This window comes from Bordetella genomosp. 5 (genome assembly GCF_002261475.1).
Taxonomy (GTDB): Bacteria; Pseudomonadota; Gammaproteobacteria; order Burkholderiales; family Burkholderiaceae_B; genus Bordetella.
Genome location: NZ_NEVN01000010.1, coordinates 115344 through 173014 on the forward strand (window position 1 = coordinate 115344; position 57671 = coordinate 173014).

Sequence of the window (57671 nt, forward strand, 5' to 3'; positions counted from 1 at the left end):
GCCCCGTTCTCGCGCAGCCGCAGGCGCGGGATCCCGCGGTGGCGAACATCGATCCGCTGGCGCCGGTGATGACCGAAGCGCGCGAACAGGCGATCGCGGCGGTCAAGGACGAGGCAACGCGCAACGCGCTGGCCGACATGCTCGGCATCCTGCGCCACATGCAGCGCGTCGAGCTGCCGTACCGGCAGGCGCCGGGCCAGACGGTCTATGCGCCGTCGCGCCTCGCCGTGCTGTCCGACTACCCCGACGCACAGACGATGATCGATGTGTACGCCGCCGGTATCGTGGGCGGTGTCGAGCCCGACGGCAGCATCAGCGTCATTCCGCCCTTCACGCTGCCCTATCTGCACACCTTCGACTGGCGCACGATCTCGTACTCGGGCGGCCCCGACATTCCTGCCGAAAGCGAGGAAGGACCGGCCGTCACCCTGCAACGCAAGAACCCGAAGGCGCGCGGTGTGGTCGTGCCCGCCACCGATCCGGAGGGCGCCGTCCCCACCGTCATGACGGGCCGGCTGAATGTCGAGATTCCCAAGAGCGTGGCGGAAATCGCGTTCTCGCGCAACGAGATCGGCGAGGTCAAGGCGGCGGGCGATTATCTTTTCAAGTTGACGGCCATCGAGGGGCATCGCGTCGAGCTCGAGACCTGGCATCGCGATGGCGGCGTTCCGGGTTTCGCCAGCGACGGCGTGATCGTCGAGGCGCGCGATACCAGCGGCAAGTTTCTCGGTCTGCACGCGCGGCTGTGGGAAGTGCCCGATCAATTCCAGCGCGGCCTGATCAAGCTCGACGAACTCACGGCCCAGGCGCGCGCCGGCAAGTTCCGCGCCAAAGACACGACCGATCTGCTGCAGAAGGCCGGCTGGCGCGACGCGCCCGCCACCATGCGCGGCCGCCTGGGTTTCAAGGGCACGGTCGATTCCGTGCGCGTGACGATGATGGTGCGCGAAGGCGAGCACTTCACGCCCGTGACGCGCGACCTCGCCACGCCGGTGCTGCCCATCAACCGCGGCGTGAATGCCGAAGGCATGACACCGCTCAAGCTGGCCGGCGCGGCCTACGATCACGAGCTCGCCACCGAACTGCGCGATGGTCCGCTCGAGATCGAGCGCAAGGAGATGGCCAAGCGGATCAAGGTCGACGTCGTGCAGCTCGACGGCTATCCCGTCGTGCGCTTCTCTTACCCCGATGTCCTGAGCAACCGCTTCTTCCAGACGCCGGTGCGTTTCGGTCTCGAAGACGCCGAGTCCGTGTCGGTGACCTTCTACGATGCCGCGGGCAAGCCGCTGGCGGGCGAGGAAGGCCGCGCGTGGGGCCGGGTGGACGAAGGCATCGGCTACGATCCCGGCGGATTCAGCGGCGTGCCGGTACGCGCCGCCGGACAGATTGCACCGCGCCGCGTCGCCGATCTGCCGCGTCGCACCCTGACCCCGGGCAAGTTGCCCGATGGCATCGAGATCGACCGCAACATGGTCACGGTCGACACCTCACGTCATCCGTACGACACCGCGGGCATGCTGTGGCTGGCCAAGGACGCCACCGGCCGCTATCTGGTCCTGACCGGCCGCATGGCGCTGAACGATCCCGAATCGGGCAACACCTCGATCGTGCATTACTTCCAGGGCGACGTCGCAACGCTGGAAACCATCGAGCGCGGCAAGGTCGAGCGCGTTCCGTTCAAGTTCGACGTCAGGCTTCCGACCCCGGGCTGACAGACGGGCGCGCGGCCCGCCGCCCTACTCCTCGCTTGCGATCACGAGCAGCACCTCGGCCGGTTGCGCACCGACCGAGGTGATCTTGTGCGGAATGCTCGAATTGAAATGCGCGCTGTCGCCCGCGCCGAGCTGCTCCGTGCGCCGCGCCAATTGCAGCGTGACCTTGCCCTTGAGCACGTACAGGATCTCTTCCCCCTTGTGATGACTCATGGGGTGATTGCGCACCGGCTCGTCCGTGGGCGACAAAACGAAGGCCACCAGCTTGTGTCCGCGCTGCGTGCCCGACACCAGCCGCGGCCCGGGCTCGGCGCGCTTGCGCCCCGTGGGTGCGCGATAGATCGCCACCGGGTCGTCCTCGCCCGATTCTGAAAACAGCTCCTCCACCGTGACGCCCAGCGCCTTCGCGATCTTCAGCGCCGCGCCGATCGACGGCGTGGACACGCCGCGCTCCAGCTTGGAGAGGTAGCTGCGCGTCAGCTCCGCCGCCTGCGCGAGCTCCTCCAGGGTCTTGCCGGCCTGCACCCGCAGCAATTTCAGCTTGACGGACATTTCTTTCCTTTAGGACACTTGTGTCCTAGAATATGTATTGTGTCATTCAAACAACAAAGTTCCTATTCGACACAATCCCTGGAGACAATGTCATGGCGTTCGGAAACCGTTGCACACCCCTCATTTTCGCAGCCCTGTTTAGCACCACCGCGCTCGTCCCGCAAATCGCCGCGGCCGACACCTATCCGGCCCAGCCGGTGCGCCTGATCATTCCGTTCGGCGCGGGCGGCATCACCGATGTGGCAGGACGGCTCGTGGGCCAGTATTTGAGCGAGGAGCTCAAGCAGCAGGTCGTGGTGGAAAACCGCCCCGGCGCGGGTGGCGCGATCGCCGCCCAGACGCTCGTGAGCGCCAAGCCCGACGGCTACACGATCCTGCTGGGCACGGTCGGCACGCAGGTGGTCAACAAGATGCTGTACTCCAAGCTCAATTACGATCCCGCCGCCATGACACCTGTGTCGTTGGTGAGCAATTCGCCTTACGTGCTGGCGGTGAGCGAAGGCGTGACCGCCAAGGACCTGCCGGGCCTGGTCACGCAGGCCAAGGCCAATCCGGGCAAGCTCAACTTCGGCTCCGCCGGTAATGGCAGCTCGCCGCACCTGGGTATCGAGCTGTTCAAGCTCGCTACCGGCACCGACATCATGCACGTGCCGTTCAAGAGCGGCGCCGAGGCCGTCAATGCCGCCATCGGCAAGCAGGTCGACATCGTGATCGACGCCATTCCCGTGATCCAGCCGCAGGCCAAAGCCGGACGCCTGACCGTGCTCGGCATTGCCGCCGACAAGCGCAACGCCGCCGAACCGGAGGTGCGCACGAGTGTCGAGCAGGGGATTCCGGCATTCCAGATCGGCTCGTGGAATGCGCTGCTGGCGCCGGGCGGCACTCCCGCCGACCGCGTCGAGATTCTGAACCAGGCCCTGACGCGCGTGCTGCAGCGCCCCGAAGTCGTGTCCCGGCTGGCCGGCATGGGCATCGAGCCGATGGCCACCGGTCCGGCGGCGTATCGCGAACACGTGGCGCGCGAAACCGAAAAATGGTCCAAGGTGATCGCGGCCGCGGGCACCCGCCTCGACTGAACGGAGACGACGATGATTCTTTACGACACCCTGCGATCCGGCAATGCCTGGAAGGCCCGTCTGATGGCCGCCTTCGCGGGCATCCCGCTCGAGCGCCGCACCCTGTCGATCGACCGCGGTGACCTGGCCCGGCCGGCGTTCCTGGACGTGGCGCCCCTTGCGCATGTTCCGGTGCTGCAGTTGCCCGACGGCTCGCACTTGCCGGAATCGCAGGGCATTCTGTTTTACCTGGCCCAGGGCACGCCCTGGTGGCCGGCCACCCCGCTGGAGCAGGCGCGCGTGCTCAGCTGGATGGGCTTCGAGCAGGACCGCCACATGAAGCCCCTGGCGCAATTGCGGCTGCACCTCGCCCTGCACCAGGATGCCGACCCGCAGAGCGCGTTGTTCCGCGGCTATGCCGACGCCGCGCGCGCCGCACTGGCCGCACTTGACGCGCAGCTCGCGCGTCAGGGCGAACAGGCATGGGTGGCCACCGCGGCGCATCCTTCCATCGCGGACGTGGCACTCTATCCGTATACGCGCATGGCGCCCATGGGCGGCATCGCGCTCGAGCCCTACCCGGCCATCGGCCGCTGGCTCCGCCGTCTCGAGGCCCTGCCCGGCTATCAGCCGCTGTTTCCGGGGCAGCCCGACCGCAATCTATCCACCGCAGAACACGCCTGAGATCCCATCATGAACGCATCCGATACCTTCAATCTGGACAAAGCCACGCTGGTGTCCCAATCCACCAGCAAGATGGACGCGCACTTCGATGACAGCGCCTATACCCTGCGCCAGAAGCTGGCGCTCACCTGCCGCATTCTGTTCGACAACGGGCACGACTCGGGGCTGGCCGGCCAGATCACGAGCCGCACCGGCGTCGACGGGCAGTTCCTGACGCAACGGCTGGGCCTGGGCTTCGACGAAATCTCCGAAGCGAACCTGCTCGTGGTCGACGAACACCTCAACGTGCTCGAGGGCGACGGCATGCCGAACCCGGCCAACCGCTTCCATTCGTGGGTGTACCGGGCGCGGCCCGATGTCAATTGCATCATCCACACGCATGCGGTCCACACCGCGGCGCTGGGCATGCTCGAAACCCCGCTGATCGTCTCGCACATGGACAACTGCGTGCTGTACGACGACGTGGCGTTCGTGGGCCACTGGCCCGGCGTGCCCGTGGGCAACGAAGAAGGCGAACTGATCGCCGGCGCACTGGGCCAGAAGCGCGCGCTGATGCTGTCGCATCACGGCCTGCTCATTGCCGGCAGCTCGGTCGAAGAGGCCTGCGTGCTGGCCATCGCCTTCGAGCGCGCGGCCCGCATGCAGCTGCTCGCGATGGCCGCGGGCGAGGTCAAGCCGATCGACCCGGTACTCGGCAAGGAAGCCCATGACTGGATCCTGCGCCCCAAGCGCAACGCCATCGCCTTCGACTACTACGCGCGCCGCACGCTCAAGAATCCGCACCACGCCGATTGCCTGGGCGCAACGGGCGGCTAGTCGTGGACGGCTGGTCGCGGACGGCCAGTCGCGGGCGGCCCGTCGCGGATGGCCAGTCGCAGGCGGCGAGCTGCGGACGGCTCGTTGCACGGGAGGGGCGGCCCGGCCGGCTCCACCCCGGCGCCGTCCGGTCCTGCTGCGGTGCAAGCTGCTTTCCGGCGCCGGGCCTACTACACTGGTCGATTGCGTCTGGACGATACCCGTCCGGATAAGCGACACTGATCATGTTCGCCGACGGCCTCCCCCGCCTATCCCGCGCGGGAGGTCTTCTTGCGCTCCGTCGCCAAGGATAGGAAGCCCGCCATGAACACGCATTACCGCAAACGCCTGCCCGGCACCTCGCTCGACTACTTCGATGCCCGCCAGGCCGTCGAAGACATCCAGGCCGGCGCCTGGGCCACGCTGCCCTACACCTCGCGCGTCCTCGCCGAAAACCTGGTGCGCCGCTGCGATCCGGCCACGCTCACCGATTCGCTCAAGCAGCTGATCGAGCGCCGCCGCGACATGGACTTCCCGTGGTTTCCGGCGCGCGTGGTGTGCCACGACATCCTCGGCCAGACGGCGCTGGTGGATCTGGCGGGTCTGCGCGACGCCATCGCGGATGCCGGCGGCGACCCCGCCAAGATCAATCCGGTCGTGCCCACTCAGCTGATCGTCGACCACTCGCTGGCGGTCGAATACCCGGGCTTCGACAAAGACGCCTTCGAGAAGAACCGCGCCGTCGAAGACCGCCGCAACGAAGACCGCTTCCATTTCATCAACTGGACCAAGCAGGCCTTCCGCAACGTCGACGTGATTCCGCCCGGCAACGGCATCATGCATCAGATCAATCTCGAGAAGATGTCGCCGGTGGTGCAGGTGCGCGACGGCGTGGCCTTCCCCGACACCTGCGTGGGCACCGACAGCCACACGCCGCACGTCGACGCGCTGGGCGTGATCGCCATCGGCGTGGGTGGCCTCGAAGCCGAAAACGTCATGCTGGGCCGCGCCTCCTGGATGCGCCTGCCCGACATCGTCGGCGTCGAGCTCACGGGCCGCCCCCAGCCCGGCATCACCTGTACCGACATCGTGCTCGCGCTCACCGAGTTCCTGCGCCGCGAAAAGGTCGTGGGCGCCTACATCGAGTTCCTCGGCGAAGGCGCGAGCGCGCTCACCATCGGCGACCGCGCCACGATCTCCAACATGACGCCGGAGTTCGGCGCCACCGCCGCGATGTTCTACATCGACGGCCAGACCATCGATTACCTCACCCTCACCGGCCGCGACGACGATCAGGTCAAGCTGGTCGAAACCTACGCCAGGCAGGCCGGCCTCTGGGCCGACGACCTCAAGCACGCCGAATACGAGCGCATGCTGGGCTTCGACCTGTCCAGCGTCGTGCGTAACATGGCCGGCCCGTCCAACCCGCACAAGCGCCTGCCCACCTCCGATCTCGCCGCGCGCGGCATCGCCGGGGCCTGGGAAGAAAAGCCGGGCGAGATGCCCGACGGCGCGGTCATCATCGCCGCCATCACCAGCTGCACCAACACCAGCAACCCGCGCAACGTGATCGCGGCCGCCCTGCTCGCGCGCAACGCCAATCGTGCCGGCCTCACCCGCAAACCCTGGGTCAAGAGCTCGCTGGCGCCTGGTTCCAAGGCCGTCCAGCTTTACCTCGAAGAATCCGGCCTGCTGCCCGAGCTCGAGCAGCTCGGCTTCGGCATCGTGGCCTTCGCCTGCACCACCTGCAACGGCATGAGCGGCGCGCTCGACCCCGTGATCCAGCAGGAGATCATCGACCGCGACCTGTACGCCACCGCCGTGCTGTCGGGCAATCGCAACTTCGACGGCCGCATCCATCCCTATGCCAAGCAGGCCTTCCTGGCCTCGCCGCCTCTGGTGATCGCCTATGCCATCGCCGGCACGGTGCGCTTCGACATCGAGCGCGACGTGCTGGGCACCGACGCCAGCGGCAAGCCCGTCACGCTCAAGGACATCTGGCCCAGCGACGCCGAGATCGACGCCGTGGTCGCGGCCAGCGTCAAGCCGGAGCAGTTCCGCAAGGTGTACGAGCCGATGTTCACGTTCACCAAAGAAGACACGGGCAAGACCGATCCGCTGTACGACTGGCGGCCGCAAAGCACCTACATCCGTCGCCCGCCCTACTGGGAAGGCGCGCTGGCCGGCGAGCGCACGCTGCGCGGCATGCGGCCGCTCGCCGTGCTCGGCGACAACATCACGACCGACCATCTCTCGCCGTCCAACGCCATCATGGCCGACAGCGCCGCGGGCGAATACCTGGCGAAGATGGGTCTGCCCGAAGAAGACTTCAACTCCTACGCCACGCACCGCGGCGACCACCTCACCGCACAGCGCGCCACCTTCGCCAATCCCAAGCTCATCAACGAGATGGCGGTGGTCGGCGGCCAGGTCAAGCAGGGATCGCTCGCGCGCATCGAGCCCGAGGGCAAGGTGGTGCGCATGTGGGAAGCCATCGAAACCTACATGGATCGCAGCCAGCCGCTCATCATCGTGGCAGGCGCCGATTACGGCCAGGGCTCGTCGCGCGACTGGGCCGCCAAGGGCGTGCGTCTGGCCGGCGTCGAGGCCATCGTGGCCGAGGGCTTCGAGCGCATCCACCGCACCAACCTGATCGGGATGGGCGTGCTGCCGCTGGAGTTTCTGGCAGGCACCGACCGCAAGACCCTCGCGATCGATGGCACCGAGACGTTCGACGTCGTCGGCGAGCGCGTGCCGCGCGCCACGCTCACGCTGGTGATCCATCGCCGCAACGGTGAGCGCATCGATGTGCCGGTCACCTGTCGCCTCGACACCGCCGAAGAAGTCTCGATCTACGAAGCGGGCGGCGTGTTGCAGCGCTTCGCACAAGACTTCCTCGAATCCACCCAAGCAGCCTGAACCTCACCGGAGGCGGCCCGAGCGGCCGCCTCCGTCCGCTAGGACTCCCGACATGGCCTTTCTACCCCAGCTTCGTATTCCCGCCACCTACATGCGCGGTGGCACCAGCAAGGGCGTGTTCTTCCGTCTGCAAGACCTCCCGGAAGCCGCCCGCAAGCCCGGCCCCGCGCGCGATGCGCTGCTGTTGCGCGTGATCGGCAGCCCCGATCCCTACGCCAAGCAGATCGACGGCATGGGCGGCGCCACTTCCAGCACCAGCAAGACCGTCATCCTCGATCGCAGCACGCGGCCCGATCACGATGTCGACTATCTCTTCGGCCAGGTGTCGATCGATAGCGCCTTCGTCGACTGGAGCGGCAACTGCGGCAACCTCAGCGCCGCCGTGGGCGCGTTCGCGATCTCGGCCGGCCTGGTCGACCCTGCGCGCGTGCCGCGCGACGGCACGGCCGTGATCCGGATCTGGCAGGCCAACATCGGCAAGACCATCCTGGGCCACATCCCCATGGCCGACGGTCAGGTGGTCGAGAGCGGCGACTTCGAACTCGACGGCGTCACCTTCCCGGCCGCCGAAGTGCAGCTCGAGTTCCTCGATCCGGCCGACGAAGGCGAAGGCGACGCGGGCGGCGCGATGTTCCCCACGGGCAACGTCGTGGACACCTTCGAGGTGCCCGGCTTCGGCACGCTCGAGGCCACCTTCATCAATGCCGGCATCCCGACCATCTTCGTCAATGCCGAGGCCATCGGCTACACCGGCAGCGAGCTCCAGGACGCCATCAACGGCGACGCCCAGGCGCTCGCGCGCTTCGAGACGCTGCGGGCCCACGGCGCCGTGCGCATGGGCCTGATCCAGGACGTCGCCGAGGCCGCCAAGCGCCAGCACACGCCCAAGATCGCGTTCGTCGCGCCCCCCGCCGACTACGTCGCGTCCAGCGGCAAGGCGGTCAAGGCCGGCGACATCGATCTGCGGGTGCGGGCACTCTCCATGGGCAAGCTGCATCACGCCATGATGGGCACCGCCGCGGTCGCCATCGGCACCGCCGCCGCCATTCCGGGCACGCTGGTCAATCTGGCCGCCGGGGGCGGCCAACGCGAAGCCGTGCGCTTCGGCCATCCCTCGGGCACGCTGCGCGTGGGCGCCCAGGCGCAGCTCGACAACGGCCAATGGAAGGTCACCAAGGCCATCATGAGCCGTAGCGCGCGGGTGCTGATGGAAGGCACCGTGCGGGTGCCGGCCGAGACGCTGGGCTAGGGTTTCGCCTTCGCACACGCCAGCATGGCCGCGCCGATCTCGGCGCCGCCCTGCGCCTGCACCGCATGGCCCGCCGACTCGAGATCGCGGCGGTCCTTGTTCTGGCTGAGCTTGTCCTTGCCGACCAGGCGCGTCACATCGATCTGGATCCCCACGATCGCCTTGAGCAGCGCGTCGATGTACTCGGGCGCGCTGTCGGTCATTTTCCAGGGCTTGGGCTGCGTGGCCTCGTGCGTGCGCGTGAGGCGGGCCACCACCCCGCGCACATAGCGCTCGTCGTCACGCACCGTGATCGTGCCGTGCGCATGCACCACGCGGTAATTCCAGGTGGGCACCTGCCGGTGCGCTTCGTGCTTGCTGGGATACCAGTTCGGCGAAATATAGGCATCGCCGGCCCGAAACACCGTGAGCACCTCGTCGCCGTCGCGCACGTCCTGCCACACGCTGTTGTTGCGGGCCACGTGCGCATGCAGGATCGTCTTGCCGCCGGCCACCTCGAGCTCGAACGGCACGTGGTTGGCGTCCAGACCGGCGGCGCCGTGGGTGATCAGCGTGCCCATGGGATGGCTGCGAATCAGCTCGTGCAACGACGCCTCGTCGGCGACGGCGAAATGCTCGGGTACGTACATGAAAGACCTCTCGCTCGGAAGAACGTCATCATGCGCCCGCACTGGCCTGACGTTAAGTGCCAGGGTTGCACAAAATTCTCAGACCAGCCAGGCGGCGCGCCCGCCCGCCGCCGCCGCCGCCGCGGGCGGGCGTGGCCCGCGCGCGGCCTACCTCATTGGCTGCGTTCCTTGAGCACCTCGACCACATCCTGACGCCCGTAGGCCGCGGCAAAGGCGATGGTGCGCAGGCGCCGCACGACGTCGGGCGTGCCGGGCGCGTCGGACTTGTCGGCGCGCTTGACCGGATCCTCGCCCGACAGGTTGTACGAGGTGTGCCAGAAGATGCGCTCCGGATCCTCGCCCAGGAACGCCTCCACCTTGGCCAGGATCTCGGCCGGAATGTCGGCATCCTCGAGCATCACGGGGCTCATGTCATTGCCGCGTTCGATCAACGCGCGCTCGAAGAAGAGATCGAGATTGCCCTGAGCGAGCGCCGCTTCCTTGGTCAGCCCGGCCGCGATCATTGCCTGGCTGTCCGCTTCGCAACGCGCCAGCGTGCTGGCCACGAGCTCGGCAGGCGGCTTGCCGCCCGACCTGTCGCGGCTGGAGGCCAGCGGATTCATCGGGTACAGACGCCGCTCGATCGTCAACAGCGGATAGCGGCGCAGGCTGTAGCGCGGGCACAGGAGGGTCGAGGGCACCACGTCCACCGAGGCACTGTTCTGCCCCCACGCGAGTTCGTCCAGGCTATAGAACGGCTGCCGCACCGACTCCAGCAACGAACGCTTGGTCAGGAAAGTAGACACCGTCGGGTCGCCCCACGTATTGAGCCAATACACCTGGAAGCTCGGGCTCAGCGCGGTGCCCACCAACAGCAGCACGATGCTGGCAAGCCACTGCTTGACCAGGGCAGGCCGTGGCTGACCGCGTGCCACGCGCCCCGTCACGTAGTACCAGACGGGGAAGGTTGCGAAGGCGAGAATGCCGCCCAGGCAGGCCACCGACGTCAGGCCGTTGATCGCCCCTGCGATCAACGCCCCCACCCCCAAAATGGCCGGCCATTTCCAACCGGATTTGCGAGAGGCGGCGCGCCAGGCCAGGACGCCGGGTTCGGAAGACGGGGGAGTGGAAGACAACGATGGCTCCTGATATCAACGGGAATGCGCGCGCCGGATCGGGCTGCGCAGCCTGTGCACGGCCCGATCGCATGATCGCGTCAGAAATGGGAAGGGCGATGCAGCCCGCGCGCCGGCCCTGCTCAACGACACTTCTGTTGCGGCAGCCCGTAGCCGATCGTGACGGCCGTGACGGGGACATCCGCGAAAAGCTTCGCAGCGTAGGTGTCGAAACGGGTCTCGCAATTGAATTTGGTTTGCAGCACGTAATCTTCGCCGGCGGACTTGTTCATGTGTTCGCGCCAGCCGTGGGCGGCGCTCGACGCCTTGCCGCCGACCAGCAGCATCTCGAGCAGCACTTCCATGCCGCCGGACGAGCGCGGCGCCTGCCATAGCGCATAGGCGGCGGGATCCACCGCGTTGCCGCAACCCGCCAGGCAGCTGGCGGTGTAACGCATCCCCGATCCGAACGCACGCGGCGTGATCGGTTGGCCGGGCGTCGGCGCATCCTCGCCGATGAAGGAACGCAGGTCCGCGTCGCAGCCGTTCGCAGTGACGAGGCTCAGCGCCGACACCTTGCCGTTGTCGATCGTCGCGGTGATGCGGCAGTTCTTCACGACGAACACGTGGTCTTTGCCGAAGGATTCGCGCGCAATGCCCGCCACCGATTCGAAATAGCGCTGGTCCACGCCCAGCATCGAACCGTTGAACACGTCGTTGACCGTCGCACTGGCAGGCGCGCCACCCGCGGCGGGCTGAGCGGTACTGGCGTGCACGGCGCCCACATACGTGGCGCTCGCACTCAGCAGGGCCAGGGTCGCTGCGGTGAATTTCATGCGTGCAAGACTCCGATCGTGTTCATGAAGGCCGCCCCAGGTCTTTGCTTGCGGGACGAAAGCATGCGAATTCGACCACAAAACCCGCGCGCTGAGCGGCTTCGGCGGCGGCCGATTCGGCGCGCGGCGCCGGATGCGTATCAAAGCCCGGGCGGCGCATCATCGCCGAACGCGGCCGTGCCGCGCGCGCCAAAGTGCCTAGCGCAAGCGCGCCCTTGCGCACCCATCGCCGCGAAACGCAGCAATGAAGCGGCTCGACGGCCCGGCATCGGTGCCAGCGCTTGCGCCCGCAACGATCGCCCGCGAGCCCGACGCGCCGGCGAATGCGCAGGCCAAGAAAGTAACAAGCGCAACCGCAGCGCAACATTCGCTAACTCAAGCCTGGGGTGCAGGAACGCATATACGCCTGCTGTGCCCCGCCACGCCCCGCTATCATGGAACAACGCCCGGCCTCCGGGCTTCCAACAACAATCCAAACCGCGAGGCACGCAGCCATGGAACATATCGAAACGCCGCTCGGCACGCTGGCCGTCAGCACCGACGAGGAAGGCCAACTCTACGCCCAGGCCACCTGGCAGCAGGGAGAGCGCGAGGTGTTCTACACCATCATGCTCGACGCGCAGCACCAGCTCACCGCCGAACCCACGTTCGTTCTCGAACGCCTGGCCCGGCTCGATGAATTCACGCAGGCGGCCACCCGCCACCTGCAGGAAGCCCTGGGCACACCGGAAGAGGTCGGCCACAACGGCCTGCTGTTGTGGGGCGAAGAGCTGACCTTCTGGGGCGGCACGAGCTGGTCGATTCTGTTCGCCGAGGGCGCCTTCCCGATCTGCCAGCCCTACGGCGTGCTGGCCAATTTCGAAGGCGACCAGCTGGTCAACTTCGACGACCTGTCCGACGCCGAAGAGGCATGAGCGGCGAGCGGCCGGCAGAGCGCGGCGGCGCCGCGGCATCGGAAGCGGCGGCCCCCGAGGCCGCCGTGGCCGCCCGGGCGCGGCAGCCCGGCGTCAAGGCGCCGGCGCGGCGCCAGCCCGCCTGGACCTTCGCCAGCGTCGTGACCCTGCTGTGCGGCCTGGCGAACGCCTACCTGCACTGGTATCTGGTCATGAACGAAGCGATGTGGCCCTACATCGTCTTCGAATTGATCCCGGGCGTGCTCGGACTGGTTTGCGGTGTGTACGCCATCTACCGCTATGACAGCAAAGTGGCCTGGGTCGGCCTGCTGCTGGCGCTATCGCCCCTCATCACCTGGCTGAGCGTGTGAGCGGCGGCTGAGCGTGCGAGGGGCGGCTGCCGAATGGCGCCTGCGCTAAGTGCCCCTAGCCCGGCTGGAGGCACCCTAGCCGGGCACCCCCTACAACAACCCGTCGCGCAGTTGCTCGCGAATGCGGTGCCACCACGCCCCGCGCTCGAGCGCGGCGGCGTCGCGTTTGCGCCATGTCCGCTCCAGCTCGCTTAGCGCCGCGGCACGATCGAAGCCGGCCTCGGCCTGCGACTCGGCGCCGACCTCGCCGCGCCGGAAGGCTTCGAGCCGCGCCTGCATATCGGCCTGGCTATAGACCTTCGCGCCCGCGTCGGCCACGCTCGCCATCGCCTGAAAGCGTTGGTAGGCCACCAGAAAATGCAGGAAATTCTCGAGGCGCGCGTTGACATACAGGTGCGCTTCGCCTGGCCCGGCCGTCATGACGTGCCCGTCGGGCAACACCACCAGCCACAGCGCTTCGCCCCAGGGCTCGCGCGCGATCACCATGCCGGCGCCATCGCCGAACGACCGCATGGCGGGCGGCACGAACTCGATCAACGGAATCGGCGGCACGGGCTGCACCGGCACGCCGGGTTCGCAGAGCCAGGCACAGGCCTGATCATCCAGGCCGGCGTCGGCGAGTGTGCGCGCATCCAGCCGGGCGGCACCTCCGGCATACAAGCTGCTGAGATCGTCGTGGGTCATGATGGTTACGCTTTCGCGCCCTCGTTCGATGATCCAGTATGGCACCGCGACTCGCGCGCGGGAAGCACCCCGGCAAAGGGCCTCGGGCCACCCCGCGGCGGCGGGGCTTTATCATCTAGGCAGCAGCGCCTGCCGCGGCCCGGTCACGCGCACCCGTTTTTCGCCTTGCTCCCACAGGAGATTTATTAGTGGTTCGATCCGCAACGACAACATCCCCTTCCGTCCTGACCCGCCATCACGCCACCAGTCTCTGGTGGCGCGGACGGGAGAGGCCCTGGCTGGCAAGCCTGATACTGACGGTGATGTTGTGTTGCGCGATGCTCTCCTGGCCGGCGCACGCCGTGCTTCCAGGCGCGCAAACGGCGCAGGCCGCGTCGCAGGATGCGGCCGCGGCCCCCGCGCTGAGCCCGGCCGCGCTGGCGGACCTGCTCGATAACCCCGAGGTACGCAAGACCCTGACGGACCAGTTGCGTGCGCAGGCATCGGGCGAAAAGCCGCCCGCTCCCGCCGCCGTGCCCGCCGAACCCGCCGACCCCGGCCTTCAGGAACGCATGGCCGATGGCGTTCAGCGCTTTCTGACCGGCGTGGCCGCCGATATGGGCCAGGGCGTGGACGACATGCGGACCCTGGCCTCCGGAGGCAGCCTGCGGATGGACAGCGGCACCGCGGGCAACGCCCTGCTGCCGCTCGGGCTGGCCGCCGTCGCCACGATTCTCGCGTTCATCCTGCTGCGCATGATCGCCATGCGCATCTACGCCCGCATCGATCACTGGGTAGCCGAGCAGACCTGCGTCACCGAACCGACGCCGCAGCGCGGCGCGCCCTTGTCGATGCGTGTGCTGTGGCGCCGCGCGGGCGCCATCGTGGGCGCGCTGGCGATCGACGTCGGCGTCGTGCTGCTCGCCGCCATGGCGGGGGGCACCGCCGCGCTCTGGAGCACGCCGGGACGCGGCACGCTGGACGCGCTGGCGGCCATCTTCATTCAGGCCTTCGTCGCGGTGGAGATCGTCAAGGTGCTGATCCGTACGGTGTTCGCCGTCCGTCATCCGCATCTGCGCCTCTTGCCGATGTCCGACGAACTGGCGAAATACTGGAACGCCTGGCTGGTGCGCATCGTGACGGCGGCCGGCTACGGCACGCTGCTCATCGATCCCGTCATGTCGGCCGCGCTCTCGCCCGCGTTGGGGCGCCTGACCAGCATGATCATCATGCTCGCGGTCTACGTGTATGCCGTCCGCGTGATCTGGCAAAACCGCCGCACCGTGCGCGAGCGGCTGGATCGCAGCGCCGCCGGCGCCGCCACCTTCATGGGCTCGCGGCTGCGCTTCCTGTCGCGCGTCTGGCACATCCTCGGCATTCTGTACTTCACCATTCTGCTGGTGGTGAGTCAGATCGACCCCGACAACGCCCTGCCCTTCATGGCCCGCGCCACGGCGCAGACCCTGCTAGTCATCGGCGTGGGCAGCCTGCTGATTCTGCTGTTGAACACGATATTGGCCAAGCCGATCCAGCTCTCGGCTGAGATGCGCCGCCGCCTGCCGCTGCTCGAGGCGCGCGTGAACGCCTATGTGCCGGCCACACTCAAAATGGTGGGCTGGATCATCCGAATCGTGATGGTGCTGCTCATCCTCGATGCCTGGCAGGCCTTCGACCTGTCGCGCTGGCTGGCCTCGGATGCAGGCGCGGCGGCCATCAAGATGGTGGTGAACATCGCCATCGTGCTGTTGATCGCGGCGCTGGCCTGGACCGTCATCGCCAGCATCATCGAGCACCGCCTGAGCCAGAGCGAGGGGCGCGGCATGCCCACCGCGCGCGAGCGCACGCTGCTGGCGCTGTTCCGCAACGCCGCCCTGATCGTCATCGTCACGATGACGCTGATGGTGCTGCTCTCGCAGATCGGCATCGACGTGGGCCCGCTCATCGCCGGCGCCGGCGTGGTCGGCCTGGCCATCGGTTTCGGCGCGCAGAAGCTGGTGCAGGACATCATCACCGGCGTCTTCATCCAGCTCGAAAACGGCATGAACGAGAACGACGTGGTCCAAGTGGCGGGCGTGTTCGGCACGGTCGAGAAGATGACGATACGGTCGGTGGGAATCCGCACGCTCGATGGCGGCTATCACCTGGTGCCGTTCTCGTCGGTTGACGTCGTGGCCAACCACATGCGCGACTTCTCCTACCATCTGGGCGAATACACCATCGCGCATCGCGAGAGCGTGGACGACGCCATCGATCATCTGCGCGCCGCGTTCGCGGAGCTCATGACCGATTCGGTGTTGGGCCCCGAGATTCTCGAAGACATGACGGTGGCTGGCGTCACGGCGGTCAACGACAAGGGCGTGACCATCCGGATCCTAATCAAGACGACCCCCGGCATGCAGTGGGCGGTGCAGCGCGGCTACAACCGCCTGCTCAAGAAGCACTTCGACGCCGCCGGCATCGAGCTGCCCTACCCGCACACCGTCGTTTACTTCGGGCAGGACAAGCGGGGTTACGCGCCGCCGGCCAACGTGGCCGTGCAGCAGGAACGCGCGGACGAGGGCGAGAATGCCCGCGCCGCGGGCCACACGCGGCGCCCGCTGCAACGCGCCGAACCCGCGCCGGACTCGGCCGAGGTGCTTGGCAACGAGCTCGAGGCACGGGAAGAAGGCGAGGCCCGGGACGCGCAGGAAGCGCGCGACCCGGACGTCCTGGACAAGCCGCGCGCCTGACGGGCCGACGGCCGCGCTGCCGCAGACATCCCTGCGTCAGCGCGGCCCCGCGCGACGCAGGGCGCGCGCTTAAAACCGCCAGGCCCGGTCACGCAGGGGCTATCGGCCCTTGCGCAGCGAGAGCGGCACGCCCCAGACGGGGTCTTCCGTGCCCACGCTGCCCAGCGGCGTCATCGTCATCGGCTCGATGCGCGACAGCAACGCGCGGTGCGCGTCGCTCAGCATGCGCTGCGCCAGATAGCGCTGCGTGAAGTCCATCGGCGCCGGCCCGGTGTAGACCGTGAAGTCTTCGAGCGGGCATTCGATCTTGACGCTTTCCGTGGCGCGGCAGCCCGCCTGCCGGAACTTGTAGCTCGGCGTGCGCAGATGCATGCGCTGCGCCAGCACCAGTTGGCCGCCCTTGAGCGAGAAGCTCGCCAGGGCGTGCTGCGGCGGCACGCGCGTCTGCACCTTGATGACGGGCACGTCACGCGACGCCGTTTCTTCGTAGTAGCCCGCGCCCATCCCTTGCGTGGTCTCGCTGTACTGCTCCTCGCCCCACGCCACGCAGTTGCCCGACGCGCGATGCACGGCCGTGCAGACCTGCCGCGACTTGATCTGCGTGTGCTGGGTCGCGTCTTTCCAGTTGGATTCTTTGTAGTATTCGCGGTAGAGCTCGGCCGACAGGAACGCCGTGCCATAGGCGCCGCGCCCCGAGCCGGCCGCGCCCTTGGCAGCCTTGATCTTGTCCAGCGAGGCGTCGAGCTTATAGTCGTCGCCGCCGGTCAGCAGATACTTGCCGGGCGGCAGAATGTGGACCTCGAAGGCCTTGAACAGGTACGTCGTGTTCGGATCGCGTTGCAGATAATTGTTCTGGAACTTGCGGCCGAAGGTGATCTCCGGCTTGTCGGCATGCGTCCAGACCACGTTGGGCGTCCACTCGGCAAACGACTCCGCATACTTCAGGGACTTGTGCGGGTTCAGGTCGGCGACCAGCACCACCGACATATTCGCCTTGAGCGCCTCACCGATGAGGTCCACCAGCTTCGCATAGCGCGGATCGTCCGGCGTGCCCTTGCCGGAAGGCTCAGGCACGGCGCAGCCCGACAGCCCGAGCGCAAGCGTGAGGAGTGACAGGGCAACGCGCGTCGTCGACGACTTCATGAGGGGTCCTTGGAGGGCGGAGTCGGAAGTGGCGTGAATCTTAATCCCTGCGCAGCAAACCTGCTCGCCGCCGGCGCAACCGATTGTCGCGTCCGCAACCATTCCTGTCTGGCCGCCGCCACGCGCCAGGCTACACCCGCACGGCCCCCTTGCGCCTGGTGAACTGCGACAGCGACTGCAGGGCCAGCGTATGCATCGCCGCCACCGACGGCAGCAGCGTTTCTTCTTTGCGCGTGAGCACGCCGACGATGCGCTCCACCGTCGGCTCGGCCAGCGGCACGAACACAAGCCCGCTGTCGGCGGCGGGCCGCGCGAGTACCGGCAGGATGGTCACGCCGAGCCCGGCCACCACGCTCGCCAGCAGCGAGGCGCGGTTCGATATCACCATGGCCGGGTCATCGATGGCGCTGCCCAGCTGCCGGTTCTTCAGGGTTTCGAAGGTGGCGTTGCCAATGAGGCGTTCGCCGGCAAGCGCGGCCCAGGTCACGGGCCCGCGACGGCGTGCCAGCGCATGCCCTTTGCGGCACACGAGTCCGTAGGCGTCGCGCGCGACCGGCGTGAAGGCCACTTCCGCCGTGCGCGGCACCTGACCCGCCACGCCCACCTGCACTTCGCCCGACAACACCAGCCGGTGCACGTCGGGCGACGGCTCGTCGACGGCGCGGATGCGCACGTCCGGATGCCCGCGTGCATAACGCTCCAGCAGACGCGGCAGCCACTCGTCGGCCAGCGAGGGCATGACCGCCAACGCGACCGCCCCCTGATGCCCCGTGCCGAGACGCCGCGCCGCGTCGAGCACGCGATCGTGCGTGAGCAGCAGCTCGCGCAACAGCGGCGCCACCGCAATGCCCAGGGGCGTGAGCTGCGCGCGCTTGCCCGGCTCGAACAGCGGCGCGCCGATCCTGGCTTCGAGATCCTGCATGGCCGCCGACACGGCCGCCTGCGACCGGAACGTGCCCTCGGCGGCCAGCCGGAAGCTGCCGTGATCCGCGGCCATCAGGAACTGCCGCAGGTGCTGGATCTTCAGAGGAACGGACATGGCGGCGGTCGGCGTCGAGTTCAGGTTTTCCGAAGTTAACTTGCGTTAATTTGGATTGTCAAAATTCGTCCCCGCACCCAACAATGAGCCATCGTTTTTCCACATTGGATCGGGAGCAGCGCGATGTCTCTGCAAGTGCGCAAGGTAGTGAGTTATGTCGAAAAGACCCTCATCGAGGGTGGCCGTGAGGCGCCGCAGCCGCTGGTGATGATCGTGGCGGCCGCCGTGATCAAGAATCCGTGGGCGGGCCTGCCGTTCCAGGAAGACCTGCGCCCCGGCATCCTGGAGGCCGCCCCGCCGCTGGGAGAGCTGCTGGTCGCGGAAATCCTGCGCCAGGCCGGCTCCGCCGACAAGGTCGAGGCCTACGGCAAGGCCGCCGTCGTGGGCACGTCCGGTGAGGTCGAGCACGCCTCGGCCCTGATCCACACGCTGCGCTTTGGCAACGCCTATCGCAACGCCGTGGGCGGCACGAGCTACCTGAGCTTCACCAACATGCGTGGCGGGCCGGGCTGCGTGATCTCGATTCCGCTCATGCACAAGCTCGATGAAGGCCTGCGCTCGCATTACCTCACCGTCCAGACCACCATCAACGATGCGCCCGCTCCCGACGAGATCGTGATCGCCCTGGGCGCCGCCACCTCCGGCCGGCCCCACCATCGGATCGGCAATCGCTACTCCGACCTCCAGGAACTGGCGCAGGAGGCGCAAGCCAAATGAACGCGCAATCGCGGCGTTCCGGCCAGGGCGAGCCGCTGGTCCTGCTGCATGGCGTCGGTCTCGACCACACCCTGTGGGACGACCTGGCACCGCAGCTGGAACCCGACTTCGACGTGCTGCGCTACGACCTGCTAGGACACGGTAAGGCGCCCGCCCTGCGCGGCACCGCCGATATCCACGACTTCATCGCGCAGCTCGATGGCGAGCTCGACCGCGCCGGCTGGGCCGACGCGCATGTGCTGGGCTATTCGATGGGCGGCCTGATCGCCGGCGCCTATGCGGCGGCCCGGCCGGCGCGGGTCCGGCGGCTCACCCTGCTGAGCACCGTGTTCCGGCGTACCGCCGAGGAGTCCGCCGCGGTCCAGGGCAGGTTGGCGGCGGCGGCCACGCAGGATCCCCACGCCGCCGCGCAGGTCTCGCTGGCACGCTGGTTCACCCCCGACTTCCAGGTGACGCGGCCGGAGCGCGTGGACCGCGTGGGACGGCGCCTGCTCGAGAACGACCGCGCGAGCTTCCTGTCCGCGTATGCGTTGTTCGCGGGCGGCGACCGCATTCTGGCCGAGGCCGCCCCGCGGATCACCTGCCCCGTGCTGGTGATGACGGGCGCGGACGACGTCGGATCGAATCCTCGCATGACGCGGGAGCTGGCCCAGGCTCTGCCCGATGGCCGCGCCCACATCGTGCCCGGCCAACGGCATATGCTGCCGGTAGAGCAGCCCGCTCTCGTGGCCACCGCATTGCGCAGCTTCTTTCTGGCGCGCACGCCCGAATCGTCCGCCGCATAGAGACGATCGGCGCAAGATCCACCCAGGTGGAAACGGAGACAACAACATGAACCGCAGAACCTTGATCAAGACCCTGGCCGCGTTGCCGATCGCATCGCTGGCCGCCGCCGCCAGCCGCTATGCCGTGGCGCGCGAGACACCGTTGCGCGTGATCGTGCCCTTCCCGCCGGGCGGCGGCACCGATGTGCTCGGCCGCGTCATCGCCGCGTCGCTGGGCGACACGATGGCGCGCCCGGTCGTCGTCGAGAACAAGCCGGGCGCGAGCGGCATGCTGGGCGCCGACTTCACGGCGAACGGCGCCAAGGATGGCAGCATCCTGTTGTTTGCCGGCCTCGTTCCTTCGGTCCGTTACTACGCGCAGCCCGCCGAAGAAATGCTCAAGCAGCTGGCGCCCGTCTGCCCGATCGCACGCTCGCCCTACATGGTGGCCGTCAATGGCGACGTGCCGGCCCGCACGCTGGCCGACCTGCTGGCGCTGGCCAAGCGCAGTCCGAAGGGGCTGACCTTCGGCACGCCGGGCAACGCCACGCCGCAGCACCTGGCCACCGAGCTGTTGCAGGCCGCGTGCGGCATCGAGATGCTGCACGTGCCCTATCGCGGCACCGGCCCGATGATGACGGACCTGCTCGGCGGCCAGATCCAGGTCGTGGTGGCCACCGTCGCTGCCGTCGAGCCGTATCTCAAGAGCGACCGCCTGCGCGTGCTGGCCGTGACCAGCGCCACCCGGCTGCCGAAGTACCCGGACATTCCCACCGTGGCGGAAAGCGGCTTCCCGGACTTCTCTGCGCAGATTCAGTTCGGCACCTACTGCGCGGCCGGCACACCCGAAGCCACGATCGCCACGCTCAACCGCGGCGTGAACGAAGCGCTGAAAACCGATGCGATCCGCGGCAAGCTGGCCGAACAGGGATTCCAGCCCACGGGCGGCACGCCGGCGCAGCTGCAGGAGGCTTTGCTGGCCGAAATCCGCGCCGTCGCAGGGCTGGTGCAGGCGGGCAAGGTGAAGGTGGATCTGTAACCGATGAACGGCGGTTAGGCGGGCTTCCTGGCCCGCAACACCGCCGGAATCCCGCAAGCCGCCAGCACGACCAGCAGCGCCATTCCCTGGAAGGCCGCGACCAGTCCGGCCGCATGCGCCGCATAGCCCAGCAGCGCGGGGCCGAGCAACACGCCCAGGTAGCCGAGCATGCTGGCCGCCGCAATGGCATGGGACGGCCGCATGATGGTCTGGCGGCCGGCCAAGGAAAACAGGATGGGCACCACATTGCCGGCGGCGGCGCCCGCCAGGGCGATGCTGGTGAACACCACGACCAGATGGCCGCTCGACGCCGCCAGCGCGAGGCCCCCCGCGGTCAGCACGAAGCCCGCCATCAACACGCCGCGCTCGCCGACGCGTGAGACGATGCGGTCGCCCACGACCCGGATCAAGGTCATCGTGCTCGCAAACACGACAAACCCCGCCCCGGCGTAGTCGACATCGATCCCCTTCTCCTGCGACAGCAGGAGCGCGCTCCAATCCAGCATCGCGCCCTCGGCGAGAAAAATCACCATGGCCAGCACGCCGATCGCGAGCACGCGTCCACGCGGCATGACCAGCAGAGGAACCTTCTCCGGGGATGCAGTCGCAAGAAAGCCCGGCGCGGCGACCCACACGCCCCCGGCGATCACGATGCCCGCGGCCAGCGCGGCGAGCGCAGCACTCAGACCCGCCGCGAGGACACCCGTCATCGCGGCAGCCCCAACGAGCCCGCCGACACTGTACAGCCCGTGAAATCCCGACATGAGCGGCCGCCCGGCGCGCTGCTGCACCTCCGTGCCGTGCACGTTGGCCGCCACATCGATCGCACCGATGACCGCCCCGAACAGCATCAGGCATAGGCCCAACAGCAAGGGCGAGGGCGCCAACGCGAGCAATGGCAGCGCAATCGCCAACCCGGCACCCGCGCCGACGATCAAGGCCTTGCAGCCTACGCGGCCCGCCAACGCACCCGCTCCCGGCATGCCGATCACGGCGCCCAGGCCCAGACACAAGAGCACGGTGCCCAGCGTTGCCGAATCGGCACCCAGCCGCTGCTGCGCATAGGGCACCAGCGGGGCCCACGAAGAGAGGCCGAAGCCCGCAATGAAGAACGACAGCTGCGTCGCGCGTCGGGGCGCACGCAGCGTGGAAAGCGGGACGGGAGCGACGTGGGAATCCCTGCGCGTGAACACATCGACCTGCGACACAACAAACTCCTGAGAACAAGGCCTAGCCGAGAGGCCTAGACCATATCAAGAGCACGCAGCACATTCTGTCTATACTTGGCCGGATTATGTCGAAAACCCGCCAACACGCGACCCGACACCGCGAGCCGCGCGACCCCGACCGCGCCACGGCGGCTGTCGTCGGTCTCATCGAACCCTGGGTGCCCGGCCACCAGGCGCCTCACAGCCACCGCCGGCATCAGCTCCTTTGCACGGCAAGCGGCGTGATCCACGTTACGACCTCGCTCGGCGAGTGGGTGCTGCCCTCCACACGCGCCCTTTGGATCGGCAGTGGCACGCTGCACGCCACCCGTGTCAGACGGCCCGCCGACACCCGCGTGCTCTACATCGATCCCCAGGCGCATCCGGCGCCGCCGGGACCAGACTGCTACGTCGTCGCGATCAACCCGCTGTTGCGCGAATTGATCGCGACCTGCGCCGCTGCCCCCTGGGATTATGCGATCGACTCGCCCGAGGCGCGCCTGGCCACCGTGCTGATCGACCAGGTGCGCGCCGTCGAGCATGCCTCCGTCGACCTGCCGTTTCCCGCCGACTCGCGCGCGGTCCATCTGGCCAACATCCTGCGCGAGGATCCGGCCAACCGCGAGCCGCTCGACGTCCTGGCGCATCGCGTGGGATCGAGTTCCCGCACGATCGAGCGCCTTTTCCGAAAAGAGGCCGGTCTGTCGTTCGGCAGTTGGCGCCAGCGCCAACGTCTTCTGACGGCGATGGAACACCTCGCCTACGGCGAGAGTGTGACGAACGTCGCGCTCGATGTCGGCTACGAATCCGCGTCGAGCTTTGTCGCCGCCTTCAGAACGATGTTCGGCAACACGCCAGCGCGTTACTTCAAAGCGCGCTGAAACGCCCCGCGCAAAGTCGTGCGACGGGCCACGCGCTTTGCCGACGGTTGCGCACGCAACGAACGAGGCGGCGCCGGTCAGGGCGCACCGCCTCGCCCGCGTCGTCAGGCGTTCAGACCGCCATCCACCGTGATCGCCGTGCCGGTGATCTGGCGCGCGGCGGGGCTGGCCAGGAAGCTAACCGCGGCGGCAACATCTTCGGGCTCGTTGTAGCGGCCCAGCGCGGTCAGCGCGCGCAGCGCATCGGCGTGCTCACCCACCGCGGGATTCATGTCGGTGTCGGTCCCGCCGGGCTGCACCAGGTTTACGGTGATGTCGCGCGGGCCCAGTTCCCGGGCCAGACCGCGTGTGAGGGCGACCTGCGCCGACTTGGTGACCGAGTACACGGTGACCTCGGTGGACACGATGCGGTCCGCCAGCGACGAGCCGATGAAGATGATGCGGCCGCCCGCGTTCAGATGCGGAATGGCGGCCTGGGCCACCAGGATCGCGCCGCGCACGTTCACATCGAGCTGCGCGTCGATGTCGGCCAGGCTCATCTGCTCCAGCGAGCCCTGACGCGCGATGCCGGCGTTATTGACCAGGATGTCCAGACCGCCGAGCGCGCGCACGGTTTCATCGACCGCTTGCCGCATGGCGGTGGGCTCGCCGCTGTTGGCCTGGATGGCCACGGCGCGGCCGCCCGCCTTCTCGATCGTCTGCACGACCTCGGCGGCGCGCTGGGCGGAGTGTTCGTAGGTGATGGCGACGGCCGCGCCACGGCGGGCCAGGTCACGGGCGATGGCGGCGCCGATGCCGCGCGAGGCGCCGGTGACGAGGGCGCGCTTTCCGATGAGGTCGTTCATGGTTGTTCCTTGCTTGCGTCTGCACGACGCGTGGACGGTAGGGCGGGCCGCGCCGGAGGCGCCGAACCCGGAGACCCGCCATCAGCAAGGGGCGCTGGCTGGCGAGCGGGACTATTTATGTATCGATCGATACACAAAGCTTAGAGGGAAAGCCCCGCCACGTCAAAATAATATAGTGATCGATATATATTTATCGATAGCACTTGCCAACCCGGTTTCGAGGGTTTATATAACGATCAATGCAGAATTCATCCGCCCCTGTCCCCGATTCGTCCGCCAAGCCTTCCCGCGGCCGCGGCCGTCCACGCGCCTTCGATCGCGAGGCCGCGCTCGAGCAGGCCATGCGCCTGTTCTGGGTGAAGGGCTACGAGGCCACGTCGATCGCCGACCTGACGCAGACGATGGGGATCGGCACGCCCAGCCTGTACGCGGCGTTCGGCTCCAAAGAAGCGCTCTACGCCGAGGCGCTGCAGCACTACGCGCAGAAGTATTCGTGCCTGGTGTGGGGTAATTTCGCGAACGCGGCGACGGCCCGCGAAGCGACCGCCGCGTTCCTGATGGATTCGGCCGCGGCCCTGACGGGCTGTAGCGCCGACATCCCGCGTGGCTGCATGGTGACCCTGTCGGCGGTCGGCGATGAAGGCCATGCCGGGCTGGGAGCGCAGGTGCGCGCGGCGCGCAACGAAGGCTTCGAACTCCTGAAGGCGCGCTTCGAGCGCGGCGTGGCCGATGGCGAGATTCCGCCATCGACCGACATCGCCGCGCTGGCCCGCTACGTGCAGACGGTGCAGTACGGCATGTCGATCCAGGCGCGCGACGGCGTCAGCCGCGACGAGCTGGCGCGCACCGCGATGTTCGCGATGCGCGGCTGGGATGCGCTGGTGCAAGCGGTCTGACACGCGTGGCCGTCGTGCGAGGGCCGTTTCGCGCCGGGCGTTCGCGGTCTGCTATGTCGAGCCGGGCGACACGTCCGCCAGCAGTGTGATGAGCGCGTCGAGGTCCACGGGCTTGACCAGATGCGCATCGAAACCGGCTTCGTGCGAGGAGCGACGGTCCTCTTCCTGTCCCCAGCCGCTGAAAGCCACGATCGTGACGTCCTTGCCCCAATCGAGCTGGCGGATGCGACGGCAGGCTTCGTGACCACTCATGCCCGGCATGCCGATGTCCATCAGAATCACCTGCGGCCGCATCACTGCGCCGATCTCGATGGCCTCGGCGCCGCTGTAGGCCAGTCGGGCCTCGTGCCCCTCGAGTTCGAGCAGCGCGATCAGCGACTCGACCGCATCACGGTTGTCATCGACCACCAGCACGCGGCGCGCTTCGCTTGCGCGCGCGTGGGGCCCGGCGAGCGGCTCTACATCCGGCACCTCGGTCACCGGCAACCAGACAATGAAGTCGCTGCCCTGACCCAGGCCGGCACTCTCGGCGCGCACCGTGCCGCCATGCATTTCGACCAGGCGCTTGACCAGCATCAGCCCGATGCCCAGGCCTCCCTGGGCCCGCTCTTCGGTGCGGTTGACTTGCGTAAACATCTCGAAGATCCGATCCAGCTGATCGGGCGGAATGCCTGAGCCGTTGTCTTGAATATGCACCTCGACGTGACCATCGGGCCGGATCACCCGCAGCTCGATGTCACCACCGGGCGGTGTGTACTTCGCCGCATTCGACAGCAGGTTGCCGAACACCTGAGTCAGGCGGGCCGGATCGCCTCGCAACGTGATTCCGGCCTGAGGCTGCACGACTTTCAGGCGGTGCCCCTGCTGATCCAGCAGCGGCCTGCACGCCTCGACGGCATGGCGCAGCACGACATCGAGCGAGAGAGACTCGAGCCGCAACTCGAGCTTGCCGCGATTGATGCGGTTCACATCCAGAAGGTCATCGACGAGCCGCACCAGTTGCCGCGCCTGACGATCCATCACGTCGTGCGCGCGCCGTGTCATGGCGGGGTCCTGAGCTGCGCGCCTCTGCACCTCGAGCATATTGCGCAACGCCGCCAGCGGGTTGCGCAGCTCGTGGGCCAGCACGGCGAGGAATTCGTCCTTGCGCAGACGCTCCTGCGCCAATTCGGCGTCGACCTGATGCCGCTCGATCAACTCGGCCGCCTGTCGCGCCAGCAAATCGATGTAGCGCAAGGCCTGTGGGCTGGGCCCGCCCGCCCACCGGTAATGATTGTTGAGCATGCCCAGCAGCCGCCCGTCGCGGCTCATGAGCGGCGTGCACTGAATCGAACGAATGCCGTCTTCGAGCACGATCTCGAGCCCGAGGGTGCCCTGCAGGCCATCGAGCTTCTCGACGTCGTGCACCACGAGCCGCTGTATCTGTCGCGCTGCCTCGCCGCAGCTCGCGTCCCAGCCGTCGTCCGCGAAATGCTCGACCAGCCGTTGACTCAGGCCCTGATGCACGACGATGCGCAGGGTCTGCGTGGCAGGATTGAAGATCTGAATGTTGCCCTTGTCGGTGCCCGAGATATCCGCCGCCGCCGCCAGGATTTTCTTGAGCATGGGCTCGAACGCGCCGGGCCCGACAAGCTCTGCGCTCAGTGCCTGCAGCCGAACGAGCGACTGCATCTCGGTGTTCATGTATGCGGTCGACCGGTCGCGCTCCACCACGATGCTGGCGGTCAGCGCACCGAACTCGGCCACGCGCTTCTCCCAGTCATTGGGTTCGCGCGCTTCCGACAGACACAGGAAGAACGAGCCGACGGCCAGCCCGTTCGGCCCGATCGCAGGGTGTGAGTAACACGCACGGATATCGTTGGCGAGACACAGGGAGCGCCAGGGCGCGGCCCATTGCGTGGAGTGCTCGACGTCGGCACACACCACCGGCTTGCCCGCGTAAATCGCCGCGCCGCAGGTGCCGATCAGCGCCTCGCCGATGGGCAAGCCCCTGACCGCCTCGGCAAAAGACGGGGCGAGGTGCGCGGAATAACCATTCCCGATGGCCGAGCGATCGGGATTCGCAAGCAGCACGCAGGCGCGCGTGCCGGGCACGAGACGAGCCACCGCGTCCGTAAGCGCATCCAGGCACGTCTCCATCGCCGCGCCCGATGCGACCAGCAGCAGTGCCTGCCGCTGCTCTGCATCCAGGTGGGCAGCGCGCTCGAAGTCGGATGGCATGGGACCCACGGCTCGCTCCTGATGGCGAAAGCATCCGTGGGGCGGCGGGCGCACGCGACCGGAAGCTGATCAGGGCCGCCTCGAACAACGACATGTTTCGCGACGGTCACGAAGTCATCGTGCCATGAAACTGTTCGTAGATATGTTGCCAATTGTCCCGCCGCGGGGATCACGGCAGCCGGACGGCCGGCCCGCGGATCGCCGCCCGCCGGACGGCCGACCCGCGGATCGCCGACCGCCGGACGGCCGGCCCCCGGATCGCCGGCCGCTCAATATCTCCAGCGGAGGTTGAGGGAGCCGGCGTGTTCGCGGCTGCCGTTGCCGTATTGGCCCGAGTACGACACGCCTATGGTGGCGGCGCGCGATACGGCGACGTCCGCGCCGAACTCGACGATGGCCGCGTCGCGTGCGATCGGCGCGCCTGCCACCGTAAAGGCCTGGCTGCCATCGAAGGCCATCGTGGTCTGCGGCGTGACATCGCCGAAGGCGTGGCGCCAGCCCAGCGATCCGCGCAGCGTGCCTTCGGTGCTCCCCAGCTTGAATGTCGTGCGGCCACGCAGGCCGACGGTGCTCGCCACCTGATCCTGGCTCTCGCCGCGGCCGCTCAGCGCGGCGAGGCCGCCGGATTCGTTGAAGCCGCGCGTGCGCAGATCGCTGTACGACAGGCCGACGAACGGCTCGACGCTGGCACGGTCGGACACGGCGATCTCGTAGCCCAGTTCGGTGAACACCTGCGCCGTGCTCGCACCGTAATCCGCGCTCAGCTTTTCGGTGGCGCCGGCCACGCTCGTCGTGCGTTCGGTGCTGATGTCGTGCCAGGTGTAGGCCGCGCCGGCCATCACGTTCAGGCGGCCCCGGCCTGCCTCGAACGACTTGCCGCCGTAGAGCGCGGCACTGTAGCTCGACACATCGGCCTGCGAAGCCCGGCCGTCCACCCGCGATTTGCCATCGGTGTAGCCCAGCGCGCCGCCCACGCGCCAGCCGTTGCCCACCGGCTGGTCCGTGCCGATGAACACGCCCGTGGTGCGCTGACGCACTTCGGCGTTGTTGTCGTTGCCCGAGATCGTTTGCCAATTGCCGACGAGCTCCGCCCAGGCCGGCAGCGCGTTCGACGCCGGAAGCCCGGACGCCGGAAGCCCGGACGCCGGCATGGCGGCCGAGCCTGCCTGCGCCATCGGCGCGCCCGCCCGCATGCCGGCATTCAGATTGGCGCGCAGCCGATTGAGCGGCACGCTGCGCACCGTCGAACCCAGGCCCATCAACGTGCCGGCGATCCCGGCATGCGCCTCGCCCGACAGGCTGTCGAACACCGCGGGCGGCGCACCGTTGGGCAGGGTCAGGATGTACTCGTGCAGCGCGCTGCCCGTGGGCAGCGTGTCCAACGCGCGGGCCGTGGCGCGCTGATTGCCGCTGATCGCCGCATCGGCGAATGCGATGGGACGCGTCGGCGGTCGGGGCGTGCCCGGCTCCGTGGGGTTGCCCGGGTTGGTGGGCACACCGGGCTCGGTCGGCGTCGGCGGCGCGCCCGGCTCGGTGGGGTTCGGGGGATTGGGTGAGCCACCATCGACCTGCTTGCGCGCGAGCTCCAGCGTCACCTGCTGAGCGTCATAGGCCAGCGCCGGCGTCAGAAACGCGTAGTCCGACGCCACCGTCGAGAACGTGCCCTGGATCTGGTTCGCCGTGAGAATGGTGTAGCGCTGCGTCGACGAGAACCCGCCCGCCGTGCCCACATGCACGACAGAACCGGCAAGCCGCGCCGTGCCGCTCACATCGATACGATCGCTGAGGCTCGATGCGGGATCCGCTTCGACGCGATAGGTCGATCCCGGCGCGAACGTCAGGTCTCCCGCCACGGTCAGCGTGCCGATCGAGTTGCCCGGCGCGATGGTGGCGCCGCTCATCAGCGTGGTGGACCCGACCTGGCCCGTGCCTTGCAACGTCGCGCCGTCGCCGATGGCGAGCGTGCCGCCCAGCTTGCCGGCGCCCGCAATGCCCACGCTCAGGGTGCCCGCCTGCACGTCGGTGTGGCCGGCGAAGCTGCTGCTGTCGCCCGTGAGCGCAAGCCCGCCCGCGCCCTGCTTCAGTAGCGTGCCGCTGCCTGTGATGCGGTCGGCGTAGGTGGCATCGATCGCGCCGTCCAGGCGCAGCGTCGCGCCGGCCGAGAGATCGGCGTTGCCCGCGAAGCGGTTGGCAATGACGCCGAGCTCGCCCGCCTCGACGCGCCACGACTGCTGGCGCGCATCGCCCTGCAGCAGCAGCGTGCCCATGCCGCGCTTGCTGAACGTGCCTGCGCCGAGCACGTCGTTCGTGCGTGTCGCGTTGCTGATCTGGTCGAAAACCACAGTGCCGTCGTTGGCCACCGCGCCACTGATGCTGTCGGCGTTGCCCACCAGCGTGCCGGCCTCGATCACCGTATTGCCGTAGCTGTTCGCGCCAGTCAACATCAGGGTGCCCGCGCCGCGCTTGACGAGGTTGCCTCCGCCGACGAGATCCTGCCCGACCGTGAAGGTGTGCGAGACATCGTCGACGTCGAATCCGCCGCCCACCGCGCTCCAGTGCATGGCCCGGCCGGTCGAGGCATATTGATTGCCGAGAATGCGCAGCGCGCCCCCCTCGAATCGCAACGCGCCCGCCGTCCCGAGGCTGGCATCGCTCGCCACGGCCAGCGTGCCGCCGGACAGGCGCGTCTCGCCCTGATAGATGTTCGAGCCGGACAGCACCAGCGTGCCGTCTCCGGTCTTGTCGAGGCCACCCGCGCCCCCGATCACCGCGCCGATATCGGCGCTCACGCCCGCCAGCACGGAGACCGCGCCGCCGCTGGCACGCACATCGAGGCCGCCCAGCGTGCCGTTGCCGTGCACGGCGCTCTCGAGCCGATAGCCATCGGCCACGAACTGCAGGCTATCGAAGGCCTGGTTGCCCTCGACCGTGATCGTGCCGCCACCCGCCGCGTTGAACACCGCGGTCTTGGCACCCCAGGGCTGGGCCACATTGCCATTTTCGTTTGTCCATTGCAGCGACGTGTCGCTCCATGTGCCGCTGCCGCCCGACCAGGTTTGCAGTTGATCGGAGCCCACGCTGCCCAGGCGCAGGTCGATGAAGCCCGGCAGACTGCTCACCACGCTCAGCGGTTGTCCCGCGAAGGTGCCCGGAACGGTCAGGTTGTCGGCCAGCAGGCTGCCGCCGTAGCTGATGAGCCGGTAGTAGCCCGGCCCTGCCAAAGCCGCCGGATCCCGCAACGCGAGGGTGCCGTTGAGCGATACGTTACCGGCCACCGCCAGATGCGAGCTTGCGCCCAGCGAGGGCGTGGTGCCTGCCGCGCCCAGGGTGTGCACCAGCGTGCTGCCGGGCAGCAGACTCAGCGAGCCGTCGACGCGCAGGTTGGCGTTGGCCGCCCCCGGATCGAGCGTGCCACCCAATTGCGCCGTGACGCTGCCCACGCGCCCGGTACCCGACAGCGTGGCGCCGTTGCCGATCGTGAAGTTGGATTGTGCCGACGAGCCACTGACATACAGCGTGCCCGCGTCGACGGCAGTGCTGCCCACATACGCGTTCGTGCCCGACAGCGTGAGCGTGCCCGTGCCCACCTTGCGCAGGCTGGATACGCCGTTGATCTGCCCCGAAAACGTGGAGGAGGTGTTGTCGCTGCCCACCGTGAGCAGGTTGGCCGCCGAACCGAAGATCGCACCCGTCCCGGCCAGCGAGCTCACGTTCTGCGAATCGCGCAGGTCCACGATCCCGCTGCCCTGCACCGTCAGGTTGCCCGGACCGAGTAGATTTGCGCCCCAGACGACCAGCGCAGCGTCTTCCACCGACGTGCCGCCGGTGTGCGTGTTGGGCAGGGTCAGGCTGAAAGAGCCGCCGCCGACCAGCGTGAGCCGGCCCGCACCGGCAAGCGGCGTCGCGATATGCACGTCGGTCCGGCCGTTATTGTCGAGGGTCATGCCGCCGGCGCCGATCGTGATGTCTCCGGCGGAGAACCCCGAAAACAGGGGCTGCGCGGACAGCACCCGGAAGATGCCGCCGTCGACGTCGATCGTGGCGGCGCTCGCGCCGCCCTGCCTGATGATCTGAGAGGCCAACACGACCGGCGCGTCGCCGGCGCCGGAACGTGTCAGGGTCAGATGCCCTGCGCCTCCGTTCGCACCCATGCGCAGAACGCTCGTCTGGAGGGTTGCGCCATTGCGCAGGTTCACCGTGCCCACGCTGTTTGGCACGTTTCCGATGACAAACGTGTTGGCCATTTCCAGCGAGGATCCCGATCCTTCGATGGAAACGGTACCGCGGGCCGTGTCTCCGATGATGGCGTTACCGCCCTGAACGCGACCGCGCGACCGGATGGTCAACTCACCGGCGCTCGCATGGCCCAGCACCAGGCTCTGCGTGTTCCACGTCGTGAGCAGATCCTCCACGGTAATGGCGCTTACCAACGACGCGCCCGCCTGCCGGCCGATGAACGCGCTGCTCGTCGTGAGAACGGCGCCGTCCGACAAGGCCAGGTTGGACGACGCCGTGTAGGCCGTGTCGAGCGTGGATATTGCCGAGCCCAGGCGCGCGCCGGTCCCCGCCAGCGCCAGCGTACCGCCATCGATGCGGATGCCTCCGGTCATGGTGTTATCGCCGGTCAGCGTGAGTGTGCCTCCCTGGTCCTTCACGAGCAGGCCGCCGCCGCTCATCTGGCCGGCATACGTCACGTCATCGGTGCGACGGAACACCACGCTGCCTTGGTTGACGATGTCACCCGCGACCGAGCCACTCGTGCCGTTACCGATCTGCAGCACGCTGCCAGACCGAACGGTCGTGCCGCCGGTGTGGACGTTGGTACCGGTCAGCCGCGTATAGCCGAATCCATTTACCGTCACCGAGCCGGAGCCCTCGATAGATGGCGAAAATTCGTAGGCCGCGTCCTGCTGATTGAAGTTGATCTGACCGTGATTGGTGATCGCGTTGGACGTGCTGATGCCCCCCGACGTCGCCCCGGCGCGTGTGGCATTGCCGATGTTCAGTACGCCGTTGCTCTGAATCAACAGACGCTGGTTGGCGCCGGATATCGCCACCGTGGACTGGCTCACGTTCAGGATGCCCGCGCCGCCGTTGGTGCCTCCGCCCACCACGATCGAGGCCGACGGGTCACTCACGCCGGCCTGCAGCGTCGAACCGCCGGTCAGCGTCACGGTGCCGATGCCGCCACGCCCGCCGGCAAAGCCGCCGCCCCCCGCGCCCCCGATGTAGAGACTCCCGTCGATATACATCCGCGCCTGATGCAGGCTGAGCTCGCCGGTGCCGCCATCGCCGCCCGCCGTCGCTGGCAGGTTGTACGCGCCGCCCTCACCGCCGCCTGCGCCGCCCACGAACATCGAACGACTGACCGCGATGGTGCCGGTGTTGACCGTCATCGTGCCGAAGGTACCGGCGCCACCGGCGGCGAAGCCGCCGCCGCCACCGCCGCCGCCGCCCACCCCCACGTAGTCGTACTGCCCCAGTGGATCGAAAATGGCCAAGCCTTGCAATGTGACGGTCGCCGCACCCCTGCCGCCCGCGCCCGCGCTGGTATCGGGCGACTGTCCCGTGGTGTTCAGCACCGGCGCACCGTGGCTGCCGGCAACGGTGCCATCGCCCCCCCGCCCGCCGATGGCGCCGCTGCCGCCGATGGCCTGCACGCCGCTGACCGCACCGCCGCCCGCCCCGCCCGCTTCCATGCCACCGCCGCGGCCGCCGCCTTTCTGGTAGCCCCCGCCACCGCCGCCGCCACCAATGCCGCCACCGCCGCCGCCGCCCACATACAAGGCCCCGAAATCGGCAGCGCCGCCGTTGCCACCGTCGCCGACCAGCAGATTGTCCGCCACCGCGGTACCCCCCGCGGTGAGGCTCAGTGCGGCGGCCAGCGCCAGGGTCAGCGGCCGGAGCGCGAAGCTCGGGGCAAGGAAAGTCGGGTAGCGAGGGGGCATGGCGATCGGAGACCTGACGTGACGAATACAGGTGAGTAACCAACACGCGCTACGGGTTCCATGGCACGTACGACACGCCAGTGAAGAGCGGCGGGCCCGCATCGGAAGCATTTTGTTTCATCAATGAGAATGAGAACTCTGATCTCTTTTTCGATCTCGCGGGTCATGGCTAGTGAACACATCACTTACCCAGGATTCTTGACCATGCACGTTGCCGCGGCGTCTGCACGCACCCACTCCTCCCCCCACCGACGGACCGCCTTGGCGACGGCGATGAGCGCCGCCTTCTGCGGCCTCGTCGCGGCCTCCGCCGCGCAGGCGCAGACCCCGACCGCGAATGTGTCGACCCTGCCGTCGGTCACCGTGTCCGCGCCGCTGCTCAACGAACTGCCCGAGTCGTACGCCGGCGGCCAGGTCGCACGCGGTGGCAACCTCGGCATTCTCGGCACGGGCGATGTGATGGACATCCCCGTCAGCACGACCAACTACACCTCGCAGATGCTGCAGGACCAGCAGGCCCGCACCTTGGCCGACGTGGTCGTGAACGAGGCGTCGGTGCGCGTCATGACGTCCACGGGCAGCTTCAGCGAAGACTTCCAGATCCGCGGCTTCAACGTGCCCAGTGGCGATATCGGCCTGAACGGTCTGTATGGCCTGACGTCCAGCAACCGCATGCCCGCCGCGCTGATGGAACGCGTGGAAGTGCTCAAGGGCCCGGGCACGCTGATGTACGGCATCAGCCCGACCGGCAGCATCGGCGGCAACATCAACATCGTGACCAAGCGCGCGGGCGACACGCCGCTCACGCGCCTCACCACCACCTACGAAAGCAAGTCCGTGCTCGGCACGCAGCTCGACGTGGGCCGCCGCTTCGGCGACGACAATCAATGGGGCATCCGCGTCAACGGCCAGTACCGCAACGGCCAGACCAGCCTCGACGGCGGCCGCCAGGCCATGGGCATGGGCGCGGTCGCGCTCGACTACCGCTCGCCCAAGCTGCGCTGGTCGCTCGATGCCTACTCGCAACGCGAGAACCTCGACAACTTCCGTGCGCAAACGGGCTTTGCCCCCGGCATTTCGTACCTGCCATCGGCCCCGTCCGGCCATCGCGCCATCTATGACGGCGCCGATCTGCTGAGCTACGACTCCGTGGTGGCCTCGCGTATCGAGTACGACATCGCCGACAACCTCATGGTCTACGGCGCCGCGGGCTATCGCTACGGCGGCACCGAGCAGGACTTCCCCTCCGCGCGCACGATCAACGGCCTGGACGAGCACGGCAACTTCCGCGTGACCAACGCCTGGTACGACGCCTATGCCCGCAACAAGACCGCCGAGATCGGCGCACGCGCGCGCTTCGATACCTTCGGCGTGAAACACACGCTGAGCGTCTCGGGCTCGATCCTGGCCATGGAAGCGGGCAGCTTCTTCCTGTCGGCACCGGCCAGCTCCGCGCAGAACTCCAACATCTACGATCCGGTCAAGCTCACGCCCATGACCGGCCATCGCGGTGCGCGCACGAAGAACTCCGAGACCGATCTGGCCAGCCTCGCGATCACCGACACGCTGTCGTTCGCGAATGACCGCATCCTGCTGACCGGCGGCCTGCGCCACCAGAACGTCAAGCTGGACAACTTCAATGCCGCCGGCAGCGTGACGTCTTCGTACGACGAAAGCGCCGTCTCGCCGATCGCCGGCATCGTGCTCAAGCCCTGGGAAAACGTCGCGCTGTACGGCAACTTCACCTCGGGCCTGACCCGCGGCGGCACCGCACCGGTGACCGCGGCCAACGCCGGCGAAGTGTTCGCACCGTACAAGTCCAAGCAGTACGAAGCCGGTGTGAAGGTCGATTGGGGCAAGGTCATGACCACCGTCTCGGTGTTCCAGATCGACCGCCCCAACTCGCTGACCGATCCGATCACCAACGTCTACAGCTTCGACGGCGAACAACGCAACCGCGGCCTGGAGCTCGCCGCCGTCGGCGAGATCACCAAGGGCCTGCGCGTGATGGCCAGCGCCACGTTCTACGACGCCAAGCTGACCGAAACCGCCGGCGGCCTGAACCAGGGCAACCGCGCGCCGGGCGTACCCAAGCGCACCTACAACCTCGGCGTCGACTGGGACATCCCCGGCGTGCAAGGCCTGAGCGTCAACGCGCGCGCCATCCACACCGCCTCGTCGCCGTACGATGCCGAGAACTCGCTCACGCTGCCCTCGTGGACGCGCTACGACCTCGGCGCACGCTACCGCACCGAAGTGATGGGCAAGCCCGTCACCTTCCGCGCCAACGTCGAAAACCTGTTCAACAAGAACTACTGGCTCTCCAGCAGCACGCTGCTGACCGTCGCCACCGCGGCCGCCCCGCGCACGTTCCTGTTGTCGGCGCAGATCGACTTCTAAAGCACGAGCGGGCCCTGCCCGCGAGGAAAGAAGCCAACCGGCCGCTGCGCAGCGGCCGGTTTTTTTATGGGCTCGCTCGGTCGAAGCAGAACTTCCGCCGCATCCTTATTGAGTCGGCTCCGACTATTTCCGAGACACCTCGCACCGGGCCGGTGATTGCCGCGAAGGCCTCACGGCAGCGCCTGCGCCCACGACCAGAGCCACGCCCTTCCGGCCGGCAGCGCCAGCATTGCACAGCCCGCGCAGTTCAGCGCAACGGTGGCCCAATACACCGCCAGGAATGAAGTCTTGGATGACTTGTGGCGCAGCACCTGCTGCGCCACGAGCGCGCCGGGCCAGCCGCCCGCGAGCGCCAGCAGATGCAGCGTGCTCTCTGAAATGCGCCGTGCGCCGGCGCGGGCGGACGACTTATCGGCCGCGTACACCAGAAACGTCAGCCCGCTCAGGCCGCCATACACCAGCGCAATCCACCAGGGCAGACCGCCCAGCCCGATCGCCGCGGCCAGACACGCCACCAAGAGGGCAAGCACGAGCTGGCTGGTGCGATCGAGGCCGGTCGCCGCACGGATGCGCTCGCTCGCCGGAGGCAAGGCCACATCGAGCAACTGCACCTTGCTCGCCCGCAACCGGCCATCGGCACTGGTCTCGGCCACGAAGCGCACGCGCTGCGCCATTCGCGGCCGCCCGGATTCGAAGGCGGAAATATGCGCGAACACGGCCCTGCCGCCCTCGGCCGGCGCGATGAAGCCGAACCCGCGGGCGTCATTCCAGCTTTTGATCGTTCCTTCCTGGCGGCCCTTCATGCCGCGGCATCCGGCGCGACACGTCGTCGCGGGGTGCTGTCATCGTCGGGGAAAACTGTCATTGTCGGGCCCTGTCACAACCAGAAAACATGCGCTTACGAATGGCCGCTATTGTATCGGCCGGTACGAGATCGCCCCGCCATAACCACGGCGACGTCGGCGCGCAAGCAGCGCTGCACGACGCGCCGGCCGGTGCCCGCCTGACCGGCTTCACATTCTTTCCGGAGAGCTTCACCCATGATTCGTCATCTGGCCTTAGTTGCATCGCTGGCCATGGCAGGCAGTGCCGCGGCGGCCCCCTCGTTCGACTGCGCCAAGGCCGCCACGCCGGTCGAGAAGTCCCTTTGCGGCAATTCGAAGCTGGGCGATCAGGATGCCGCCATCGCGCAGCAATACAAGGCGGTGCGCGAACAGCTCGACCCGGAAGCCGCCAAAGCCCTGACCGCCGATCAAAAGTATTTCCTCGGCGTGCGCGACAACGCCTACGAGGAGCCTTACGTGAACAGCACGCCTTTCGAGGCGATCACGACCCTCATGCGTTCGCGCCTGGCCTTCCTGAAGTCCATCAACCCCAAGCCGGCCGCCGGCTTCGTCGGCAAATGGCGCAACGTCGAAGGTGAGATCGAGATCACGAAAGGCGCCGACGGACAGTTGCAGGTCGCGGCCAACTCCGCCCGGCCCTACAGCGGCCGCTGGGTCTGCGATCTGAGCGGCAAGGCCGAGGTCTCCGGCGACACGCTGAAGATCACCTATCAGGACGGCAAGCCCTGGACGCTCACGCTCACCCGCCGCGGCGCCGTGATCGTCACGCACGAAACGCCGCCCCCTGGCGTGACACCCGACGGTTTCGGACCGCCTTTCTGCGGCATGAACGGCAGCCTCGAAGGCGCATGGTTCGCGGTGCGCTGACGAAACCACGTAGTGGTGGTGGCGGGCGCGGCAACCGCGCTCGCCACGGCTTTATGCGTGTAACCCGGAGCCGCTCGCCCGGTTGCAAATCGAAGCCTGGTCGCCCTTCCTATGAGCCTATGCTGACCTGATCGGCCGTGGCGGCCTCCTTACGGAGCAGGCGACATGTTGGACCACCTCGAAATTCACGTGAGCGACTTCGAGCGTAGCCGGGCTTTTTACCTGAGCGCGCTCGCGCCGTTGGGCTACGTCGCGCGCAAAACGCTGCCGACCGGCACCGGCTTCGGCGTTGGCGAAGCCGGCGAGGCCGCCGACGCCGGCGACCCGGGCGGCGAATTCTGGATCCATCAAGGCACGCCCAGCACGCCGCGCGTGCACGTGGCGTTTCGCGCGCGCAATCGCGATGAGGTCGACGCTTTCCATCGCGCAGCGCTCGCCGCGGGCGGCCGTGACAACGGCGGCCCCGGCGTACGCCCGAAGTATCACCCCAACTACTACGGCGCCTTCATCCTCGACCCCGACGGCTACAACGTCGAAGCCGTCTACCACGGCGCGGTCTGAACGCGCGTGCGAGCAGGACAGTCGATGCCCTCGTTGGCAGGTGCAGGAGAGCTTACGCACGCCTCAAGCGCGCGGCCCCGATTGGCCTGCGTAGCTGAGCTTGCGCACGCTCAAACGCGGCCCCGTTGGCATGCGTAGGCGATCTTACGCACGCCTCAAGCGCGCGGCCCCTCGTCCTCGCGGCGCTCGGCCTCTTCCTGTGCCGCCACGTCTTCGAGCTTGACCTGGCTGGTGCTGCCATGCTGCGAGGCACACTGCCCGGGGCTGCCGCCGCCCTTCACGCATTCGGCGAACGCGAGCGCGGCGTCCACCGTGGCGAAGTGATACGAACGACCATCCGCAAACGCAACCTTGCCTTCGACTGAGCAATCCATGATGCCTCCCGTTGTTGGAGCAGACATCCTATCCCGCGCCGCCCCCCTTTAAGGTGTCAGACTGCAATTTCGCGTTTCCAGCCGCTCGGTGGCATGGCGTTCGCCCCGCAATCAACGCTCGATGCGGCGCAGCGTCTCTTCGTTGATCCCGTCGGCGCGCAGCGCATCGGCAAGCTTCTGCGCCCGCTCACGCTGCTCCGGCGTCATCTCCACGAAGAGCCGCTGGCGGTACTCCGTCATCGGCGCGTCCGGCGAAGGAAGCGCCGCCACCAACGCGTAAGCAACCGGGAAATTGCGTGGGGCGCCGCGGGCCTCGGTGTACAGCACGGCCAGGCTGAACGTGGCCTCGCGATGTCCCTGCGCGGCCGCCAGCCTCATGAGACGCATGGCCTGCGCATCGTCCACCGGCACGCCGTCGCCGTTGGCATAGATCGCGGCCAGGTTGAACTGCGCCGAAGGATGCCCCTGCTCGGCCGCCTTCGTGTACCACTGCCGGGCGATCGCGAGGTCGCGTGGCACGCCGCGGCCCTCGTCGTATTGCTGCCCGAGATGGAGTTGCCCGGACGCCAGGCCTTGCTCGGCGGCGCGGCGAAACCAGTGCAAGGCCTGGTCCTGGTCCTGCGGCACGCCCTTCCCCTGGTAATAAAGCATGCCGAGCATGTCCTGCGCCGACGCATGATCCTGCTCGGCGGCCTTGCGCAGCCACGTCGCGGCCTGCGCGGCATCTTCGGGCACGCCGCGTCCCGCGAGATAGGCGGCGCCCAGCAGATCCTGCGCTTCGGCGTTGCCCTGGTCGGCCGCCTTGCGCCACCAGGCGGCGGCCGCGGCATCGTCGCGGGGCACGCCGTGCCCTTCCACGTACATCGCCCCAAGATTGATCTGCGCCTTGGCCAGCCCCTGCTCGGCCGCCCGCTTGAACCACTCGACCGCCTTGCCGTAGTCCTGACCGCTTTTGACCTGGCCCTCGGCATACATGGTGCCCAGGTTGTTTTGCGCCTCCGCGTGCCCGTGCGCGGCGGCGAGGGCGAACCACTTTTGCGCCTGCGCATCATCGCGGGCGCCGGAGCGGTCATCGAAATAATGGTCGCCCAGCAGAAACTGAGCCTCGGCATAGCCCTGGTCGGCGGCCTTGCGCCACCATTGCAAAGCCTTCGCATCGTCAGGCGCGACACCCTGTCCACGGCTGTACAGCTGGCCCAGCATGGTCTGAGCCTGCGCACTGCCTTGCGCCGCGGCCTTCTCGCACCACTGCGCGGCCTGCCCATAATCCTGCGCCACGCCGCGCCCGTTGGCGTACATCACGGCCAGGTTGAGCTGCGCGTTGGCCTCCGATTGCTCGGCGGCCCGGCGCAGCCACTGCACCGCCTGCGCCTCGTCCTTCTGCACGCCCTGCCCGCTCGCGTACATCAGGCCCAGCCCGTACTGCGCCTTGGCATGCCCCGCCTCGGCGAGCGCGCGCCAGTGTTCGAGCGCACCTGCGTAGTTGGCAGCCCGGTAATCCGCGTAGCCCCGAGCGAACGCATCGTCGCTCGATGTCGGCGCGGCGGCGTGAGCCAGCGGCGAGCTCAATGCCAACAGGAGAAGCGCAACGTGAATTCGCATCGGTCAATCCGTCATCGCGGCGCCACGAGGCCGTGGCGCCAGAAAGTGAGTAAGGCGCAGGAGCAAAAGCGGCGTGAGCGGAGCGTCAGGGCGCCGTCTTTATCGACTCGGCATGGCGCGCGGCTATCCACGACAAACCGCCGACATCCGCGCCGCCCGTTTCCACGACATCGGTGCCGGCCATCATCATGCCGTAGCCGTGCTCGGGGTCCCACACGCAGCCAAAATCCAGGCCGATATAGGGCGCACCGGCGACAGCGTGAAACGCGACGCTGTTCAGGCGTATCAAGCCGTAGAGGGTGGCTTCGTCCCATTCGGGCGGCAACACGAACGCGTCGTCGGGCAGCACGATGCCGTCCTGCTCCGCACGCAGGCGCGGCAGGTCGGCCAGCAGCGTGTCGCGCACGGCGCGATGGAACGCGGCATCGTGGGCAACCAGCCAGCGGGCCGCGTCGAGCATCATGCGCTCGGGCGCATCGCACGAGCCATCATCGTTCTCGAAATAGGCGATCACCTCGCCCGCCTCGGCGATCAGGTCGTCGCGCGCATATCCCTTCGAGGGCGCGGGCGACCCGGCAGCGCGAAAGCGCGCCAGGTGCGTGAGTGGCAGCGCCGTCATCCAGACGCACCATCCCTGGCGCGGTCCGTAGAGCGGCGGCAGCCCCGGCGCGGCATAGGGCGCGTAATCCGCGGGAATCAGTTCGACATTCATGAAAGAAGCCCGTCGCTCCAAGAGAAGGCCCGCTCGAGGGCCTTCGGTTGTTGACGAATGCATCCGATCTTAGCATCGCCCCTGGAGCCACCAACGCGCGGCATGCCTGCCTGCGCTCGCACCGGACCGCATGTCTGAACCCCGGCGATCGAGGCCCCGCCGCGCGCCTACGCGAGCGCGATAATGGAATCGCTCACGGCGACACGTCGCGCAGCGGCAGCACGAGCTGCGAACGCATGTCGCCGCCGGTGCCGATGCTGAGCCGCGGCGGCCGCCCGTGCGGCACTTGGCCGCAGTGGTCCTTGTCGGCGCCGGCAATCGACACACGAATGCGGCTGCCGGCCGAGAACCGCCAGGCCGTGGGCAACAGCGCCAGTCGCACGGGTTCGAACACGCCCGGCTGCATGGGCCGGGCCTGCGCCCGCGAGAACGACCGGAACGGCCACGTGGTGCGATAGGTCGGCGGACACGGCGCCGTCTGGCGATGCAGCAGTCGAAGCAGCCCTTCCGTCACGTAGCGCTCGCTGCCGTCGGCCTCGATCTCGCTCAGGTAGACGAACAGCGCACCATCGCGCTCGCTCGACGCCACCCAGAGCTCCGCCACGGGATGACCCGCCAGCTCCTGCGCGCAGGCCAGCGGCGCCGAAGTGAAGCTGCACATGCGGTCGGCGCGGCCCTGCCAGTCGGTGTAGTACTGCGTGCTGTTGATCGCCGCGATGCGTTCGTAGCGGGTCTCGGCACCCGTGCCGATCGAGAAATCGACCTGATGTTCCACATGATCATCCAGGCCTTCGCCCGCGGCCGCGCCCAGGGTCTGGTCCGCGCGCAGATGCAGCGCGCCGGCGTCCGCCACCGGCGGCCACTGGCTCGCCTCGCGCCATTGCTCGGCATGCAACGCGAAGTAGTGAACCGGCGATTCCGCGTCCAGGCCGGTGGGCAAGCCCAGCAGATAATGATCGAAGAAGCGCAACACCTCGGCCAGCCAGACCGGCTCGGCCATCATGGTCTCTCGCCAGGGCGACACATCGATGCGCGCGCCGTGGTCCCAGGGGCCCAACATCAGATGACGGGGATTCTTGGCCAGGGTGAGGTAGCGCGAGATCGCGCCGTTCATGTAGCCCGCGCCGTCCATCCAACCCGACACGGACAGCACCGCGATGTGCTCGGGGATCTGCGCCGCCAGGCTGTAAGGGCTGAACGTCGCCGAGCTGAAATCCGGATCGTAGGGCAGCGGGTCTTCGCGGAACCGGAACTCCGGCATGAACTCGGTCTGACGGAAATTGCCCAGATGCTCGTGCACCGCAGCCCGCACCAGCACGCCATCGGCATCTTCGTCGACCGGCTGCGGGCCCGCGAAATCCGGATTGGCGTAATACACGAAGCGATGCAACATCTCGCGCCGGTCGTGGTCCAGCGCCACCATCAGATCGTCGTAGCTCTGTGTCAGCGACTTGAGCAGAATGCCGCCGGGATAGTAGTTGTCCGTGTAGGTATCCCACACCGAGAACAGCGGCGCGATCGCCTTGACGGCCGGGTGGCGGGTGCTGGCCAGGAAGTCCGACGCGGCGCCGAGATAAGAGATGCCGGTGGCACCGACCACGCCGTTCGACCAGGGCTGAGCGACGATCCAGTCGACCACCTCTTTGCTGTCCTCGCGCTCGCGCGGCGACCGAAAGCTGTCACGCGTGCCGAAGCTCGCGCCCGTGCCGCGCACGTCGATCACCACCACGGCATAGCCGCGGGGCACGAAGTAGTCGCGCAGCTTGGCAATGTTGGGCGCGCGCTCGCCGCTGCCGCCGGCCTTCAGGGCGAAGCGACGGTAGTACGGCGTGAAGAGGACGATGGTGGCAAAACGTCGGCCCGACTCGGCCGGTGCGGGCAGGTAGACGTCGATCGCCAGCCGGCAGCCGTCGCGCATGGGCAGATAGCGCGAGCTCGGCTCGGGCACGGCGAATTCCGCGGGGCGCTGGGCCGCATATTGCTGGGGCGAGACGCGCCAGGCGCCGGAGGTGGAGGACTGTGGCACTTCGAGACTTCCTTCAGAGGACCGGAACGCGCTGATCCGGGTTGAATGTCAGAGCGGGCAGGCTTTGCGGCCATGCCCGAAAAGGATTGGCATGGCAGCCATAGGATTCGGCGATGTCGCCGGGTGCCCTTGCAAAGCTCGGGATAGTTCGGATCGCCAGCACCGCCGCGCTGGGTTTGAATAGGCGGATTCGAATTGGGTATAGCGAAAACATATGGACCTGCGACAACTCAAGTACTTCACCCGGATCGTCGAGGTCGAAAGCATCACCGCCGCCGCCGAAACCCTGCATGTGGCGCAGCCCTCGCTCAGCCAGCACGTGGCGAATCTCGAGGCCGAGCTCGAGACCCGGCTGCTGGTGCGGGGCCCGGGCGGCGTGCGCCCCACCGAGGCCGGCAAGCTGCTCTACCGTCACGCCAAGATGGTGCTGCGCCAGATCGACGAGGCCAAGTCGGCGCTGCGCCACGGTCGCGACACGCCGGCCGGCAAGGTCACCATCGGCTTGCCCACCAGCACCTCGCGTGTGCTGGCGGTGCCCTTGATCGAGGAGGTGGCGCGACGCTATCCGGACGTGCTGCTCGAGATCATCGAGGGCAGCAGCGCCGACCTCGCGGTGGCGGTGTCGCTGCATCGCATGGATCTGGCGATCGCAATGGACGTGCAGCCCCAGCCGGCCCGCATGACCACCACACCGTTGCTGGTCGAAGAGGTGTACCTGGTGGGCAAGAAACTCAAGACCGGCTCGGTGAGCCTGGCGCAAATGTGCGACCTGCCCCTCGTGCTGCCCAGCTTTCCGAACTCGATCCGGGTGCTGATGGCGCGCACGCTGGCCGAGGCCATGCTGTCGGTCAACCTCGTGGTCGAGACGAGCGCCGTATCGGTGCTGCTGGCGTTGGTCGCCAACGGCAGGAGCTGGACGCTGCTGCCCTGGTCGGCGCTGGCCGGCCTGCCCGACAAGCGCATCGTCGCAACCCGCATCGATTCGCCCGGCTTTTCCCGCAGGGTTTCGCTGTGCATGTCGCTCTCGAACGAAAAGAGTGTGGTGTGCACCCATGTCCATCAGGCCGTGATCGACGTCGCGCACGAGCTCGTGACCAGCGGCGCCTGGCGTGGGGTGACCTGGCAGGCGGGTTCCGACACGACGCTCATTCCGGCGTAATCCCTGCCCGCACCACACGCCCCTGTTCGACGGAGTCGCCCGCCACATAGCGGTCGACCGCATCCAGCGTGCGCCATACTCAGTCGACCCGCACGCCGGTGCGATCGATGAACTCGCCCCACACCTTGGCATCGGCCAGGGCGCGATCGCGCATCTGCTCGGCCGAGCCGGTCAGCGGAATGAAATACAGGTCCTTGAGCTTCTTGTTGGTCTCGGGATCCGCGATCGCCTGCTGGAAGGCTGCATTGAGCCGGGTGACGAGGGCGCCGTCGAGCCCGGCGGGCCCGACCACGGCGAACCAGCCAGGCATGGTGGGCGCGTCGACGCCCGCCTCCTTGAGCGTCGGCACCTGCGGCAAGTCGGCGGCGCGCTGCGGCGCCAGCACCGCCAGCGGAATCACGTTGCCGCCCTGGATCTGGGGCAGCGCCGAGCCCAGCACGCTGGTCATCAGGTCGACCTGCCCGCCGATCACGGCATTCAGCGCCGGACCGGAGCCCTTGTAAGGCACGTGCTTGAGCTTGATGCCCGCCACCGACGCGATCATCTCGGTCGAGAGATGCGTGGAATTGCCGGCGCCGGCGCTGGCGTAGGTAATCGTGTCCGGCGCTGCCTTCGCCCGCGCCAGCATCTGAGCCATCGTCTTGTCAGGGCTGACCTTGCCCGCCACCAGCACGAAGGGCGTATCGACCACCGGCGCCACATAGGTGAAGTCTTTGTCCGGATCGTAGGGCAGCTGCTTGTAGAGCTTGGGATTGAAGCTCATCTGCGACACGCCGGTCAGCATCAGCGTATAGCCATCGGGCGCGGCCTTGGCCACCGACGAGGCCGCCACGATACCGTTGGCACCGGGCTTGTTCTCGATCACGATCGAGGTACCCAGGGCGGCGCCCGCCTTCTCGCTCAGCAGGCGCGCCACCACATCGCCGCCCGAACCCGCCGACTGCGGCACGACCAGGCGTATCGGATGCTGGGGAAAGGTGGCCTGCGCCGAGGCCGGCAACGCGATTGCGCTGATGGCGCCGGTCAAAAGAGCCTGGCAGAGTGCGCGCGGAATGTTGACGGCCAGCATAGTGTTCCCTTGGATAAACGCGTCGAGGCGTTCTTGTATTGGCTGCGATCAGCTTGGATCGTCATCCTAGGAACTTCGGTTTGCCGGTTCAAATACCGCTTTCCTATGCAGCCATAGGAAAAACATCTGGAGGCCGTCTCGCGTCACGCGTCGGCGCCATCGATGCCGAGTCGCGATACCCCGTCAGCGCTGGCACGGGCGAGCCGCCCGCCTCGCACGAACTGCGCCTTATTTACCCGACTCAAGGCAGATCGATTCCCATCGCACGCAGACGGCCCGCCAACGCGGTGGCGTTATCGAAATGCACGGCGCGTAGCCCCTCGCGTTCTGCCGCCTCGACATTGCGCAGGCTGTCGTCGATGAACACCGTGGTTTCAGGCCGCAGATCGTAGCGCTCGATGATCAACCTGAAGATGGCGGGATCCGGCTTTACCAGGCGCTCCCGGCCCGACACGACAATGCCCTCGAACCAGGTCAGGAACGGAAAGCGCGCTTCGGCGAAATGAAAAGTCTCGGCCGACCAATTGGTCAGGGCCAACAGGCGGACATTCACGTTGCGCAACTGATCGAGCACCTTCACCGTCTCCTCGATCGCGCCCGGCATCATCTCGGACCAGCGATCGAAATAGGCGTTGATGTTGGATTCATGCTCCGGATACCTTGCCACCGCCTCGGCGATCGCCTCCTTCCACGGACGGCCGCAGTCCTGCTGCTCGTTCCATTCGGCGTTGCACACGTCGGACAGGAAGCGCTCCATGGCGGCCTCGTCGGCACCGAAGATCTTTCGGTACAGGTGGCGGGGGTCCCACTGAATGAGGACATTACCCAGGTCGAAGATGATCGTGTCCACGCCCTGGGACGAGGGCCGCGCTACAACTTGGCTCATGCTTCTGATGCTCCTTCTTGGTCGCCACCCGCAGATCGACATTCATCGGGGCGGCACTCATCGGCTTGCCTTCATTCTAGAAGGCTCGCCACCCCGGAGTAGATCTGCGCCGCTCCGAACACGGCCACGACGAGGGCCGATATGCCCGAGAACCGGCGCAGCCAGGCGTCGGGTATGGCCTTGCGCACCGTCGCGGTGGCGGTGCTCAAACACAACCACCACGCGGCCGAGCCCACGAGTACCCCGCCGACCATGGCCAGCACCGCAGCCCCGCCCAGACCTTCCTGAGAATCCGTCATCGGGCCGAGCGCGGCAAAGACCCCCACGAAAGACAGAATCGTCATCGGGTTGGACAGGGTCAGGCCGAAGGTCGTCAGGAAATCGCGCGCGGCACTTGTTTTCGGCAGGGCGCGCGAAACGTCGCGCGCAGGCGGCGCTTCCCGCGCGATGCCCCACGCCAACCACAGCAGAAACAGACCCCCGCCGATTTTCAGCGCCACGCCCAGCGTCGGCAGCGCGGTCACCACTCCGGCCACGCCGAGCGCGCCGAGCAGGCCATACACGGCATCGGCGCACGCCGCCCCCATGCCCGTTGCAAAGCCCGCCCGAAAACCCCGGCTCAGGCTGCGCTGAATGCACAGCATGCCGATGGGCCCGACCGGCACGGCAATAAAAAGACCGATCGCCATTGATTGCATGAACAACATCGCTTCACCCCGAAACACGCTACATATGCCTACGCATGGTAGGCATTGGGCGCGCGTGCAGGAATAGAGGTTTTAAGGGAAGATGCGGATTCCACCTTAATAAAGACGCCGCCATGGACGATCTGGATTGGAAGCTGCTTGCCTTGCTACAGCAAAATGGGCGCATGACCTACACCGATCTGGGCCGTCAGGTGCGGCTATCGGTGCCCGCGGTCACGGACCGCGTCAAACGCCTGGAAGAGACGGGCATCATCGAGAGCTACAGCGCACGGATCAACGTCGCCGCCGCGGGCTATGCGGTCAGCGCCCTGATCGGCATCACGGTGCCCCAGCCCGCCAAGGCAAAGTTCCTGAAGTTTCTCGAGGCGATACCGGAGGTACTCGAATGCCATCACGTGACGGGCGCGGACTCCTATGTGATGCGGCTCGTGGCGCTGAGCCTTGCCGATCTCGAACGCCTCATCGGCCGCATCAATCTCTACGGAGAGACGCGCACGTCGATCGTGATGTCGACGCCGATCAGCCCGCGCGGCCTGCAGCAGCCGCCCGCGCCCCGCGGCAGGTGAGCGTCGCCCTGCCCTTCGAGGCAGGAATCTGACCAGCCACCGCCCCACGCAGCCACTGACCGGACGATGCTTTATGTACAATGAGATCAATTCTCATTGCACTTGTCCATCGTCCGGTCCCCATGCCCGCCCAGAATCAACCTGCCACCGATGATTTGGCCGGGCTGTATGTCGAGCACAGCAACTGGCTCCAGGGCTGGCTGCGCCGGCGCGTGGGCGACACCTTCACCGCGGCCGACCTGGCACAGGACACGTTCCTAAGCCTGCTCGACCGCAAGACCGCAACGACCGAGATCCGCAGTCCGCGCCCCTTCCTCGCGACGATCGCCGGGCGGCTCCTCGCGCACCGGCACCGCCGGCAGCTGCTCGAAACCGCCTACCTCGAAGCGCTCGCGTGCCTGCCGGAGGAAGTGGCGCCCTCGCCCGAAGCGCGGCTGATCGCGGTGGAGAGCCTGCAACAGATCGACCGAGTGCTCGATGGCCTGCCTCCCAAGGTGCGGGAAGCCTTTCTGCTGGCGCACCTGATGGAGCTGAGCTATGCCGAGATCGCGGAGCGACTGGGCGTGTCGACCAGCTCGGTCAAGCAATACCTGACCCGGGCCAACCGGGAATGCATGTTCGCGTGGGGGGCCTGAGCTCGTGGCCGCGCGCGCAGACACCTTGACCCTGCCCGGTGGCCGGCTGATCAGCCGGGCCACCGCGGATGCCGCGGCGGACTGGCTCACGCTGCTGATGTCGGGCGAGGCAAATGACGAACAGCAACGCCAGTGGCGCGAATGGCGTCAGGCACATGCCGACCACGAAGCCGCGTGGCAGCATCTGGAGGCCTTCACGGGCCGCGTGAAATCGTTGGAGCGCGCGCCGGCCTATGCTGCCCTCTCCTCGTATGGCGCGGCGGGCCAGCCGCGCTCCGCCGCACGCCGCCGGGCGACCCGTCTGCTGCTGTGGGGCGGGATCGCCACCGGTGCCGGCCTGTTTGCAACACGCACCGGCACCTGGCAGGCCGCCACGGCCGATCTGCGCACGGGCACCGGCGAGCGACGCGACCTGACATTGGAAGACGGCACCCAGCTCACGCTGAATACGAACAGCGCCGTGAATCTGCGCTTCGATGCGCGCGAGCGCCGCATCCTGCTGGTGGCGGGCGAAATCATGATCGCCACGCGCCACGGGCCGGCGCAGACCGATGCGCGGCCGCTGCTGGTGGCGACCGCTGAGGGCACCATCCGCTCGCTGGGCACCCGGTTCACGGTATCGCAACGTGCCGGGCACACCCGGGTGGCGGTGCTGGAAAGCGCCGTGGAAATTGCGCCGTGGGCCGCATCCGGCACGACGCGCCTGCTGCGCGCCGGCGAACAAACCCGGTTCAGCCGCGACGCGATCGAGCCGCCGCGCCCGGCCGGCGAGCACGCGGACGCTTGGGCCCGAGGACAGCTCGTGGCCGACGAACAGCGCCTGGACGACTTCCTGGCGGAGCTGGAACGCTACCGGTCGGGCGTGTTGCGGGTCGACCCGCGAATCGCGGCGCTGCGCTTTTCGGGCGTGTTTCCCCTGGCGAATACCGACCGTATTCTGGCCACGCTGCCCAGCGTGCTGCCCGTGCGTGTGCAGTGGCGAACGCGTTTCTGGGCGACGGTCGTACCGGCCGATTAGGGCCCAAAATTTTTTTCGCATCGACTGCCCGATCGGCATTTTCGCGGCACCTACCTACTGAGGGACCGGAATTTCCGGAGGTCCAATCAAGAGGAAGCACATGCCGAACCCGCACCGCACCCGAGCCTCGGGGCGCCCACATCCATCCCGCTTCGCGCTTGCCCCGCTGGCGCTGATCGTCGCTCTCGTGGCCGCCGCGCCGGAGTCCGTGCGCGCCCAATCCGCCGCGCGGGGTGCGGAGACCGCCGTGGCCGACTTCAGGATCGCCGCCGGCCCGCTGGCGCCCGCCCTGCGCCAGCTGGCCAGCACGGCCGGCATCATGTTGACGTTCACCGCGGAACAAACCGAGGGCAGAGTCACGGCGGGCGTGAACGGCAGATACTCGGCCACCGAGGCGTTGGCTCGACTGCTGGCGGGCGGCGGGCTGGAGGCCGTGCAACTGGACACCGGCGCATTCGTTCTGCGTCCCGCCCCCAAGCCCGCGTCCGGCGCATCCGAGGCCGCCACGCTGCCCGCCGTGATGGTCACCGGCGCCAGTGCGGCCGACGGCACGACCGAGGCCACGCAGTCATACACCACCGGCAGCATGAGCACCGCCACGCGGCTGAATCTGTCGATGCGCGAGACGCCGCAATCGGTCACGGTCGTCACGCGTCAACGCATTCAGGATCAGGGGCTCGCGACCGTCAACGACGTGGTGCAGACCGCCACCGGCCTGACCTTCAGACGCTTCGGGCCCGAGCGCGCATCGTTCTTCTCGCGCGGCATGTACGTGGACAACATCATGTACGACGGCCTGCCCGTGGGCCTGGACAGCTCCAACCTGTCGCAGGACCTGCTGGCCACCGATATGGCCATCTACGACCGCGTGGAAATCGTGCGCGGTGCCACCGGCCTGGTGCAGGGCGCGGGCAACCCGTCGGCCGCCATCAATCTGGTGCGCAAGCGGCCGACCGCAGCGCCGCAAGTGTCCCTCGCCGTAAGCGCCGGCAGCTGGGATCGCTACCGCGCGGAGGTCGACGCCTCGGGCCCGCTGTCGGAAGACGGCAGTCTGCGCGGCCGTGGCGTGGTGGCCACGCAGGACTACGGCAGCTATAAGCGCGGCGAAAGCAGTAACGGCCAGACCTTCTACGGCATCCTGGAGAAAGATCTGGGCGCCAACACCACGCTTACGCTCAGCGGCCTGCATCAGGAGAACCGGCTGCACGGCAACGGTTTCACCGGCCTGCCCGTCGGCCGCGACGGCAGCGATCTGGGGCTGCCCCGGTCCACGTCGTATGCCAACGACTGGGAACACTGGAACAAGACCACCAACTCGGCCTTCGCGGGGCTCGACCATCGATTCGACAACGACTGGCGCGTGCACCTCTCGGCCTATTACGCGCAGGCCGATGTCGACATGGAAGGCCACTACCTGAGCTACGCCATGGCCACCGGCCGGTACAGCCAGCTTGGCGCGCGCAACGCGCACAAAGAAAAGCAGAGCAGTGTGGATCTTTTTGCGAACGGGCCCGTCGATCTGTTTGGCCGCACGCACGAGCTCGTACTCGGGGCTAGCTATCGCAACGTCGACTTCGACGGCAACAGCCGTCAAGGCCTGGTGCTCAACAGCAACCTCGATCTCTACCACTTCGACCCGAGCGCCGTGGCCGATCCCCACATCCCGCTACGGGATTGGATGGACGCCAAGATCACCCAGCAAAGCGTATACGCCACCACACGCCTGAATCTGGCCGACCGGCTCAAGCTGATCCTGGGCGGCCGGCTGGACTGGTTCGACTACGACGACACCGTCAACACTTACCCGAACTTCGCCGCCAACACGCCGTCTGTCACCGCCCGCAACCGCTACAGCATCAACAGCCAATTCACGAAATACGCCGGGCTGATCTACGACCTGAACGCGCAGCATTCGGTGTATGCCAGCTACACCGACATCTTCAAGCCTCAGAACTACCTGGATGCCAGCAACAAGCTGCTCGACCCGGTGGTGGGGCAGAACTACGAGGTCGGCATCAAGGGCGAGTACTTCGATGGCGCGCTGAACGCCTCCGCCGCGCTGTTCCGCATGGACCAGAAAAACCGCGCCTTCCGTAGCACCGACCAGAGCCAGTGCGCGGGCTACCCCACGGTCACCTGCTACTCGGCCGCCGGCGAGGTGCGCAGCCAGGGCGTGGAGTTCGAACTTCAGGGCGCGGTCACGCCCAACTGGCAGGTGAGCCTCGGCTACACGGTGGCCATCGCGCGCTACCGCAAGGATGCCAACGCCAGCAATGTGGGCGCGCTGTTCGATACCGACACGCCCCGCCATCTGTTCAAGCTCTCGACCATGTACAGGCTGTCGGGGCCCCTGCAGGGCTGGCGGGTCGGCGGCTCGATCTACCACCAGGATGCCATCTACAACAAAGGCGTCACGAGCGGCGTGCCGTTCCGGATCAGTCAGGGCAGCTACACCATCGCGGACCTGGTCGTGGGCTGGCAGGCCACGCCGCAGCTGGACCTGCAGTTGAACGTGAACAATCTGTTCGACAAGAAGTACTACAACGCCCTCTCCGGCAGCGTAGGCTTCCCGAGCAACGTCTACGGCGATCCGCGCAACTTCATGCTGTCGGCGCGCTATCAGTTTTGATGTTGGGGGCCGATGAGACGGCGCTGATATACAGTGCTCGCCTCATCGGCCACATCCGCCCGGCCTCCGACCGCCCCCCGAAAGAGGCGGCAGCGTCGGCACTGCCAGGCGCGGCTCCAGCTACCCGCCCACGCACATGTCGGCGGGCATGACATCGGCAAGCGTTTGACCTGATGCGCGCTTGAGCAGGACGGCTTGCATGCCGCAGGCGCGCGGCCCTTCCACGTCGGCGGCAGCGGTATCCCCGACAAACAGCACCTCATTGGCCTCGCAGCCCAACTGCTCGAGCAGGAACTGATAAATGCGCGGCTGTGGCTTCACCGCACCAGCCTCATAGCTCATGGCGTAAGCATCGAGCATGGGCAGCAGCGCGCGAACCGGCGCCCCATAAGGCAAGGCCAGGTTCGAGCACAGGCCCACCCGATGCCCCGACTGCTGCAGTCGATAAACGACGTCCAGCGAGTCCGGGTACAGGCGGATACTGCTTAACTCTTCCTCGATTTCACGTTCCCACTGTTCGAGCAGCTCGGCAGGAGGCATTACACCGAGCTCAGTGGCAACCGCACGAAGATCCAGCGCGCGAGCCATCACGACCTCCGCAGCGCCGTCTTGCGGCGCGTGTCCCTGCTCCTGCGCCCAACGCATCAGTTTGCGAAATGGGGCACGCCGCTGGCCAATGTGGACGAGCGTTCCAAAGGCATCAAACGCAACTGCTTTCAAAGCCATCACATCCCCTTCACCAGTACTGATATCACCTCGCGATCCGAACCAGCGAACGCGGCGGCTTCCCTCGCGGCGCAAGGCTCGCAAGAATAATCACTCTGTCGGTCAGACGCGCGTCACAGGACCGGTCTGCCGGACAGCCGTGTGCGCATCCTACCGCACATCGAATCTCCGAAATTCATGCCGACCTGACGGCTCGCGTTATGGAAAAACGAGAACGCGCCAGCAGTGACGGGACGGTGGCCCTCCCCGATTCATGGAGGTCTCGGTGTCCGCGGCATAAATGCCGTCTTCAACACCTCATCATCCAACCCACGCCTCAATTTTCTGATCCATAAACACGCGCTACTGTAAATCGCATATTTGCGTTAATCACAAAGTAGTAGTAGCTTTTCATCGCGTTCATGTTGTGTCTGCTCGAAAGGACGACGCATCGATGTTCCTGCAACGTCCAGATTGACTTCCCGGTCACTTTTCGTCTGGCAGGAGCCGCTCGTGAAATGCGCAGAACATGAAATCGTTCCCCCGGATCTTCCCTCGCCCAAGCTCGCGGCGCGTGTCGCGGTCGGGCTTGCCGCGACGCTCGGCGGCTCCGCGACCTTCGCTGAAGTCATCCCGCAGGACACTTACACGATCCCCTTCCAGGTGAGGGCCGGCCAGGAACTGACGTTCGTCGGCGGCACGGTCATCACGCCCAAGCCGCCCTACCCGCTGCAACTGGGCGGCACGGGTATTCAGGTCCAGGGCGGCCTCGCCATTCTCGATCCCTCGCTGGGCGACGGAACGCCCATCCGCATCAGCGTCAACGGCGACGCCATCGATGGCCTGTATGTCAAAAGCGGCGGCAAGATGGTGCTCAGGCCGGGAGGCGTGTACGTCTATGCCACCGGCGGCAGCGTGCGCGGCCTTTACAACGTCGGGTCGCTGGGTCAGGCCTCGGAGTTCGACGGCGCGAACGCGTACATCACCACGGATTTTGCCGCCTCCCATGCCCTGCGTACGTATGGCGCAGACGCCCGGACCCTGATGCGGGACTCGACGCTGACCACGCTGCAGAGCGGCTCGAAAGGCGCCGAGGTGTGGCGGGGCGCCAAGGCCGACCTGCGCAACACCGTCATCCTGACCCAAGGCGCGAGTTCGCACGGCGCGCACGTCTTCGAGCCCGGCAGCGAACTGCGCACCACGAACGGCTCGATCACGACCGCAGGCACGACGTCCTATGGCGTTCTGGTGCAGGACTACGGCACCTTTGCGGGCACGGGGACATCCGTACGCGCGCAGAACGCGATCGGCGTTTATGTCTTCACCAACGGCATATTCCAGGCCGATGGGATGAGCATCCAGTCCGATCGCACTTACGGCATGTACGTCAACGGCGGCACGTTTGCACTGAAGAACACGCAAGTCACCACGCTGGCCACCGGCTCGTTCGCGCTGTTCGTCAACGGCGGGACACCCGGGACCGTGGATGGCGGGCAGATCCTGACGGCGACCGACCGTTCGGTGGCCGTGCGCACCCAATCCGGCGGCGTGGCGAACATCAATGGCACCCGCATAAGCACCCTGGGCCAGGCGGCGTACGGCATACACGTCGAGGGCTGGGGCACCGTCAATCTTGGCCGCGACGGCGAGACGGGCAGCCTGGTCGACACCCAGGGCGCAGACGCGGATGCCGTACGCGTGTCGGCCAATGCCACGCGCTTCAGCGCCACCGGCGCGACGCTGCAAACCGCCGGCGCCAATGCCCAGGGCCTGCATCTGACCGGCACGACGGGCGCCGCGGCAAAGACGTACAGCCTGGTCGACACCACCATCACCTCGGCCCAAGCCGACGCCATCCACCTGACGGGCGGCCCCGCCCTCGTATCGTTGACGGGCTCCGCCATCACGGGTGGCAACGCCGCCCTCAACGTGGGCGCCACATCGGCCGCGACCGCGGATATCGCCGCCAGCCGGACCTTGATCCAGGGGCGCGTGCTGACGCAGCCGGGCAGCACGACCAACCTGTCTATGAGCAACGACAGCACCTGGGTCGTGACGGGGAACTCCAACCTGACGAACCTGCTCAACACCGACAGCCTCATCGACTTCGCGCCTCCGCAGGCAGGCAGCTACAAGACCATCACGACGCAGAATTACGGCGGCAACGGCGTCATCGCGCTCAACACGTATCTGGGCAATGACAGCTCCCCGACGGACAAACTCATCATCGATGGGGGAAGCGCCACCGGCGCATCGCAACTGCGCATCAAGAATGCGGGCGGTCCCGGCGCGCTGACGACGGCAGGCGGGATTCAGGTGGTCGAAGTCGTCAACGGCGGAACCTCCGCGGCGGGCGCGTTCGCGTTGTCCGGCCGCGCGGTGGCCGGCCCCTACGAGTATCGGCTGTACCAGGGGACCGCCGCTGCGCCGCCCGATCAGAGCTGGTACCTGCGGTCCCAAAAGGACGTGCCGCCACCGCCCCCGCCTCCACCTCCTCCGCCGCCACCACCGCCTCCGCCGCCCGATCCTGATCCTGATCCTGGCCCGGACCCGGACCCCGGTCCGGATCCCGATCCCGGCCCTGATCCTGGTCCCGAGCCCGATCCGGATCCCGGCCCCGGCCCGGCGCCCGAACCCCTCTATCGACCCGAGGTCGCGGCGTACCTGGCCAATCAGCGACTGGTCGGTGAGATGTTCGTGCAGAGCATGCACGACCGTCTGGGTGAACCGCAGTTCATCGAGTCGCAGCCGTTCGCGGCCGACGGCAGCCGGCGCAGTTCGCTCTGGCTGCGCACATCGGGAAAGTGGGAACGCAGCCATAGCCGCGACGGCAACTTCGACGTGCGCACCGACCTCTTCCTGCTGCAGGGCGGCGGCGATCTTGCGCAATGGAAGCTCTTCTCAGACACGGATCGCCTGCACCTGGGGGCGATGCTCGGCTACGGCACGGCTGACAGCACTGCCCGGGCCGACGGCAATCCGTACAAGGCCAAAGGCCGCGTCAACGGCTACAGCGCCGGCGTGTACGGGACATGGTTCCAGAACGACGCGACCCGACTCGGCGCCTACGTGGACACCTGGTTCCAGTACGGATGGTTCAACAACCGCGTGCAAGGCGACGAACTGCCGCGCGTGGATTACGACTCGCGGGCCTGGGCGATATCGGCGGAGGCCGGCTACGCATTCAAGCTGCGTGAAAACTGGACGCTGGAACCGCAGGCTCAACTCATCTACGTGAAGTCAGACACCGACAGCATCACCGAACAGAACGGCACCCGCGTGGATCGCGCCGACGCGAACGGCGCCATCACCCGACTCGGCGTACGCACCTTCACCACGTTCGAACTGGGCAACAAGCGCACGGTCCAACCCTTCGCGACCGTGAACTGGTGGCGCAGCAACGTCGACAGCTCAGTATCCTTCAATCAACTCCCCGTCGGCGACTTGTACCCCAGGGATCGATACGAGCTGAAGCTGGGCCTGCATGCCGACTTCCGCAAAGGCTGGGCCGGTTGGGTCAACGCCTCCGGCAGCTGGGGCGCACAAGACTACCGTCAATACGTGGGCAGGATCGGCGTGAAGTACACATGGTGATGTGGGCAGCGTCATGCCAGGATCACGGGTGCGATCCTTGAGCCCAATGCCGTAAGCTTGTCGCCCATGGCTGACCTGAAACTTCTCGAAGACCTGATCGCGCTGGCGCAGACCGGCAGCTTCGTGCGCGCGGCCGAGCTGCGGCACGTCACGCATCCCGCCTTCGGCCGGCGCATCCGCGCGCTCGAGTCGTGGGCAGGCGCGCCGCTGGTGGACCGCCAGCGGCTGCCGGTGACGCTGACGCCTGAAGGCGAAGCGCTGCTCAAGACCGCGACCCAGGTCATCGAGCAAATGGGACTGGTGCGCCATCGCATCCGCAGTTCGGGCGCCGGCGGCGAGGCCGTGCTGCGCATCGCGACCGGACGCAGCCTGGCCCGCACGCTGGTGGCCGACTGGATCGCACGGCTGCGCCACCGCACGCCCAAAGTGTTGCGAGACGGCACACAGGTGGAGCTGTACACCGGCAAGGCGCAGGATCTGGTGGTGCGACTCGAGCAGGGCAAGGTCGATCTCCTGTGCTGCTACGAGCATCCGGCGCTGTCCGTGCCGCTCAGCCCCTCGCGCTACCGCTACATGACGCTGGCGACCGACAAGTTGGTACCCGTCAGCCAGGTCGACGCCCGCGGCCGGCCCCGCTATCTGTTGCGCGAAGGCGGCGCCCCCGTGCCGCTGATCACCTACACGGGCGGCCTCGCAATGGAGCGCATCGTGGGCGACCGGCTCGAGGCCACGCCCTATGCGCTTACCCCTTTCGTGCGCAGCGATTCGCTCGACGCGGCGCACGGCGCCGTGGCGAAGGGGATCGGCGTCGCCTGGCTGCCGTGGTCCATGGTCGCGGCCGATTGCCGGCGCGGCGCGTTGGCCGAGCTGGGCGGCCGCAGCGACGAAATCAGCTTCGAAGTGCGCCTGTACCGCTCGCGAGCCCGGCTGACGGACCTGGCGGAAGCCGCCTGGGAAGCCACGGCCAATCGCAAAGCGTAATCGCGGGCCAAGAATCCTATTAGCACGAGAATGTGCCGTTTTGGCACGGACCGACCCTGGGGCGGGCTCGAAAATGGGCCCCTCATTCCAATGAGACGGCTTCGCCGTCCACACAGCACCCCAGGGAGAAAGTCATGAAATCCATCTTCAATCCGCTGCGCGCGGCGCTGATCGCAGCGTGCACCGTGGCCGCGCTCGCCGCGGCGCCTGCCGCGAGCGCGGCCGACTATCCGGCCCGCAGCATCTCGCTGGTGGTGGGCTACCCCGCCGGTGGCAGCCTGGACCTGACCGCGCGCCTGCTGGGCGAAGAGCTGGGCAAGCGTCTGGGCCAGACTGTCGTGGTCGAGAACGTCGGCGGCGCAGGCGGCACCATCGGCGCGCAGCGTGTGGCGCGCGCCGCGCCCGACGGCTACACCATCTTCCTGGGCTCGACCAATGAAATGGTGATCGCCCGCATGATCAACACCGCCGTGAAGTACGACAGCGCCAAGGACTTCACCGCGCTGGGCATCGTGGCGTCGCAGCCCATGCTGCTGGCCGCCAGCAAGAACTCGGGCGTCAAGTCCGCCGCCGACTACCTGCAAAAGCTCAAGGGCGCCGCGCCGGGCGCGTTCAACTACGGATCGTCGGGCGTGGGCACCACGCTGCACCTGGCCGGCGAGATGATCAATCAGGCCACCGGCACGCGCGCCGAGCACGTGCCCTACCGCGGCGTGTCGCCGCTGGTGACCGACCTGATGAGCGGTCAGCTCGATTACGGCATGCTGGTGCTGTCCTCGGGTCTGCCGCAGGTGCGCAGCGGCAACATCGTCGCGCTGGGCCTCACCGAGAACAAGGCCTCCCCCGCCGCGCCGGAGATCGCGCCGCTGGCCGCGACGCCGGGCTTCGAGTCGGTGGACATCAATCTCTGGTTCGCGCTGTACGGCCCTGCCGGCCTGCCCGAGCCGGTCGCGACCAAGCTGCGCACCGCGCTGAACGAAAGCCTGACGTCGGACACGTTCCGCGCCAAGATGCAGGACGCCGGCGGCGAAGTCGCCAAGCCGGGCGTGGACCCGGTGGCCTTCCAGGCCGAAGAGACCAAGAAGTACGGCGCGCTGGTCACCGCCGCCAAGATCGAGGCGCAATAACGCGGCCCGCCCCGACGCCACCGACCGACCCAGCACCCACCGGATACACCATGGAATTCAAGCTTCCCGTTCCCGACATCTCCGCCGAAAGCGTCGGCAACACCGACACCCCCGGCGTATGGCACTTCGAATCGGGAGTCCCGGGACGGACGCTCATGGTGAGCGCACTCGTGCATGGCAACGAGCTGTGCGGCGCGTGGGCGCTGAAGGATCTGCTGGCGTCGGGGCTGCGCCCGCGCCGCGGCAAGCTGATACTGGCCTTCTGCAATCTGGAGGCGTTCGACCGCTTCGATCACGCGAACCACGACGCCTCGCGCTTCGTGCAGG

At 67.5% G+C, this 57671-nt stretch carries 46 protein-coding genes (2 of these 46 cut by a window edge); 26 read left to right on the top strand and 20 right to left on the bottom strand.

Annotation, left to right across the window (positions count from 1 at the left end):
- Positions 1 to 1712, top strand: the 3' portion of a protein-coding gene (locus tag CEK29_RS19105) for a hypothetical protein (protein ID WP_141218360.1). It extends 64 nt beyond the left edge of the window; 1712 of the gene's 1776 nt are visible here — the last part of the coding sequence; its start codon lies off the left edge, out of view; the stop codon is at positions 1710 to 1712.
- Between the two features lie 24 nt (positions 1713 to 1736).
- On the opposite strand, the gene CEK29_RS19110 is transcribed toward CEK29_RS19105, so the two are convergent.
- Positions 1737 to 2264 carry an XRE family transcriptional regulator gene (locus tag CEK29_RS19110; RefSeq protein ID WP_094801425.1) on the bottom strand — a complete coding sequence of 176 codons (528 nt, stop codon included), beginning with the start codon at positions 2262 to 2264 and terminating at the stop codon, positions 1737 to 1739.
- Between the two features lie 92 nt (positions 2265 to 2356).
- On the opposite strand from CEK29_RS19110, the gene CEK29_RS19115 reads away from it, so the two are divergent.
- From CEK29_RS19115 to prpF, 5 genes are all read left to right on the top strand, one after another.
- Positions 2357 to 3340: a Bug family tripartite tricarboxylate transporter substrate binding protein gene (locus CEK29_RS19115; RefSeq protein ID WP_094801423.1), complete on the top strand. Its 984-nt coding sequence runs from the start codon at positions 2357 to 2359 to the stop codon at positions 3338 to 3340.
- Positions 3341 to 3352: 12 nt separating this feature from the next.
- Positions 3353 to 4003, top strand: a complete 651-nt coding sequence (locus CEK29_RS19120; protein ID WP_094859008.1) for a glutathione S-transferase family protein — start codon at positions 3353 to 3355, stop codon at positions 4001 to 4003.
- Positions 4004 to 4012: 9 nt separating this feature from the next.
- A complete protein-coding gene (locus tag CEK29_RS19125) occupies positions 4013 to 4819 on the top strand; it encodes an aldolase (RefSeq protein WP_094801419.1) in 807 nt (268 codons plus the stop codon).
- A 303-nt stretch (positions 4820 to 5122) separates the two neighbouring features.
- Positions 5123 to 7717 (top strand): Fe/S-dependent 2-methylisocitrate dehydratase AcnD, encoded by a 2595-nt coding sequence (gene acnD / locus CEK29_RS19130; protein WP_094859009.1) that lies wholly within the window; start codon positions 5123 to 5125, stop codon positions 7715 to 7717.
- A gap of 52 nt (positions 7718 to 7769) precedes the next feature.
- A complete protein-coding gene (prpF, locus tag CEK29_RS19135) occupies positions 7770 to 8966 on the top strand; it encodes a 2-methylaconitate cis-trans isomerase PrpF (protein WP_094859010.1) in 1197 nt (398 codons plus the stop codon).
- Here the strand turns inward: prpF and CEK29_RS19140 are convergent.
- From CEK29_RS19140 to CEK29_RS19150, 3 genes are all read right to left on the bottom strand, one after another.
- Complete coding sequence (locus CEK29_RS19140) at positions 8963 to 9595, bottom strand: FMN-binding negative transcriptional regulator (RefSeq protein ID WP_094859011.1); 633 nt, start codon at positions 9593 to 9595, stop codon at positions 8963 to 8965. The genes prpF and CEK29_RS19140 overlap by 4 nt on opposite strands.
- A gap of 152 nt (positions 9596 to 9747) precedes the next feature.
- Positions 9748 to 10710 (bottom strand): hypothetical protein, encoded by a 963-nt coding sequence (locus CEK29_RS19145; protein WP_141217938.1) that lies wholly within the window; start codon positions 10708 to 10710, stop codon positions 9748 to 9750.
- Between the two features lie 122 nt (positions 10711 to 10832).
- A complete protein-coding gene (locus CEK29_RS19150) occupies positions 10833 to 11525 on the bottom strand; it encodes a hypothetical protein (RefSeq protein ID WP_094801409.1) in 693 nt (230 codons plus the stop codon).
- 494 nt (positions 11526 to 12019) lie between these two features.
- Here CEK29_RS19150 and CEK29_RS19155 point away from each other — a divergent pair, with 494 nt between their 5' ends.
- Both CEK29_RS19155 and CEK29_RS19160 read left to right on the top strand, forming a co-directional pair.
- Positions 12020 to 12439 (top strand): hypothetical protein, encoded by a 420-nt coding sequence (locus CEK29_RS19155; protein WP_094801407.1) that lies wholly within the window; start codon positions 12020 to 12022, stop codon positions 12437 to 12439.
- On the top strand, positions 12436 to 12789 hold the full coding sequence (locus tag CEK29_RS19160; RefSeq protein ID WP_255176206.1) for a hypothetical protein: 354 nt from the start codon (positions 12436 to 12438) through the stop codon (positions 12787 to 12789). The genes CEK29_RS19155 and CEK29_RS19160 overlap by 4 nt, the downstream gene beginning before the upstream one ends.
- Before the next feature lie 90 nt (positions 12790 to 12879).
- Here CEK29_RS19160 and CEK29_RS19165 read toward each other — a convergent pair whose 3' ends face one another.
- Positions 12880 to 13473, bottom strand: a complete 594-nt coding sequence (locus CEK29_RS19165; protein WP_094859012.1) for an SUKH-4 family immunity protein — start codon at positions 13471 to 13473, stop codon at positions 12880 to 12882.
- A gap of 317 nt (positions 13474 to 13790) precedes the next feature.
- On the opposite strand from CEK29_RS19165, the gene CEK29_RS19170 reads away from it, so the two are divergent.
- A complete protein-coding gene (locus CEK29_RS19170; RefSeq protein WP_255176207.1) occupies positions 13791 to 16181 on the top strand; it encodes a mechanosensitive ion channel domain-containing protein in 2391 nt (796 codons plus the stop codon).
- A gap of 99 nt (positions 16182 to 16280) precedes the next feature.
- Here the strand turns inward: CEK29_RS19170 and CEK29_RS19175 are convergent, their stop codons facing one another.
- On the bottom strand, positions 16281 to 17324 hold the full coding sequence (locus CEK29_RS19175; RefSeq protein WP_094859014.1) for a hypothetical protein: 1044 nt from the start codon (positions 17322 to 17324) through the stop codon (positions 16281 to 16283).
- Positions 17325 to 17454: 130 nt separating this feature from the next.
- Positions 17455 to 18363, bottom strand: coding sequence for a LysR family transcriptional regulator (locus CEK29_RS19180; protein ID WP_094859015.1), 909 nt, complete (start codon positions 18361 to 18363; stop codon positions 17455 to 17457).
- Between the two features lie 123 nt (positions 18364 to 18486).
- Between CEK29_RS19180 and CEK29_RS19185 the strand changes: the two genes are divergently transcribed.
- From CEK29_RS19185 to CEK29_RS19195, 3 genes are read left to right on the top strand one after another with little or no spacing between them, the layout of a single operon-like run.
- Entirely contained in the window at positions 18487 to 19080 is a 594-nt protein-coding gene (locus CEK29_RS19185) for an amino acid synthesis family protein (protein ID WP_094801399.1), read from the top strand.
- Positions 19077 to 19865 (top strand): alpha/beta fold hydrolase, encoded by a 789-nt coding sequence (locus CEK29_RS19190; protein WP_094859016.1) that lies wholly within the window; start codon positions 19077 to 19079, stop codon positions 19863 to 19865. Before CEK29_RS19185 ends, CEK29_RS19190 begins: the two co-directional genes overlap by 4 nt.
- Before the next feature lie 46 nt (positions 19866 to 19911).
- Entirely contained in the window at positions 19912 to 20883 is a 972-nt protein-coding gene (locus CEK29_RS19195; protein WP_094859017.1) for a Bug family tripartite tricarboxylate transporter substrate binding protein, read from the top strand.
- Positions 20884 to 20897: 14 nt separating this feature from the next.
- On the opposite strand, the gene CEK29_RS19200 is transcribed toward CEK29_RS19195, so the two are convergent.
- Entirely contained in the window at positions 20898 to 22091 is a 1194-nt protein-coding gene (locus tag CEK29_RS19200) for an MFS transporter (RefSeq protein WP_094801394.1), read from the bottom strand.
- An 86-nt stretch (positions 22092 to 22177) separates the two neighbouring features.
- On the opposite strand from CEK29_RS19200, the gene CEK29_RS19205 reads away from it, so the two are divergent.
- Positions 22178 to 22972, top strand: a complete 795-nt coding sequence (locus CEK29_RS19205) for an AraC family transcriptional regulator (RefSeq protein ID WP_094801392.1) — start codon at positions 22178 to 22180, stop codon at positions 22970 to 22972.
- Between the two features lie 104 nt (positions 22973 to 23076).
- Here the strand turns inward: CEK29_RS19205 and CEK29_RS19210 are convergent, their stop codons facing one another.
- On the bottom strand, positions 23077 to 23817 hold the full coding sequence (locus tag CEK29_RS19210; RefSeq protein WP_094801390.1) for an SDR family NAD(P)-dependent oxidoreductase: 741 nt from the start codon (positions 23815 to 23817) through the stop codon (positions 23077 to 23079).
- 239 nt (positions 23818 to 24056) lie between these two features.
- Here CEK29_RS19210 and CEK29_RS19215 point away from each other — a divergent pair, with 239 nt between their 5' ends.
- Positions 24057 to 24713: a TetR/AcrR family transcriptional regulator gene (locus CEK29_RS19215; protein WP_094859018.1), complete on the top strand. Its 657-nt coding sequence runs from the start codon at positions 24057 to 24059 to the stop codon at positions 24711 to 24713.
- Positions 24714 to 24764: 51 nt separating this feature from the next.
- On the opposite strand, the gene CEK29_RS19220 is transcribed toward CEK29_RS19215, so the two are convergent.
- On the bottom strand, positions 24765 to 26933 hold the full coding sequence (locus tag CEK29_RS19220; protein WP_094859019.1) for an ATP-binding response regulator: 2169 nt from the start codon (positions 26931 to 26933) through the stop codon (positions 24765 to 24767).
- Between the two features lie 269 nt (positions 26934 to 27202).
- The gene (locus tag CEK29_RS19225) at positions 27203 to 32881 is read right to left on the bottom strand and encodes an autotransporter domain-containing protein (protein WP_176456934.1); all 5679 of its coding nucleotides are present in this window, start codon (positions 32879 to 32881) and stop codon (positions 27203 to 27205) included.
- Positions 32882 to 33154: 273 nt separating this feature from the next.
- Here CEK29_RS19225 and CEK29_RS19235 point away from each other — a divergent pair, with 273 nt between their 5' ends.
- Positions 33155 to 35281 (top strand): TonB-dependent receptor, encoded by a 2127-nt coding sequence (locus CEK29_RS19235; protein WP_255176208.1) that lies wholly within the window; start codon positions 33155 to 33157, stop codon positions 35279 to 35281.
- A 170-nt stretch (positions 35282 to 35451) separates the two neighbouring features.
- Here the strand turns inward: CEK29_RS19235 and CEK29_RS19240 are convergent, their stop codons facing one another.
- On the bottom strand, positions 35452 to 36084 hold the full coding sequence (locus tag CEK29_RS19240) for a DUF1294 domain-containing protein (protein WP_094859023.1): 633 nt from the start codon (positions 36082 to 36084) through the stop codon (positions 35452 to 35454).
- Positions 36085 to 36321: 237 nt separating this feature from the next.
- Between CEK29_RS19240 and CEK29_RS19245 the strand changes: the two genes are divergently transcribed.
- Together CEK29_RS19245 and CEK29_RS19250 are read left to right on the top strand one after the other, a co-directional pair.
- On the top strand, positions 36322 to 36993 hold the full coding sequence (locus CEK29_RS19245) for a lysozyme inhibitor LprI family protein (protein ID WP_094859024.1): 672 nt from the start codon (positions 36322 to 36324) through the stop codon (positions 36991 to 36993).
- A 165-nt stretch (positions 36994 to 37158) separates the two neighbouring features.
- The gene (locus CEK29_RS19250; protein ID WP_094859025.1) at positions 37159 to 37554 is read left to right on the top strand and encodes a VOC family protein; all 396 of its coding nucleotides are present in this window, start codon (positions 37159 to 37161) and stop codon (positions 37552 to 37554) included.
- A 155-nt stretch (positions 37555 to 37709) separates the two neighbouring features.
- On the opposite strand, the gene CEK29_RS19255 is transcribed toward CEK29_RS19250, so the two are convergent.
- The 4 genes from CEK29_RS19255 to CEK29_RS19270 all read right to left on the bottom strand — a co-directional run bounded on the left by CEK29_RS19255 (position 37710) and on the right by CEK29_RS19270 (position 42268).
- Positions 37710 to 37928 (bottom strand): hypothetical protein, encoded by a 219-nt coding sequence (locus CEK29_RS19255; protein ID WP_094801374.1) that lies wholly within the window; start codon positions 37926 to 37928, stop codon positions 37710 to 37712.
- A gap of 111 nt (positions 37929 to 38039) precedes the next feature.
- The gene (locus tag CEK29_RS19260) at positions 38040 to 39530 is read right to left on the bottom strand and encodes a tetratricopeptide repeat protein (RefSeq protein WP_094859026.1); all 1491 of its coding nucleotides are present in this window, start codon (positions 39528 to 39530) and stop codon (positions 38040 to 38042) included.
- Positions 39531 to 39615: 85 nt separating this feature from the next.
- Positions 39616 to 40242, bottom strand: a complete 627-nt coding sequence (locus CEK29_RS19265) for a DUF6985 domain-containing protein (RefSeq protein WP_255176209.1) — start codon at positions 40240 to 40242, stop codon at positions 39616 to 39618.
- Between the two features lie 193 nt (positions 40243 to 40435).
- On the bottom strand, positions 40436 to 42268 hold the full coding sequence (locus tag CEK29_RS19270; protein WP_094859027.1) for a CocE/NonD family hydrolase: 1833 nt from the start codon (positions 42266 to 42268) through the stop codon (positions 40436 to 40438).
- Between the two features lie 214 nt (positions 42269 to 42482).
- Here CEK29_RS19270 and CEK29_RS19275 point away from each other — a divergent pair, with 214 nt between their 5' ends.
- Positions 42483 to 43427 (top strand): LysR substrate-binding domain-containing protein, encoded by a 945-nt coding sequence (locus tag CEK29_RS19275; protein WP_094859028.1) that lies wholly within the window; start codon positions 42483 to 42485, stop codon positions 43425 to 43427.
- Between the two features lie 79 nt (positions 43428 to 43506).
- On the opposite strand, the gene CEK29_RS19280 is transcribed toward CEK29_RS19275, so the two are convergent.
- The 3 genes from CEK29_RS19280 to CEK29_RS19290 all read right to left on the bottom strand — a co-directional run bounded on the left by CEK29_RS19280 (position 43507) and on the right by CEK29_RS19290 (position 46089).
- Positions 43507 to 44496, bottom strand: coding sequence for a Bug family tripartite tricarboxylate transporter substrate binding protein (locus CEK29_RS19280; RefSeq protein WP_094859029.1), 990 nt, complete (start codon positions 44494 to 44496; stop codon positions 43507 to 43509).
- Positions 44497 to 44737: 241 nt separating this feature from the next.
- Positions 44738 to 45382 (bottom strand): HAD family hydrolase, encoded by a 645-nt coding sequence (locus tag CEK29_RS19285; protein WP_094859030.1) that lies wholly within the window; start codon positions 45380 to 45382, stop codon positions 44738 to 44740.
- A gap of 71 nt (positions 45383 to 45453) precedes the next feature.
- Entirely contained in the window at positions 45454 to 46089 is a 636-nt protein-coding gene (locus CEK29_RS19290) for a LysE family translocator (protein WP_094801363.1), read from the bottom strand.
- Between the two features lie 113 nt (positions 46090 to 46202).
- On the opposite strand from CEK29_RS19290, the gene CEK29_RS19295 reads away from it, so the two are divergent.
- The 4 genes from CEK29_RS19295 to CEK29_RS19310 all read left to right on the top strand — a co-directional run bounded on the left by CEK29_RS19295 (position 46203) and on the right by CEK29_RS19310 (position 50937).
- Positions 46203 to 46655 carry an Lrp/AsnC family transcriptional regulator gene (locus CEK29_RS19295; protein ID WP_094859031.1) on the top strand — a complete coding sequence of 151 codons (453 nt, stop codon included), beginning with the start codon at positions 46203 to 46205 and terminating at the stop codon, positions 46653 to 46655.
- Positions 46656 to 46777: 122 nt separating this feature from the next.
- A complete protein-coding gene (locus CEK29_RS19300) occupies positions 46778 to 47290 on the top strand; it encodes a sigma-70 family RNA polymerase sigma factor (RefSeq protein ID WP_176456936.1) in 513 nt (170 codons plus the stop codon).
- A gap of 25 nt (positions 47291 to 47315) precedes the next feature.
- Positions 47316 to 48308 carry a FecR domain-containing protein gene (locus CEK29_RS19305; RefSeq protein ID WP_255176210.1) on the top strand — a complete coding sequence of 331 codons (993 nt, stop codon included), beginning with the start codon at positions 47316 to 47318 and terminating at the stop codon, positions 48306 to 48308.
- A gap of 247 nt (positions 48309 to 48555) precedes the next feature.
- The gene (locus CEK29_RS19310; protein ID WP_255176211.1) at positions 48556 to 50937 is read left to right on the top strand and encodes a TonB-dependent siderophore receptor; all 2382 of its coding nucleotides are present in this window, start codon (positions 48556 to 48558) and stop codon (positions 50935 to 50937) included.
- Positions 50938 to 51057: 120 nt separating this feature from the next.
- On the opposite strand, the gene CEK29_RS19315 is transcribed toward CEK29_RS19310, so the two are convergent.
- Positions 51058 to 51663: an HAD family hydrolase gene (locus CEK29_RS19315; RefSeq protein WP_094859034.1), complete on the bottom strand. Its 606-nt coding sequence runs from the start codon at positions 51661 to 51663 to the stop codon at positions 51058 to 51060.
- Positions 51664 to 52155: 492 nt separating this feature from the next.
- Between CEK29_RS19315 and CEK29_RS19320 the strand changes: the two genes are divergently transcribed.
- The 4 genes from CEK29_RS19320 to CEK29_RS19335 all read left to right on the top strand — a co-directional run.
- On the top strand, positions 52156 to 55236 hold the full coding sequence (locus tag CEK29_RS19320; RefSeq protein ID WP_094859035.1) for an autotransporter family protein: 3081 nt from the start codon (positions 52156 to 52158) through the stop codon (positions 55234 to 55236).
- A 66-nt stretch (positions 55237 to 55302) separates the two neighbouring features.
- Positions 55303 to 56217, top strand: a complete 915-nt coding sequence (locus CEK29_RS19325; protein ID WP_094859036.1) for a LysR family transcriptional regulator — start codon at positions 55303 to 55305, stop codon at positions 56215 to 56217.
- Between the two features lie 134 nt (positions 56218 to 56351).
- The gene (locus CEK29_RS19330) at positions 56352 to 57344 is read left to right on the top strand and encodes a Bug family tripartite tricarboxylate transporter substrate binding protein (protein WP_094859037.1); all 993 of its coding nucleotides are present in this window, start codon (positions 56352 to 56354) and stop codon (positions 57342 to 57344) included.
- A gap of 50 nt (positions 57345 to 57394) precedes the next feature.
- Positions 57395 to 57671, top strand: the beginning of a protein-coding gene (locus CEK29_RS19335; RefSeq protein ID WP_094859038.1) for a succinylglutamate desuccinylase/aspartoacylase domain-containing protein. 671 nt of this gene lie beyond the right edge of the window; only the first 277 of its 948 coding nucleotides appear in the window; the start codon lies at positions 57395 to 57397; the stop codon falls past the right edge of the window.

Coding starts and splice junctions, on each gene's coding strand:
- CEK29_RS19110 (WP_094801425.1), bottom strand. CDS start 2,264: ATGTCCGTCAAGCTGAAATTGCTGCGGGTGCAGGCCGGCAAGACCCTG.
- CEK29_RS19115 (WP_094801423.1), top strand. CDS start 2,357: ATGGCGTTCGGAAACCGTTGCACACCCCTCATTTTCGCAGCCCTGTTT.
- CEK29_RS19120 (WP_094859008.1), top strand. CDS start 3,353: ATGATTCTTTACGACACCCTGCGATCCGGCAATGCCTGGAAGGCCCGT.
- CEK29_RS19125 (WP_094801419.1), top strand. CDS start 4,013: ATGAACGCATCCGATACCTTCAATCTGGACAAAGCCACGCTGGTGTCC.
- acnD (WP_094859009.1), top strand. CDS start 5,123: ATGAACACGCATTACCGCAAACGCCTGCCCGGCACCTCGCTCGACTAC.
- prpF (WP_094859010.1), top strand. CDS start 7,770: ATGGCCTTTCTACCCCAGCTTCGTATTCCCGCCACCTACATGCGCGGT.
- CEK29_RS19140 (WP_094859011.1), bottom strand. CDS start 9,595: ATGTACGTACCCGAGCATTTCGCCGTCGCCGACGAGGCGTCGTTGCAC.
- CEK29_RS19150 (WP_094801409.1), bottom strand. CDS start 11,525: ATGAAATTCACCGCAGCGACCCTGGCCCTGCTGAGTGCGAGCGCCACG.
- CEK29_RS19155 (WP_094801407.1), top strand. CDS start 12,020: ATGGAACATATCGAAACGCCGCTCGGCACGCTGGCCGTCAGCACCGAC.
- CEK29_RS19160 (WP_255176206.1), top strand. CDS start 12,436: ATGAGCGGCGAGCGGCCGGCAGAGCGCGGCGGCGCCGCGGCATCGGAA.
- CEK29_RS19165 (WP_094859012.1), bottom strand. CDS start 13,473: ATGACCCACGACGATCTCAGCAGCTTGTATGCCGGAGGTGCCGCCCGG.
- CEK29_RS19170 (WP_255176207.1), top strand. CDS start 13,791: ATGCTCTCCTGGCCGGCGCACGCCGTGCTTCCAGGCGCGCAAACGGCG.
- CEK29_RS19175 (WP_094859014.1), bottom strand. CDS start 17,324: ATGAAGTCGTCGACGACGCGCGTTGCCCTGTCACTCCTCACGCTTGCG.
- CEK29_RS19180 (WP_094859015.1), bottom strand. CDS start 18,363: ATGTCCGTTCCTCTGAAGATCCAGCACCTGCGGCAGTTCCTGATGGCC.
- CEK29_RS19185 (WP_094801399.1), top strand. CDS start 18,487: ATGTCTCTGCAAGTGCGCAAGGTAGTGAGTTATGTCGAAAAGACCCTC.
- CEK29_RS19190 (WP_094859016.1), top strand. CDS start 19,077: ATGAACGCGCAATCGCGGCGTTCCGGCCAGGGCGAGCCGCTGGTCCTG.
- CEK29_RS19195 (WP_094859017.1), top strand. CDS start 19,912: ATGAACCGCAGAACCTTGATCAAGACCCTGGCCGCGTTGCCGATCGCA.
- CEK29_RS19205 (WP_094801392.1), top strand. CDS start 22,178: ATGTCGAAAACCCGCCAACACGCGACCCGACACCGCGAGCCGCGCGAC.
- CEK29_RS19210 (WP_094801390.1), bottom strand. CDS start 23,817: ATGAACGACCTCATCGGAAAGCGCGCCCTCGTCACCGGCGCCTCGCGC.
- CEK29_RS19215 (WP_094859018.1), top strand. CDS start 24,057: ATGCAGAATTCATCCGCCCCTGTCCCCGATTCGTCCGCCAAGCCTTCC.
- CEK29_RS19220 (WP_094859019.1), bottom strand. CDS start 26,933: ATGCCATCCGACTTCGAGCGCGCTGCCCACCTGGATGCAGAGCAGCGG.
- CEK29_RS19225 (WP_176456934.1), bottom strand. CDS start 32,881: ATGCCCCCTCGCTACCCGACTTTCCTTGCCCCGAGCTTCGCGCTCCGG.
- CEK29_RS19235 (WP_255176208.1), top strand. CDS start 33,155: ATGAGCGCCGCCTTCTGCGGCCTCGTCGCGGCCTCCGCCGCGCAGGCG.
- CEK29_RS19240 (WP_094859023.1), bottom strand. CDS start 36,084: ATGAAGGGCCGCCAGGAAGGAACGATCAAAAGCTGGAATGACGCCCGC.
- CEK29_RS19245 (WP_094859024.1), top strand. CDS start 36,322: ATGATTCGTCATCTGGCCTTAGTTGCATCGCTGGCCATGGCAGGCAGT.
- CEK29_RS19250 (WP_094859025.1), top strand. CDS start 37,159: ATGTTGGACCACCTCGAAATTCACGTGAGCGACTTCGAGCGTAGCCGG.
- CEK29_RS19255 (WP_094801374.1), bottom strand. CDS start 37,928: ATGGATTGCTCAGTCGAAGGCAAGGTTGCGTTTGCGGATGGTCGTTCG.
- CEK29_RS19260 (WP_094859026.1), bottom strand. CDS start 39,530: ATGCGAATTCACGTTGCGCTTCTCCTGTTGGCATTGAGCTCGCCGCTG.
- CEK29_RS19265 (WP_255176209.1), bottom strand. CDS start 40,242: ATGAATGTCGAACTGATTCCCGCGGATTACGCGCCCTATGCCGCGCCG.
- CEK29_RS19275 (WP_094859028.1), top strand. CDS start 42,483: ATGGACCTGCGACAACTCAAGTACTTCACCCGGATCGTCGAGGTCGAA.
- CEK29_RS19280 (WP_094859029.1), bottom strand. CDS start 44,496: ATGCTGGCCGTCAACATTCCGCGCGCACTCTGCCAGGCTCTTTTGACC.
- CEK29_RS19285 (WP_094859030.1), bottom strand. CDS start 45,382: ATGAGCCAAGTTGTAGCGCGGCCCTCGTCCCAGGGCGTGGACACGATC.
- CEK29_RS19290 (WP_094801363.1), bottom strand. CDS start 46,089: ATGTTGTTCATGCAATCAATGGCGATCGGTCTTTTTATTGCCGTGCCG.
- CEK29_RS19295 (WP_094859031.1), top strand. CDS start 46,203: ATGGACGATCTGGATTGGAAGCTGCTTGCCTTGCTACAGCAAAATGGG.
- CEK29_RS19300 (WP_176456936.1), top strand. CDS start 46,778: ATGCCCGCCCAGAATCAACCTGCCACCGATGATTTGGCCGGGCTGTAT.
- CEK29_RS19315 (WP_094859034.1), bottom strand. CDS start 51,663: ATGGCTTTGAAAGCAGTTGCGTTTGATGCCTTTGGAACGCTCGTCCAC.
- CEK29_RS19325 (WP_094859036.1), top strand. CDS start 55,303: ATGGCTGACCTGAAACTTCTCGAAGACCTGATCGCGCTGGCGCAGACC.
- CEK29_RS19330 (WP_094859037.1), top strand. CDS start 56,352: ATGAAATCCATCTTCAATCCGCTGCGCGCGGCGCTGATCGCAGCGTGC.